This window comes from Microvirga lotononidis (assembly GCF_034627025.1).
In the GTDB taxonomy this organism is placed as follows: Bacteria; Pseudomonadota; Alphaproteobacteria; order Rhizobiales; family Beijerinckiaceae; genus Microvirga; species Microvirga lotononidis.
Genome location: NZ_CP141049.1, coordinates 569090 through 623819 on the forward strand (window position 1 = coordinate 569090; position 54730 = coordinate 623819).

The window sequence follows — 54730 nt, forward strand, 5'->3', positions numbered from 1 at the left end:
GTGGCAGCAGGTAGGACAACAAGGTTTTCTCGCAGATATGAGACCATGGCGCCAACGATGGCGTCGCCGCGATCGGTCCCGATCGCCTCTTCGCGGGCAATCCGCGTGATCGTTGGCTCGTCATCATGCCGGAAGGGCCGCAAGCCGAGATAAGCGTAGAGTTCGTTCAGGTGCTCCCAGCGAGTTGCTTCACGCTGCCCGTAAACCAGGAAGGCAGATGGGTTGACCTGGAGTTGATGGGCAATGAAGGCCAGCATGTCCTTGGGAGGCATTTCCGACGGACTGAGTACGCGGCCAGGGTAGCGCAGGTAGGCGAGATGGACGGCAAAGCCGAGCCGGTTTGCATCCCGGCGTCTTTGCCGGATCAGCGCCAGATCTTCCATCGAGAACGTGTAATGGCGAACGATTGAGGCGACATCTGACGGTGGGTCGAACAGCGTGGCGCGGGATTGCGGAGAGAGGATTTCGTGCTTCTTCATGGCGGGCGAGTCGGGTGACAAGGCCTCGCCGTGTTGCACATTCCTGTTGCCAAACCGCTTCTATCAAGCCGAGCTCGCGCAAGAGACTTTCACACGGATCATGTGTTTCAACGTTGCAGATGCACAGGACGAACTCTGCCAATCACCCATCTGCTCAGAGCACTGGATGCCTGCTGAATGTCCTATGCAGCCTGTGACGCTCCCAAACTCTTAGCGTAGGATTCCGGGAAGATTCTGCGATGACCCCGGCCAGGCCGGAAAGACCTTCCGCCTGATAACGCGCTAACCAGCGCCGCACCGTCTCCTCGTGCTGGCGCACGATACCAGCGATCTCGGCCGCAACCAGATGACGCTCGGCCGAGAGCAGGATCATCAGGGCACGAATGCGCACCCGCGGATCAGGACTGATGTGATAAAGCTGATCAAGCTCGCTCAGCTGCTCTGGGCTAAGCGCATCCAGGCAAATGGGGTGCATGGCGGCCTCCCGGCTGCTCCCACACCCCAACATACCACAGAACTTCCAACGCTGTACTTAGTGGTGCATCCGGCATGTTCAGGGGGTATAATCGCGGCTTGCTGGCCTGCGGGCGGGAGGTGACCCATGACACCGATCTGCTTACGGGATTTGACCGTTGAGGAGTGTGCACGGGTCCAGACTTTGGCTCACGCGCGCACCGCTCCGGCTCAGATGGTGCAACGGGCTCAAATCATCTGGCGCGCCCGTCACGGCGAGAGCGCATCCGCCATTGCCTCTCGCCTGGGCCTGGATGTCGAGACGGTGCGAAGGCGCATCCACCGCTTCAATGCAGAAGGAGTGGAGGCCCTGAAGGATCGGCATCGCTCCGGCCGCCCGCCCACCTATCCGCCTGAGCAAGCCGCCACCGTGATCGCCACGGCGCTGATCAAGCCAGAGACGCTCGGGCTGCCGTTTGCCGCCTGGACGCTCGACCGACTGGCCGCCTACCTGCACGAGGTCAAAGGCATTGCGATGCAGCGCAGCCGCATCGACGAGATCCTGCTCCAGGAGGGCTTGCGCTGGCACAAGCATGAGACCTGGTTCGGCGAGCGGGTCGATCCGGCCTTCGCGGAAAAAAGGGGGCGATCGAAACGCTCTACACCGCACCGCCTGCGGGCAGTTGGGTAGTCTGTCTCGACGAAATGGGACCGGTGAGCGCGAAGAGCTATGCCGGCCATGCCCTGGTGCAGAACCGGACGCGACCAGCCGAGCGGGCGAGACAGGAGATCGACTACGGCCGGCGCGCCAAGGGCTACATCTTCGGGGCGTTTCGCCCTGCGACGGGTGAGGCCTTCACCCATCCCTATCCCGGACGCGGCGGCACGCACTGGGCCGACTTTCTCGACCACGTTGAGAACTGGATCCCGCGCACGACCCAGCGGATCTACGCGATCATGGATAATCTGAGCTCCCACCGCACCACCGACGTGCTGCTGTTCCTGCTGGCGCATCCGCGTTGGGAGATGGTGTTCCAGCCCAAGTACGCGGCTTATCTCAACCTGATCGAGCCCTGGTGGAAAATCCTGCGCTCCCTCGCATTAGCGGGTCGGCGCTTCGAGAGCTGGGAGGAGATCGTCGATGCGGTTCACTGCTCTACAGTCTACTGGAATGCACACCGCCATCCCTTTGTCTGGGGCAAACGCCGTCGGCATCGGCCTCGCCGCTCGCCCGGCATTGCCCTCCTGCCGAAGGCGGCATGACTTACCGGATGCACCACTTAGGTGGAAAGGCCCAGAGACAAGACCAATTGCGCTACAAGGTATCGACTATATGACGAAACCAACCATGCAAGTCGAAGACGAGACTGGAGACACTGGTCAGGCCAGCACGCCTCACCTCGATAGGCTTGAAAAGTTGGCTCATGCGGCAGCCACCGCGGCCCAGGCGAAGCAATGGCGGGCACACAAGAACGGCATGCAGCAGCAGGATGAACCCTCAGACGTGCGCAACCTCAGTCATGATGCGCAAGCGAGAGCCCGCGCCGAAGAAGCGATGCGCCTGATGATGGCGAAGCCACAAAGCAAACGCCGGAGCCGGTGACGATCAGTTTGGCATCAATCATCGTGGGCAGCTCCATAACCATTCCAAAGCAGGCATTGATTGCGGTCGTCCTCTAGGATGTTTGAATTGAGAGTCTGTTGGGCTCGCGCTCACCATGGTCGCGCCACGTCGCCCCGAGATGGCGGACCATCACAACAAAGGAGTATCAAAATGGCAGATAAGAAGCCAAATCCGGCGCTGATGAAGCCGGTTCAGCCCTCGAATGAACTCGTGGCGGTGGTCGGGTCCTCGCCACTGCCCCGTACGGAAGTGGTGAGCAAAGTGTGGGATTACATCAAGTCCAACAATTTGCAGAACCCTGAAAACAAACGGGAACTCCTCGCGGATGAGAAGCTTCAGGCTGTATTCGACGGCAAGAGCAAGGTCAGCATGTTCGAGATGAACAAGCACTTCGCTCAGCATCTCTCCTGAGCAGACGCAACAACAGGCCCACCCCGCCAGCGTGCCGGCGGAGTGGGTGTCGCTTCAGCCATCCGCTTCCAGCTAATGGCTAGACAGCCTCCTTGAGCTCCTTCGCGGGCCGAAAGGCGATCTTCTTGGAGGCTTTGATCTTGATCGGCTCGCCGGTCTGCGGGTTGCGACCGGTGCGGGCGGCGCGCTTGCGCACCTGAAGAATGCCGAGACCGCTCAGGCGGATCTTGTCGCCCTTCTTCAAGCTCTTGGCGATCATCTCGATCACTTGCGTCAGCATTTCGTTGGCCTGGCGCTTGGGAAGCTCGTGCACTTCCGACAGTTGCTCGGCAATGTGGCGCAGGGTCAGGATCGCGCCAGCTGAGGTGCCAGTGGATTTCTTTGCGACCTTGGGGGCTGCCTTGGCTGACGCCTTCGGTGCTGCGGCCTTCGTAGGCCTCTTGGCAACGGCGTCGGCAGTTTTGGCCGTCTTAGTCGGTTCTGCTTTCGATGCGGCCGCTTTGCGGGCCGGCGCCTTCTTGGCTGTCGTCTTGGTTGCTGCTTTCGCCATGGGTGAGATCCTTCTGATGCGCGAGCAATCTTGCAGTCAGTCGATGGGCAAAGGGTTTGCCGCCCAAGATTGAAATCACCAGAAGGCCGCAGCCTCAATAGCCATGACGGAACGAATTCACAGGATCTTGGGCCAGCACAGGATCCCGTGACTGATTGCGCAACAGGACAAAACGGACGAGCAACTCCTGTGACGGGAAGCGCAGGCGACTGGGTTCCGGCCCATTGAGGACTGAAGTGGAACCCGGGCTTGGATCAGGCGGCAAGAAAGAGCTCGTTCTGTCGCCAAGCGGCGCAAACTCGTCGTCCATTCGGGCGTGCGGTCGCGATGCGCTCCTGGAAGCGGACTTGGGCTTCCTTGAGCAGACGGCGTTTTCGGGCGAAGGGCTGAGAGGCCCTGGCGGTGTCGTTCACAACAGCCGCAGCCGCCGCGTACAAATCAGTTGTTGCGGCATCCAGGCCAGGATCTCGCTCGAACAACACCACAAGGCTCGCCAGGTGCTGTCTGAGGAGCGTCTGCAGTTCGCGGAGGTAGGGTAGCTCTCCTCCGAACTCGATGGCCTTCACAGTTGGCGAGATCAGGGCCAACTTCTCTTCAATTGTGTCGGTGAGTCGTAGCTCCGCCATGAGCAACCGTCTCCAGGTCAGAGGAAGCCCGCCCAGCCCTTGAAGCACGTAGGAAAGCATGCGCCTTCATGGTTAACCAACGGTTTCAAGCGAGAAAGGAAGGCGGCACCACAAAGGCTTGGCGCCAATTCATCGCACTGTGCTCAGGCACACTTGCCTGAGCATGGTCTGCAATCATCTTCCTCGGACGGTACCGACGCCTATCATATGCGCCCTCGTAGGAGGTCTGGTGCTCGGCCTTCAGCCAGGGTGCTCCCATATCGACAGCTGTTGACGCTGATCAGGCGCTGGGTAGGATGGCGGTATGGTGTTGCAACCGGCATCGCACGCGCCCCGACTGGAGTTTGGAAAAGGCTTCAGTTGGGGCGTTCTCAGTCCGACAAGTCGCGATGGCGCCACAGATCGGAGTAAGGAAACGGGCTCCACAGAGACGCTAATTGTTTGGTGGCGGAACGTTGTTGGGATCAGGTGCGTTGGGCGATTGAGAACTATACTTGGCGCTTCGATGGCTCGCGGCGGCCGCCGCGTCCTTGGTGGAGGATCTGATGCACTCCCTTCATCCGCAAGCCCGCACCACCCCAGCTGTTCGCCAGGAGATCGCCCGCTCGCGCGAGCCCACCGGCGTGCTGGCGCAGCGCTTCAGCGTCAGCACCGAGACCATCCGCAAATGGCGCAAACGTGGGGCGCAGGACTGCCAGGACCACTCCAGCCGGCCGCACAAGCTGCCGTGGAAGGCCACGGACGAGGAGCGGGCGATCGTCTGTGCCCTGCGCCAGGCCACTGGCTTTCCGCTCGATGACCTGACCTTTATCGTCACGCACTTCCTGCCGCATCTCAACCGCGATGCCGTCTACCGCATCCTCAAGGCGGAAGGTCTGGGCCGCCTGCCGCCGGCGCAGCAGCGCAAGCGCAAGAGCGGCACGTTCAAGGACTACGATCTCGGCTTCATCCACATGGACATCAAACACCTGCCGAAGCTGCGGACCGCCAATGGCGAGAGCCGCAAGCGCTTTCTCTATGTCGCCATCGACCGCTGCTCGCGCTGGGTGCACCTGGCGGTCAAAGACGACGAGCTGACCACCAGCGCGGTCGCTTTCCTGACCGAGGCGGTGCGCGCCTTCCCGTTCAAGATCACACACGTGCTGACCGATCGCGGCTCGTGCTTCACCGCCGATGGCTTCGAGGACGCCTGCCGGAAGCTGAAGGTGGAGCATCGCACGACCAAGCCGTACACGCCGCAAACCAACGGTCTCGTGGAGCGCTTCAACGGCCGCGTTCAGCGCGAGGTGCTGGGCATTACCATCGACAGCCACCGGGATCTGGAGACGCTGCTCAAGGGCTTCAACCAAGCCTACAACCGGAGACGTCAGCGCGTGCTCAAGGGGCGAACACCAGATGAGGTCGTGCACAGCCGCCTGGTTGCTGAGCCCAAGCTGGCCAACCGGCGCTACAAGCCACCCGATTCAGACGCGTTGCCGCCCGCCCTCCAGGTCGTTGCTGACGCCAAGGAGGTCTCGCATCCAGACAACTAATACTACAGCCGGGTTTCACGTCGGCGTCGGGTGCGCTTGCGCCAGTGACATTCGCAAGCGCGCTGCTGATGCCGCCGGCGCCAGACCGACCAATGCTCGACGGCCTCAACCGAAGGCGGCTGCTCCCACACCAAGTGCCAGAGCAGACGCCGCACCTCCGGCACGGTGAGCGGCAACAGCCCCGCGGCTTGCGCGACGGGGGCTTCTCCCCCCGATGGCGTGCCGGCGCACCACAGTGAGATAGGCATGTGCCAGCATCGATAATGTGATGTGTCGGTGCCAGCCCGTCCACGAGCGGACCTCGTACTCGTCCAGACCGGTCTCGCCCTTGGCTTCCTCAAAGCAGCTCTCGATCCGCCAGCGCTGGCCCGCAATCCGCACCAGTTCGGCCAGCGCCGTCTCCTCCGGCGAACGGGTGAGATAGAACGTGAACTGATAGGGGCGTCCCTTCCGGCGCCGGATCAGCAGCCCGGTCTTCCAGCCCGGCACCGGCGGTGTGCGATACGGCAGATAGGCCCAGTCATACAGCCGCGGGCCCTTGGCCCCATCACCCGCACTCAGGCGTTTCCAGCCCCGGGCCGGCACATCCTCAAGCCAGTCCTCAACGTGCTTAAGCCCGAGCCGCTGGGCCGAGGTCACGGCCAGCACGTAGCCGCGCCCGTGCGCCTCGATCAAGCGCCGCGTCTGATGGTCGGCGCCGTACACGCAGTCGCCGGCCACCCACCGGCAGGGCACGCCGGCCGCAAAGGCCCGCTTCAACATCGCTTGCCCGAGCTTCGGCTTGGTGGTGAAGCCGATCTCCTCCGGCACGCCTGCTTCCGCGCGCCGGGCCGCATCGAAGGCCCAGGTCTCGGGCAGGTACAGCGCCCGGTCGATCAGCGCATGGCCATGCCGGCTGGCATAGGCGAGGAATACTCCAATCTGGCTGTTCTCGATGCGGCCGGCGGTGCCGGAGTACTGGCGTTTGACGCCGGCCGACTTGTCGCCCTTCTTGAGAAAGCCGGTCTCATCCAGCACCAGCACGGCGTCAGGATCGCCGAGATGCTCGACCACATAAGCCTGCAGGTCGTCGCGGACCGCATCGGCATCCCAGTGCATGCGTGACAGGAAATCCTGCACGCCATCGGGGCTGGCATCGCCTGCGGCTTCCGCCAGGTGCCAGCCGTTCTTGCGCTCGAGCGGCGCAAGCAGGCCCTGCAAATAGGCGCGGGCTCGTCGGCGCGGCTCGACCCGGCTGAACCGGGGAGCAAGGCGGCTGCACAGATCATCCAACTGATCGGCCCAACGATGGACCTCGCTTGTGCGCGTCATGGCCTGACACCTCCGTGTCAAAGACAACGCACAAACCCGGCTGTAGTACTAAAGCGCTTTTGATCTGGCCTTGAATCCATTGTAGTGGTCTGTGCGTTGACTGGGATATGGCCCAGGAGGCGAGCCATGTCCCAGGCCTATTCCGCGGATTTGCGTGAGCGCGTTCTGGTCGCCTGCGAACGCGGCGACCTTCCTCAGGTCGAGATCGCCCGCCGCTTCCAGGTTTGCCCGGCCACCGTGTCGAACTGGCGCCGCCAAGAACGCGAGGAAGGCCGGCGGGCTGCGAAGCCGCACAGCGGCGGCGTGCCCTCGCGCCTGGATGCGGCGGTTCTCGAGGTGCTGCGTCAGCTCGTGATCGAGGACAATGACGCACTGCTGCGCGAGTACCGTGAGCGCCTGGCTGAGCGAACGGGCGTGACGGTGTGCTTGGCGGTGATCTGCGAGGCGCTCAAGCGCCTCAAGCTGCGTCCGAAAAAAAGACCCTTCGGGCGGCCGAGCAGGAGCGGCCCGAGGTTGCTGCCGAGCGTGAGGCTTACCGCCAGCAGATGAGCGCCCTTCCTGTCGAACGCTTGGTGTTCCTGGATGAGAGCGGGGTAACGACTAAGATGGCCCGCACTCATGCCAGAGCCCCGCGCGGGCAGCGGGCGTCCGGCTCGATCCCGCTGGGCTCCTGGCAGCGGCTGACGGTCTTGGGTGCGCTCGCCTGTGAGGGCCTGGTTGCCACGATGAGCATCGAGGCCTCGACTTCTACCTCCGTGTTACTCGCCTATCTCGAGCAGATCCTGGTACCGGCTCTCAAACGCACCAAGCCGGATGCCATTCTGGTGATGGACAACCTGCGCCCGCACCACGCCATCGAAGTGCAGGACCTGCTCGATCGGGCTGGGATTGGACTGCTGTACCTGCCGCGCTACTCGCCCGAGTTCAACCCGATCGAGCACGCCTGGGCCAAGGTGAAAGAGCGGCTCAAGGCCAAAGCCGCACGCACTCTCGAAGCCTTGGAAGCAGAGCTCAAACCCGCCCTCGACAGCATCACCGCAAAAGATGCCCGAGGCTGGATCAGGCATGCCGGCTATGCTCTACACTGAAACCAAAAGCGCTTTAGAATCCAGAAAACCTGCAATCCGCTGACAGAACGCAGGACAGCGGATGTGGGAGGGGCGTGGACCTGAGACTTAGCTTGCCAACTTGACGAGCTGCGGCTCCCGCAGCATGTAGCCGCGGCCCCAGACCGTCTCGATGTAGTCCCTGTCACCTGAAGCCTCCGCGAGCTTCTTGCGCAGCTTGCAGATGAACACGTCGATGATCTTGATCTCCGGTTCATCCATTCCGCTATACAGATGATTGAGGAGCATCTCTTTGGTCAGCGTGTTGCCCTGGCGCTGAGCCAGGAACGCCAGGATCTTGTACTCGGTGCCGGTCAGGTTCACCCGGCGGCCTGCGATCTCAGCCTGTTGAGCCCGAGGGTTGATCGTCAGATCGCCGCATTGAAGGACGGCTTCGGTCTGGTCGGACGAGCGGCGGATGATGGCCTGCATGCGGGCGATGAGTTCATCCTTATGAAATGGCTTGGTGAGGTAATCATCGGCGCCATAGCCGAGGCCGCTGACCTTGTTCTGGATACCGTCCAGGCCTGAGAGGATCAGGACAGGCGTGCTCACCTTGGCCAGCCGCAGCTGTCGCAGGACATCATAGCCTGACATGTCCGGGAGGTTGAGATCGAGCAGGATGATGTCGTAATCGGGGAGTTGGCCGAGATTGATGCCGTGCTCGCCTAGATCGGCCACGGAGATTTGGACGTTGAGGCGCTGGAGCATGAGCTCAATACTCTGAGTGACAGAGATGTCATCCTCAATCAGCAACACCCGCATCTCACCACCTCCCAGAGACCTCAGCTAATGTGAGGGAAGTATGCTCAACGAGGAGTTAACGCCGGTGGTACATCGACGCTTTCACTGCGCCGGCTCAGTTCCAGGGTTCAAGAATTTAGTCGGGTAAATGATTCTGCTTGCAAACCTGCGACAGGAGGTCTGTAACCGGTGCCGTGGCAGGATCCTCTCACAGGAGGATCTCATACTGCTACCTTGTCTAGCTGAATGAGAACAGCTTCGGCTTGGACGATATCGATCGTGAGCAGATTTGGCTCCACAGTTCGTTCTATCAAGGAAGATCAGGCGCTGTAACGATCCCAGGAAGACGTTTGATCATCGATTCCGGCACTTTGGGCATGGGCGGCCGATCATACCTCGCGCCACATCATCCCCGCCATCGTCGAAGGCGGAAGCGTGGATCACGTAGCCTTCCGCTTCCACCCAGGCGATTATGAACGAGGGTGTCAGCGCAGCGCCGGAGCCGTCGAACATTGCGACACGGTCCTTATGCAAGGTGAAAGCAATCTTTCTGATCCGCGGCAGATCCACCACGGCGTTGGGGTATCGCGGAATAAAATCGACCGGCTCACGCAGATACTCTGTGTCGCCATAGGTCCAGTCGAACTGCGCGTTGTGCAGCAGGTGCCGCATCAGGGCGAAGCGCTCCGGTGTCATGCCGCCGGCTCCATCTGGTCGATGTTGCACTGGTAGACAGTGAAGGTGATCGCGACGATCAACGGGTTCTTCGACACCAACTGCGGTCTAATCTAGGTCACATATCCGAACGGCGGGTCGGCGACGTCAGATTCGACCCCTTATGCCTCGGCATCAGCCCGGTTGAGGTTCTGCAGTGGCTTCAACTTCACATCGGCGACGATCAGCGTCAAGCGCGAGGCTCAGCGGGCATGTGGATAGAGAGGCACGGCTTCTCTCCAGCCTAGATCAAGGACATTCCCACCGGGCATAGCGCCGCTAACCATGGTCCTGATTAGGCCAGAAGCGCGCTGAAGGCTCCACCCGAGAAAGGCAATTGCTCCCCAACTACGCGTGGTTAATCTCCGATCCTCACACCGTGCTGAGGCTACCTCACCAGAAGTAGGAGATGCTGTAAGCAATAAAGCCCCCTACGACGACAACAGCCGCTGTCTTCCAATGCTTCTGGATGTGTTCATGAAGTGTCATTTCTAATCCTTTAAATCGGTCTTCGTTTCTTGTCATTCATCGCGAGTTTAACCATGCTAATTATGCTTGTCAGCTGTGTCGCAATGTTTGACCGAGGACAGAAAAATATAGAGGATCTCACATTCACTCACGCAGTGAGACGCTCGATCTGCTCAGCTAACGACAATTGCTGCTTGCCGGATTATGCTGCCTGCCCCTTCTAAGTTACTCGAATCAAACTTGCGGACACTGCGATTTTGACCTAGGTCGCGCGTGAGAAGCTTATAGCAGGACAAGTCCGATGAGCTCTGTTCGACCAGCGCGCCTCAGCGACACGGATACCCTTTTCGCAATCTGGCTTCGGGCGGTGCGGGCGACGCATCTCTTCCTGAGCGAGGCTGACATCGATTTCTACTCCGGGCTCGTCCGCACTGAGTACCTGCCCCAAGCCCTCCTCTGGGTCGCAGTTGATGATGAAGACCGGCCTCTCGGCTTCATGGGTATGACAGAGGACAAGATCGATGCCCTGTTTGTCGCGCCGGAGCAGCATGGCAAAGGAGTGGGGCGTGCGCTCGTCGCGTATGCGCGCCAGATGGCGCCGAATCTGTCCGTTGACGTCAACGAGCAGAATGAGGGCGCGCGGTCCTTCTACCGGCGGATGGGATTTCGGGAGGTAGGCCGATCCGAGCGGGATGATCGCGGCCGTGCCTTTCCCATCGTCCATTTGATCCTGGAAGACTAGGCTCAGGCTCTTGCCCGGGCTGCCAATGTCCTGCGCCACTCCATGGCAGCCGCTTGTCTGCGCCACCTGATCACCGGCACCAGGACAGTCGCCAAGAGCATCACGACGGCTGATCCGATCCACGGAAGCAACTCGGGTGATGCAATGAGGGTTTGCAACTCCAACAGAACATTGGTTGCAGGTTGGAGCATCTCGAACAGATTGATCATCGTCGCCTTGGTTCTGTCTGCATTTTCAGGTGGATTTGCACCTTCAGTCTCCAGAGCAGCCAAGGCGGTCAATCTGCATCCTTCGCTGCGTTGAAGATGATGCCTGCCCACCTCCGCATGTGTGCTCGCCCCATCAGCCACGATGAGAGTGGTATGGTTAACGACGGATTAAGGACGCCTCTCCCAGTTCGATTGGATCATCATCCTCAACAACATCCATGCTCATGTCCGTGTTTCCACATCTGAGCAACGCGAGGTGTAGGTTCGGCTCCAGCTTGTGCTGGAGGCAGCGGCGGTTCGCCTATGCCAGGCTGCCGGCTCCCAGCCCAATAAAGCAACAATACTCCTTATGAAACCGATGTCGTTGCTTCTTCCCTCTGAGAGGCGGTTGGGCCTGCCTCAACCAGACGCGCGAACTCGGACCACGTGCTGTCGGTCGCATCAAGCACCCTTTGGATCGTCTCGGCACTGGGCCAGTGTGGCCGCCCGTGCCCGTCGACCCGCTTGGACCGGTTGAAGGCTGTGGCGTCCATACCGGCAGATTTGGCCAGCCCGAAGGTGCTCAGCCCAGCGCGGTGGGCCATGACATCGATGGCGTCCCAGACTCTCTGGTGGCTGTCCATACGTTCATTCCATCCTGCCCCCGGCGTGGAAGGTCCTGCACGTGCAGGCGAAGGGGGTAACGCATCCCTCCTCAAGCTCGGAATAGCCATCATTGGCAAGGCCATCGGGCTCATCACCTTCCGGTCACACTCGGCCGCCATCATCCCTCTGTGTGGCAGGGAGAGCTTTCATGGCGGCAGAGCGCTTTTCAGACGAGGAAATCACCGCTCGAGCCCAGCGGCTCGCCGATGAACAGGGGCCGGGCTGGGAGCAGATCCTCGCTGACGAGCGGGCCGGCAAGGACACTGCGGAACTCCGGTACTGGCGCGGGCTTGCCCTGCAGCAGCTCGAGGCTGAGCAGCCCACCTTCCCGCCGACCGTCCTGGAGGTTGAGGACAGCTCACCGAAGACAGTCGGTCTTGATTAAGCGAAGTTGGGACGCCGGAGCTACCTACCACGGCCGCCGCAGGAACACCGACAACAGGCTGTTGGCCGTCACCGGCCCCAAGACCGAGGCCCCGTTCATCGGGAGAATTCATAACGATATACCAATGATACTGGAGTAGCATTGCAGTCCGAGTGTCGCTAGCCGCTTTGGGCGAAATGGTCGTGAACATGTCATTCAATGGCGTTAGTGATCTCGGGCTGGGGCAGGTCTGCCGCGGACTGCGACTTCGTTGTGCGGAACTGAAAGCGACCGCTAAGGCTTAACGGCAGTGGTTTAATGCGCCGGGGGCCACATGACAGAAGATGAAATAGAGGCGGTTGCAGCCGAGCTTGCAAGAGCAGGGGGCCTGTCCTGGCATGCGGGGAATGAGCAGGGTCCTCTGAAACTCGTCATGAGCCGGTACCGCGACCGAGCCCGTCTCGTCATTGCTGCGCTCGAACGCGTGCGGGCAGCCAAGCAAAACATCGCTCCTGCACCAGATGCCGGTGAGCCGCTCGATACAGGCGCAATCGTCATCTCTGAAGACTCTTTGTCCGATCGTCTCGCCGCTGGCAGTCTCGTCCTGTACCGACCTCCAGGCGACCGGAGAACCTACCCGTGCCGGGTTGAGAGCGTGGAAGGAGGCCGCGCTTACCTCGTTCCCGCACTCCCGACCTGTACCGGCTGGGTGGAACTCGACACTGTCTCATACCCAGCAATCCAGTAAGGCGGGCCAACCCGTGACAACCATCATCAAGAACAAGCCGATGTCGCCTGAGGGCCTTGGCGCCACCATACCGTCAGCGGATTCCTGGCACGAGGCCTCGCCGGCTCGGCCAGTTCCAGCCCGCTACTACTTCAACCTCACGGATGGCGATGACCGGATTCCTGATGAAGAGGGCATCGTGGCGTCCAGCATCCAGGCGGCGGTGGTCTCCGCCCTGGAAGCTGTCGAGGAGCTTCGTGCCCAGATGCCCACAAGGTCCGGCGAGTGGCGGGGATGGCGCCTGGAGATCGTGGATGTCTCTGGACGGGCCATCCAAGTGATCCCTCTGGATTTACTCTCGGCTCATTGATCAAATCTGGGACGAACTGCCGTAATGGCTATGCCCAGATCTTGAACAGCAATGAGCCCCTGCCCTTCAGGCTCTCACTGCCCATAAGTCCTTTTGAACTCTGCCGTGAGCGTGCGCTCGAGCTCCCGTGTCAAAGGAATCGGGTTAGCGCGGTTCCAGGCGCGCTGATGCCGCTGAATGAAGCGCTTCCGGGTGCGCTTGACCTCGCTTGGAAGGTGAGCCGCCAGAGGTACGAAGCTGCGACGCAGCTGAAGCTCCGTTCTCTTCCTGGACGGCAGAGCAGCCTCCACGGCTTGGGCCGTGGCGATATCGTCCGGTGTTGGATCTGGATAGCGTGACATTGCATCCTCCTCGATTTGGAGGAAGGCCTGGTGCTGCGCTGCGTAGTAGTATTTCAAGCCTGGGGTATGTTCCAGCAGGTACGCCTCGCATGCCTCATCCCAGTCTTCCTGCCTGTGCCTCGTCAGCGGAGCCTGTTTGCCCGGATCGTTCGTCATGGAGTGATAGCCTTTCCAACGTTTGTTTGACCAGGTGGAGGAGGCAAATTGCGGCGGGATGAGACAGTTCTCTCCACCTCTAAAGCGCATGCCGGATCAACTCTCATCGCCGCGGCTCAGCGCCGACGAGCCTGCACCAAGTAGGCTGGAACGGTTGTCTCTCCGAGAGCTTTGCACGCCTCCAAACGATGCAGTCCCTCGACGAGGACAAACCGCTGACCGTCAGGCCGCACGAGAATAGGGGTCTCCTGCCCCTTTTCCATCATGCTCTCGGCCAAAGCCTCAACGTTCTGTGCGTCCAGGGTTTGTCGGCGCTTCACAGGCACATAGACATCGTGGATCGAAAGGGTCTGCTTCTTCAATACCATCCCGACTGCTCCTGCGTTGGGTTCATGCCTGATGGAAGCTTAGGCGCGGCGAGTCAGCTTGCCTAGCGACATACATCTCCAGGATCGTTCAAGCTCATCCCACAGTCATGGGAAGGCAACGGTAATGAAGACTGCTGATAAGCACAGGTTCAGACAGATTTCATGATTCAGCTGTGACGATACCGAATGTCCACCCCATTCCTAGTGAGACGGCCGGTACAAGGTTGTTGGGGAAAGACGTATCGCAGGGGCATCGCCCATGCTCATCGTCGAAGATGTCGAAGCGGCTACAAAACTCGCTCAAGGCTGTTTTGTGAAACCGAGGCTGTCGGAACGGGTTAGCGTCGCTTCTTAAGCGCTTTTCGTGCCCCTCGTTCCGTGATCCGTTGTGAGGGTGCGAACGGATCATGACCAAGGCGTTTCTGAAACCCCTCCAACGTCTGCTCTCTGGCCAGGATTTGCCGTAGCTCTTCGAGAGCAGGGTGCAGGGCATGGTCGGCGTCGGGCTTCGTCTTGCTCATGCGCGATGCCGTTTGCTGGAGGCGCAAGATCTCTTGCGAAGATAAGGCGAACCGGCTCGTCACGACGCCAAACAAGTTCCCGCTAAAATCCTAACAAATTCTTTATCTTCTTTGTTGTCGCTCACTATCATCATGAAGTGGAGGACGGGTCTTTATGAGCATGAGACTGCCCGCGAGAATCGAGCGCAATCCCTATTTATTGATCCGGTCCTCATTGTCTTGAGCATGCGGCGTAGCGGACGGGTTTGTGGCTGAAATAGCTTCGGACGCGCCGGGGCGATTTCGAGAGGCGACGCATATGGCTGACCGTTGCCCGCTTGAGCTGCTGTTTGCTGCGCGCGGGCGCCTGGCGGGTGACAACCTGCTTCAGGTCGGCGTTCAGGCACTCCTCCGGGTTCAGCTCCGGGCTGTAAGCCGGCAGGTAGAAGACCTCGATCTTCGCCCGATGCGCGGTAAGCCAGTCGCGGACCCGGGCGGCGCGATGCACCCGCAGCCGGTCCAGGATCAGGAACACCTTGCGCTTTGCCTCGCGGATCAGGCGTTGCAGGAAACGGATCAAGATTGCGGCATTCACCGCCGCGTCGACAATCATCCAGCGCAAGGCGCCGCGATTGCTCACCGCCGCGATCAGGCTCAGCCCGGCGCGCCGATGGCAGACCCGGATCACCGGCGTCCGGCCCCGGGGCGCATAGCCGCGGCCGCGCACGTCGTCGGCGCGCAGACCGGTTTCGTCACCCCAGAAGATGGTGCCCCGCGCCTGCCGGGCCGCCGCGACGATGGCCGGGTACTCCCGCCGCAGCCAGTGCCGCACCGCGGCCGGGTTCTGCTCGTACGCCCGCCGGAGCGGCTTCTGCGCGGTGAAGCCCCAGCGCGCCAGATACTTGCCCACGGTTCGCACGGCCAGCGCAATCCCACAGCGCTGCCAGATCACCGCACGCACCGCCGCCCGGCTCCACAGGGCGAACGGCAGGTCCAGTTCGTCCGGGGTGTGCCGGCAGATCAGGCGCTGAATCTCGGCCTCCTGGGCGGCATCCAGCAGCCGTTGCTCATCCGGCTTGCGCCCGCGTGGCTTGCTCACCAGCCCCTGCGCGCCCTCGGCCGCAAACCGCTGGCAGATGTCGAAGACCCCGGTTGGCGACAGCCCAACCTGGGCCGCGATCGCCCGGTAGGTCAGCCCGCGCTCCCGGAGCCCAATGACTTGCCGCCGGCGCTCCTCTTGAGCCGCCGCCGGCAGCTTGCGCATGTCCACGTGCTTCATGCTGATGAAGCTGGAGCCAACCAAGACCCTTTCAAGACAATGAGGACCGGCTCAATAATGTAAGTTGCAACCGATGCCGTACTAGGATTTTCACACAGGAGGATCTCACGCGTGCAAGGCTGCATGAGGTGCCTGTTCAGTTGTGACTCAATTTTAGACAGCCAGACAGTTTGGCACCTCCTCCCTGCGGTTGGGCGGAGAGCTGGCCATGGCCGCTGGGATGTTATCTACCGCCCTGGCGTCTGCGCAGACTTCACGAGCTGGCGCAAGGCCGCTGTATCCGGTTCACTGACAACAATCAACTCTTTGCCGCGGGGCTTCTCAGCTGGTTTTCGGGCAACCGAGGATGAAATACCAACGGCGGCAACCTGCGGATTGCGAGGCTGCTTCTCTAGCGGCTTTCCTGAGACTGCTTTGTCCTTGTGGATCGCGCTGGTTTTCTCGCCGATGGCCTCTGTCCGGGATACGTCACGGGTGGCGTCATTGGGTTGGAGGTTTGCACCTTTGGCATCAGCCCTGACGGGGGGATACTCCCCCTGAGCCTGCTCGTGAGACTGGGACAGCTGGTTGATCTCGCGCCGAGCTGCGGCAAGATCTGCACGGAGCTGGGCCATCTCGGAGAGTGACACTCGAGCCTTCGTCTGCTCGGCAACAAGCTGGGTCTGCGTGGCCTGCAGGCTTGTGACCTGATCACGAAACTGGTGTTCGACCGCAGCCGACGTGTGCCCAACGATGGCAAACGAGGTCCATCCTGCGGCGGCGGACAGGCTGAGGGCCAGGATTAGACCGCGGTGTGCGTTCAACAGACGTGGCGCAGACTCTTGGAACATGGGCGCCTCCCGCATACGGAAGATGACTGAAATTCAGCGCCGCTCATTCGGGCCCACGGTTGCGGCGACAAAGAGGCTGAAATGGATTACCTCGGGCCGCCGGCCGCCACGAACCAGGTGACTTTGTTGTCTTAGTTAAGGCCGAATTAAAAGACGGAGAGGTGATGAATAGCCCGCTCGGAGCGATCCCTGATTGCCCGGCATGGTAGCGCAGAGCGCCGTCCCGCTCTGGCGCCTTGGCTGAAAGCTCGACCCTCTCGGCCGGAGTGCCTTCATCCAAACTGTTTATGCAGGCTCAAGCTGCTCGAGCGATCTCAGGGGAGTTCACCAGACGCGAGGTTTCATCACTGCCCAGGCTTGTCAGTGCCTCAAGAACCCGCATCGGAGCTGTCGCTGGAATCAACAGCGCATCGATGGAGGGGCATTCGGCCTCCGCGATCGCCTCGGACAGGAGGATCACCGGCCGGTCTGGGCGGTGCCGATGAAACTCATCGGCCAGGAGCCATCCATCGACAAGCCCGGGAAGGCTTATCTTCGTTACAAGCCAGTCGATTTGAGCGCGCTGCTGACAAAGTGATAGGAGACCCACATTTCCAGTCGGAACAGCGAGGACTTGGAAGCCGCCAGTCCGGAGAATCCCCTCCAGCAACTCGCGTGTGATCGGGTCATTGTCGACGACAAGAACGGTAGCTGAGGCTAGCATCTTTGGAGCATCGCGTATTACTTGGGAGACCGGCCGATATTCTGCCGACTTGGTTGATGCTTCCTTAAACTGTCGTGGCGAACGGGTAGGTGCGCCAAGCTGCCATGCCTGATCCTCGACGGTCCGACCGATTCCAGGCAGGGCACCGATCAATGGCATTGTACAAAATAAGCCTATGATCGTTCGAGGGTCGATCTACGCTGGTTTCGACTGAGACATCCAAGCGAGCAGGATGTGCACGCTGAGGCAGGCCTGAGACAGTGTCCTACCGACCCCTAGCCTTCCGGCTGCTCCCGGCGTGTGAGCCGGTCCACGAGTTCTGCCAGCCGAGCCGGGAGGTGTGTCTCAACCGCTCCATAGGTGAGCCGCAGCCGCTCCCCAAGCTGCTGAAGGTCATTAGAGGCCAGCGATTGATCGAACGTGGAGTGAGTTGGGATTGAAAACGTGACTTCCGGGGCATCGGGCAGCGGCGCGAGGGCTGTAGAAATTGGAGTGGCGCAGTCTCCAGCATGCTTAGGATATGGGGTTAAGCAGCAACGTCAATCATCTCCTGGCTCGATGAGATTTTGGGAAGCGTCTTCCAGCCATCGACCTTGCGCATCGTGATCTGGCCGGACGCCAGCAGCGCCCAGAACAGCATGGCCGCGGTCGCCGCTGAAGGCAGCACCGTCTGGGTCTTGATCCGCCGCTTGAACTCCTCATGCAGCCGCTCGATCGCATTGGTGGTTCGGGCCGACTTCCACTGCGAGGGCGGCAGCTTTGTGAACGCAAACAGTGCCTCGCCGGCCTCCTCCAGGCTGTCGGCCACCGCCGGATGCCGCAGCTGCCATTTGCGAACAAAGGCTTTGCGCCGCTCCTTCATCTCCTCGGCCGTGGCGGCATAGATCATATCCGTGTAATCGGCCGTGATCTCCTCATGCAGCCGCTTGGGCGCATGGGCGAGCAGATTGCGGTGCTTATGCACCGTGCAGCGCTGCAGCGGGACCCCCTCCCACACCGCCGCGAGCGCCTGCTCCAGGCCCGGCGCGCCATCCACAATGACAAAGGCCGGCCGGCGCAGCTGGCGTGCCACGAGGTCGTCGAGCACCGCACGCCAGGCGGCCGTGGTCTCCCCGCCCATGTTCTTGACCGCCAGCAGCACCTTCTGGCCATCCTCGCGCACCCCGATCACCACCAGCAGCGAAATCGAGGTCGCCTTCCTGTCGAGCCGGACCCGCACCACCGTGCCGTCGAGGATCAGCCGCACGATCGGCTCGTCGGCGAGCGAGCGCTGGTTCCAGGCTTGCCAGTCGGTCTGCACCTTGCGCCAGACCCGGCTGACCGTGTCCTTGCCGATGGCTCCGCCGAACAGGGCGGCTAAGGCCCGGCGGACCCGCCGGGTGTTGGTGCCGGCCAGATACGCTGAGGCAATCAGCGCATCGGCGGCCTTGGTGCGCCGCTGATAAGCCCGAAGGGTTGCGCTTCTCCACTCAGTGGTGCGGCCATCCTCGGTACGCAAGCGCGCTCGCGGCACCGAAATCTCTGTCTGGCCAAAGGTGCCGGTCAGGCTGCGGCAGCGGCTGCCATGGCGATAGCCGTGAGTGGAGGCGGGTGGTGCGGGACGCTCCTTGCGGCCATAGCGCGGCCGGCCCAGAGCCGCCTCGAGTTCCGCCTGAATGAGGGCTTCGATCCAGCCCCGCACCCGCTCGCGCACGCCGGTCTCGATCGGGTCGATCCAATCGTCGAAAAGCCGGGCTTGCGGCTGGCCGGCAGGATGCGCAGCATCTGTCTTGCTGATAAGGTCCGTCATGGCGTGGTCTCCCACGGGACCGGAGCGCTCCAACGCCCGAATCCCGCTGTGTGGGTTGCAGCACCCGGAGACTACGCCACCCTCAAAAGTCTACCACCTCCCGGACGGCACCGGGCATCGATCGGGAGCAGGGCTTGCATTGAGACACTCTCGTTGGTGGCAGGACTGTGCCGCTGAATGCCCCTATGTGCTTGCCCTCGTTCAGGGTCCCTTGCTGGCAGAGCAGCGGCATAATGTGGCAAATGTACGGACAGAAGGTCGTGAGTGTCTTGGCTCCAACCCCTCGCCTGTTCTACGTGAAAGGTAAAATTCCCTATTCGACAGGTTTCCAGCAGGGTCTCTCGGGTCAACGCCGGCAAACGGAGGATGGCGACTGGGAGGCTACCCCCTGGATCAAGGATGTGCGCTGGATCGCCACAATCTGCTCCACTGAAAAGCGTCTCTTGCGCATGACAAACCTCCCTGAGCCCTCAAGGAAATTTGCCGACCAGACTAACAGAGCGGCTGGACCACTTCGTCCGTGTCACCTCAGTTACATCGCCAACTCCATGAGTTGCGACAAACCAACATAAGTTAACAAAAGCTTGCCCTACTGTCGGCTTCCCGACAGACGGATTACCTCCGAATCAGCATAGTCTTGTTGAGATAAGCAAGAACTGCGGGGGCGCTATACGGTCGTCAGCACATTGCCAGTCATCCTCCGAAGAAGAGGTGGCGGCATGGCTGCGCACTTGGGTGTCTCAATGAAGCGTGAGAAACAAAAGCTTCTGCCGAGTAAGCGTCGGCATGTCATCCGCCTTGAGCGCCAACTCGCAGCTGTCGAAGCACAAATTGCACGCCTTGAACAAGATCGGCACTTGGGCCTCGCGGAGCAGGATCATTTCTTTCTTTGGAAGCGGCCCTCACTCTTTGTGTCGTGGCGTCCACAGGTGCTCCACTAATCTCCCAATCATCATGACATGATCCTGCCGACGTGCCGATCCTCGCAAGAAATCTCACCAACTCCAACAGCGAGGCGGAGCTATGACAAGAGCAACAGGAACCGGAGGAATGTGATGTTTGCTAACACGCTCAAACACCTGACTTCAGAACAGTCTCAACGGCCTACAGAGACTTACTCCCCAGACATTCTGCCTCTGATGCAGTCGCTGTTAGGGAGCTTGGCCGACATCGATTTTGAGTTCCAGAACGACCGTGAAACGATCCTGCAGAGCACAATCGAAGAACCTCTGAAACACAGGGCCATTGCCACCCTCAAAGAGCGTCATCACGAACGGCGCGCTCCTTATGTGAGAGAACTCGATGAGCTAGAGCGGCAAATTCAAATGACCTTTACATAGAAGTGTAGTTAGTATGGAAAGCCGCACCGAGGGCCTCTCTGCTTCGGGTATGGCTGATGCGCAGCAGCAAGGTGCTGGCAGACGGGCAGATAGCTCACTTGTCTGCAGGTTATGCAGCGTGCGAAGGCAGCAGGATTGGCACATGACACCAGTTATGACCTTCCGGTGACGCAGGAAGACCTCGCGGATGCGATTAGAATGTCAATGGTTCACGTCAACCGTACCCTCATGGTTCTTCGCGCGGCAGGGGCAGTGGAATTCCAAAGCGGCAAGCTGACCGTGAGTGACAGGGACGAGCTGGTCGAGATAGCGGAGTTGGACGCGGGCTGCTCGCACCATCACCAGTAACTCACGCATTCCAATGATCTGCGAGCCGCTGGTTGCATGTCGCAGCAATAGCGGGACTGTCAACTTGACGCCCGGTGGGCAGAGCTGCGGCGAGTGCAGTCATCGAGCCAGTCTAAATCAGCCGACGAGGGCAGCACCGGTCGCATCGCGCCATGAATTGAAGGCGCAATCGCGGGTCACGCGATACTCATTGGCAGAAAGACGGTGACGGTGGACCTGGAAGTGGTTGTGGATCGGAGTGTGAATAGATAGAAATTGTTGGGCATGCTGGACTGATTTGAACCGCCGCATGTGGCGCTCACGTCGTCGGCTGGGTTGGTGCGAGACTTCGCAGCGATTATTCAGGTATCGACTCTGCCGATGTTCGACAGCCGGAAGGATCTCGCGTTTGGCCGCAGCATAGGAGGCGAGTTTGCCCGTCACGATGACCCTCGGCACATAGCACAAGCCCTTAAGCAGCTTGCAAATGAAACGCTTGGCCGCCTTCTTGTTGTGCCGGCTCTGCACCAGCACGTCGAGCACGTTGCCGTGCTGATCAACAGCCCGCCAGAGGTAGTGCAGTTTGCCGCCGCGCTTCCTGGTCTCCCCATCGTCCCGTGGCGGCGACCCCGAACTCGTCATTGAGTTAGAGGATGGTTTCAGGCTCGTCCTAACAGCCAGCTTCGAGCAGATTGAAGACATGGCGGATGTTCTGGACGCTGCCGGTCCTGAAGAGAAGAGCGTCCTGAATCAGCTGCCAGCTTTTGTGCGAAAGGGCAGTTCCGCCGGTTGACCCGAGCTGACGGACTGATGCGCGCGATAGGTCACCTCTCGCGCGCATCAGTCCGGAGTGTACCTTAGCCTGCTCCAGTGCCCCCGATGTCGGAGCATCCCTTCTGGCTCTCGATGAATTCGATCTTGGCGTCGACAAGATCAGCCAGAGCGCTGTCCGGGGTCAGGACCCGCAAATCCATGGACGCCTGTTTAAGCTCAGTTAAGGTCGCTCCATCCAGCAATGTTCGTTCTGCAATGTGTGATGCTTCTGCGTAAGACATCCTTAAAACCTTTGACTCTTGTATGAACTGGCATTTGACGCCCGGAAGGAGACCTTCGGACGTTCCGTCGCGGGTCACTTGAGGGCGCAAATGCCCTCTGGAACCCATTTCCAATGGTGAACGTCGGCAAGGAGACGAGGTGCTATATGATCCTCTGAACGTCTCCAGTTACCGTGACATCGTTTGCGCGTGTCTGGCCTAGGAACTGCGCGCTTGTCTTTGATATTCCGTCTATGAGGGTCTGCCGCCCTTCGTGGATCCCAGGTCGGTGAGCAGGATCATGCCATCCGGTCCATGCGCGACCCATTGGCAGTGACTGGCATAGTCGAGGCCTAGGTCAAACGCATCGCCTCGCTGCCCCAAGCTGAGGACCCACCAGTGCCGCAGCTTTTGGAGAGGCACACCCTCCCCTTCGGTCTTGCCCAGCCCTCGTACAAGATGGCGTACGATATGGCGGGCGATGCTCTCGGCCGGGTCGGTGCTCACGATTGGCGACCAGTGCGGCTTTGCAGGGATTGCCCCTGCATGAGTTCTTCAGGTGCATAGCCCAGAAGTTCGGCAAGCCGAAGCCGAGCTCGGTTGACTCGGCTCTTGATCGTCCCAATCGGGATCCCGCTGACCGTCGCGGCCTCTTCGTATGTAAGCCCGTGAGCGCCGACGAGAAGCAACGCCTCACGCTGGTCGGGAGCAAGTTTCGGTAACGCATTCTGCAGATCTTGGAGGTTGAGCCCGTCCATTTGCCCCGGAGCGATGGTCAACTGTGCAGCGTAGGCTCCATCCGGATCGGCAACCTCACGACTGCGCCTGCGATAGTCGGTGTAGTAGCCGTTGCGCAAGATCGTGAAGAGCCACGCGTTCAGGTTCGTGCCCGGCTGGAAGAGAGCCCGCTTGCTCAAGGCCTGAAGCATGGTGGCTTGCACGAGATCATCGGCGCGATCTGGACTTTTCGTCAGGGAGATTGCGAAGGCACGCAGGATCGGTTGTGCTTCCACGATCCCATCCCGAAACTCTGATAGCTGCGCCTCTGTCCTGAGTGCAAGGTGGCAGTCGATCGTGGCCGCCAAGATCCTGAGCGACTCCGGCACGGGCCAAGGGCCCATCGCTTCATCCGCCAACCGCAGCTGCTGCCCCAAATGATCCTGGATATCCCCCGCTAGTGCCGGCCGATAGCCTGGCAATGCGATGGCGCTCTGCGATGTGGGAGAAGGATTGCTGGGCATGTTGCACTCCGCGACAGACGGCGGGAGCGCGCGATGTCTCTCAGCCGCCAGCGCCTAGGGCCATTTACCAGCGGTACTGACAAACGTGGGGTTGGTCAGCGCGAGCTACAAGGCAAAAGTGATTGAAATCGACAACCCGGCTGACGGACTCGACAATGTCCGTGCGTGACAGCGACACCATGGCCCGCCTATGTGGCATGAGCCTGGAGTTCAGATCAGTCGCGATCAGAGTTTTGATCCGGCGAGGGAATATCCCGGTCGCCGTAGCCACGCCGCCCGTTGAGTTTTACCTTTGGGAACGGTGCGGGACGATCTTCGAGCATCCTGACGGCTTTCCAAACCGAGTTCACAACTCTCTGAGTGAGGCTGAGAGGGCGCTTGCCCATGACGGGTTCGTCTCCTTCTACCTAACTGCACAACGGCAGTCGCTTCGCACACAATTAGTCGTTTGCCTTTCGGTCGAGGACTTGAGAGAACGCGACTGTCAGCACCGTTTGATTGGCCTTGTCCATGACCTCGACGCACCAGCTTCGCCGGTTCTCGCCGATCTGATCACCTTCCGTGATCATGCCGCGCACCTTGGCCATGGCAGCATCTCGCGCCGCCTGAAGGTCAGGATACTTTTCTCCTTCAGGATCGTCGACCAAGCCGTCTTCAGTCCTGAGGTTGAAGTAGTACAGAGCCGTTTCCGCCCTTGGCTCGGGAGCCTGCGGCGGCTTGTGGGAGGGGTAACCGGAGCAAGGCGGGCCGCCCTCATCGTCCCGCCGCTTGAGATCGTCGCGCTGGCTCGGGTGCTTTGGAGCCTTGCTCATGCCGAAAGGGTTAAGACGAGCAGCAGGCTTTTTGATGTCGGACGGCAAGAGTGCTGCGGTCTCTTATGCCCTGCCACTGGGCCGCCACGACTTAGATCGTGCGGGTTGATGTCAGCATCCGGTGCAGATCCCCTTCGAGACCTCTCTCAACTTGCGATCCCTGGCGCGCTCCGCGGCTTCGGCCTTTTGTCGAGCCTTGGCTGCCAATGCGGCCGATTCCTCAGCCGTATATGGTCGCGACGGGGTGGCTTTTAGACTTCGTGCCTCAGGCGCGGCCCTGTCCTGGGCCATGACCCCCGAAGATAACACCGACAAGGCAAGCAGGGCCGTAACGATCGTAACTCGCATGGGAGCGCTCCTCGAGGAGCGTATCGGCGGCTCCAAGCCTGGATATAGGAGCGGCGACCTGGATCCCCAGTCCTTGGGCGGCGATGTGAGCTAATTTTTAGAAGCCCCCGAATAAGCCATTATCCTGGCTGATGGTTCATCGCGACCTCTGGTCGAGAGAAACCTTTCATGCACATTTCTGCACCCCTCCTTGTCGCTACGCTCTGCCTGACAAGCCTAGCCCACGCTCAGAGCACCCCGCCTGCCTCCGGCGCGCCTCAGTTCATCACGATTGGCAGCGATGCCATCCTGAGTTCGCGGCTCATCGGCCTGAATGTTCAAACCGCGAGTGGCGAGGGTATGGGCAAGATCGAAGACATCGTCTTCGAGGGCGGTGAGATTATGGGGGTCGTGTTGTCCGTGGGAGAGATTCTGGGAGGCGGCCCGCGCTACGTGGCCGTGGACCCCTCTGGGATCTCGATCCGGTATGTGGAAGGCGATCACATGTGGCAGGCGACCATGAACGCCACTCTCGATCAGCTTAAATCAGCTCCAGAGTTCCGTTACGAAGGCAAATGGAAACGATAACGGGTTCCGGCATGACGCTTGCAAGCTTCCTCTGAGGAGGCGGACGACGAGACCCGATGCCACGACGCCTATCCATATTCATTCAGTGGGGTGGAATTCGCGCAATGTTCATCATTGAGTTCTTTCGGGTCCGTGAAGGAGACGGTGCGCATGCCACCTTGGACCGGGTGGAACATGATACGGCCGATCTGGACGACGCCAAGGTCAGAGCGCAATCGCTGTTCGACACCCTGAACATGCCGCAAAAGCCCGATGCCTTGCGGATCATGGATCAGGATGGCGATGAGGTGTTCTTCTGGAGCCCGAAGCCTCACGGCAGGTGAGAGGGGCACCCTCAGCAGGCACTGAGGCTTGGAATGGGGAACTGCTTCATCGAATATTCTGTTCTGCTCGATAAGGACTTACAGGAGAACAGCAATGACAAAGTCCGCTATGAAGTTGTGGAGCACGATGGTGGGTGGGCCTTAAAAGTTGGGGACGTCCTCTCAGGGCGTTACGCCGGCCATGATGAGGCTCGAGAGGCGGCCGAGCGAGCCGCTGCCGAACAGAGGCTCCCTGGCGAAACCGAAGACATTGAATATCAGGATAAGGCACGCGACTGGCATGAGGAAGTCGCTCAGGGGAAGAACCGACCAGAGACAGATGTCACCGGTTGAACGGCACGAAGCATTGCTGAACTTAGGAGCCTGAGGTCCAAGGACATTATTCCCTCGTCAAAACTGCTGCAGCACTGAGGTGAAAACCATGAACGGGAGCCGTCTGTGGCCCCTTTGCAAGGCGTTGACTGGTCCACTCTTAGGCTGATTCCAGATCAGCAAAGGCGGGGTGGTTGATCCCATCTAGCCGGCCGAAGCCTGCCTCCAGGTACCACTGCCCGGGAGCCACCTCGTTCGCATCCGAGAGGCGCACCAGCACTGCCACCAGCCGCTGCTTCCCATCGAGGACCAGCGTGCCTTCCTCGTCAAAGCCGGTCGCAACGCGCATGGGCTGAAGGGTGAGGGTCACTCGACTTCGGCCATTTACGCTGGATAGCAGAGTGTCGCTGTCAATCGGTTCAGAACATCGATTTGGGATTTTGTCATGTTGGCGGGCCGGCGTGACACATTGGAAACCGCGGCGACCCAGAGCGAGCGTCGGACGGCCGCCAGAGCATCGCTGACGGTGATCGTGCGCTTGTCGTACCAGGCGGCACACCGTGGGCGAGCCAAGCGCCGAAGGGCGGGATCATCGGTCCAGAGGCTCACCAGCGAGAACAGTCCCAGCAGGGCTGGTGTCGTGCGGGCGATCGCCTTGTCCGACCATTGCCGTTGCGTCTCCATCCCCAGATGTCGGCGAGCCTCGGCAAAGGTCCCTTCGGTGCTCCAGCGCCGCACAAACCAGCGCACGATCGCAAGAGACTCGGTCTCGAGGTCCGTGCACAGAAACGCCTGAGGCTTGAGCAGGCGATCAGGCGTTCGCCACCGCCGCACCAACCGTCGACACAGACCCGCTGCCACGCCGTCTATGTTAAGTTTCGCCGAGACGCTCCTCTTTCGGCGGAATAACAACGTTCATCTTTGCTTTTCAGGAAAGGGCGCCGCGTCGGAGAAGGTCCTGTCAGAATTGTTTAAACCCGGTTCAGCCTCGGTCGAGGGCATCCAGTATGAGCCGCCGGTGAACGTGCCACTGCTCGAGGGTCTGCTCCAGGCTCCGGAGGAACTCCTCGGCAAGAGCGGTGTCCCGGCCTTGCCGTATCATCTGCTCGATCAGAATGATCTGGTCCGCCACACGCCTCTCGCCATCCGCGATGTCCTGATCAGCCTTGGCAAGATCTTCAAGTTCTTTTTGCTTGTCGACCATGGCGATGGTCATCATGCATCCGATCGCGTGCGATTAACATAGGTTAAATCCTGTCAGAGGTGATACCTCAAGCAAGCCTCAAGCAAGATTGTGCAGAATTCCCGAAAGGCCCCTGAAGTTGCCCTCGAGGGTATTCAGAAGACCCTGTCGGCACATCCCGGCGTGAGACGGTACCGATCCGGGTGGAGCAAGGGCCCGGACCGGTGGCTCAAGCAGCCACAAGACGAACAACCAGCGCGTATCTCGGGCGACCGTTTAAATGGAACCGTACTCCGGACCACACATTGGAAGGTTCACGGGCCGAGCTGATCGCCTGTATGGCCGATTTTCCGGACAGGCGGTGTCCTGCCGAGGCCTTGGGTGCATCCAGAGTTGGACATCTCCGTCTCAGCCGATCGCTAGGAACGGGACTGCCCCTCAAAGCCAATCAGGAGCCGACACATGTCGAAGACCGTCACGTGCCTTTATCAGGATCAACAGAAAGCCAGCGCGATCGTCAGCCGCCTTGAGCAGGCCGGTCTTTCGCGTGGTGACATCAGCTTCTACTCGACGCCCTCGGACAACCTCATCGACGATCTGGAAAGTGACGGTGTGCCGCGCACCGACGCTCATGCCTATGCCGAAGGCGTGCGCCGCGGCGGGTCCGGCACCGTCAAGTTACCGGAGAAGGATCGACCAATCCTTGTTCGAGGCTGGATCAGGCGACAGCCACGGCGCCGGTTATCTCGGACCAGGCCTGGAACGCCCGAGCGCGGGCAAAGCGACGATCAGCGGCACCGGTGTTAGCAGGGTGGCGGAAGAAGTTTGCAACCTGATCGTGGACTGAGAGGAAGCGCTGCGCCTGCCCGGCTGACTTGAAGCGCTTCATGATGCGCTCCCGTCGTCGGGTTGGTTGATGGCTGTTTTCCGCTCGATTATTTAAGCCCTTGTGCTGCCGATGCTCGACACCCGGCATGATCTCTCGCTTGGCCGCGCCGTAGCTTGCGAGTTTATCGGTGATCATCACGCGTGGCGTGATACCTTGCTTCTTGAGCAGCTTGCGCAGCAGACGCTTGGCCGCTTTCGCATTGCGGCGGCTCTGGACCAAAATATCGAGAACGATCCCATGCTGATCGACCGCGCGCCAGAGCCAGTGCTTTCGGCCGGCGATGCTGATCACTACCTCATCGAGGTGCCACTTGTCTCCGGCTGCGGGAAGACGGCGGCGGATCTGGTTGGCAAAATCCTGGCCGAACTTCAGCGCCCACTGCCGGACCGTCTCATGGCTGACCAAGATGCCTCGGGCGGCGAGCATCTCCTCGACCATTCGGAGGCTGAGCGGGAATCGAAAGTACAACCAGACGGCATGGCTGATCACTTCAGCCGGAAAGCGGTGACGGGCATAGCGGGGGTGATGGGTCGAGTTCATCCCTCCTATATGCCTCTATCGGGTCACCCGCTGGTTAACCTGACGGTTCCGTCCGTACAGCCTGAGAGGATGCGAGACTGAGTACCCAGGCGATGAGTTCAGCCCGGCGGCTCGTCCGCATAGTGCGGTCACTGCACTGAGGTGGCTCTTTACGGCCGGGCGGCCGGCGGGTGGCTGTGGCCGAACTCAGGCGGAGCGATCCGCCTCCTGTTCGAAGGTGACGGCCACGTCCGCATTGGCAGACAGACGCACCCTGTCGCCCTCGATGTCTGCCACCAGAGCCAGCGGAACGGTATGATGGTGCCCCTTGTGGGAGCCCTCGCCGCTGTCCTTCCGTGTTAGCTTGATGTGGTCGCCCTCGACCCGATCGACCGTTCCGACGTGGACGCCGTCAGCGCCGATCACCTCCATGTGCTCCCGAATCCTGCTGACATCGGTCATGACTTTCTCCCGTCGATGATGGGAGCACAACGCATGATGACGGATTTGGATGCCGCCGCAAGCTCGATCGAGTTCCGCCTTGGCCTTTCCCTCCCAGCTCCCCAGGCTAGCTTCGCGCCAGGACGGGTCGAGCACCAGCGCGTCGAGGCCGAGAACGACCGCTGTCTCCGAGTCGCCGGAGATCGGACGAATAGACGGCTCCGTTGCATTAACCCCGGCCGTATAATGAGGGGGCGGTTTGTTGAGGAGCCGTCCTGTTGTCTCTGTTCAAGCGCCGTCGCTTTCCGGTCACGATCATCCTGTTGTGCGTGCGCTGGTACTGCAAGTACGGCATCAGCTATCGCGATCTCGCCGAGATGATGCGGAACGCGGTGTCGCTGTTGATCCATCCACGATCTTCCGTTGGGTTCAGCGCTACGCGCCAGAGATCGAGAAGCGGATCCGACCCTACCAGGGACCCCGCTCCGGCTCCTGGAGAGTGGACGAGACCTACGTCCGCGTCGGGGGCAGCTGGAAATACTTGTTTCGCGCAGTCGACAAGCACGGTCGGTTGATCGCCTCCATGCTGTCCGATCGTCGGAATACCAACGCCGCTTACCGCTTCCTGCATAAGGCCATAAAGGCGATGAGCCACTCCCCACTGTCCTCCATCACCACGGACAAACTGACGTCGTATCCCAAGGCCATCCAGCGCCTGCAAAACGACGAGCTGTTGCCGAAAGGTGTGGTACACCGCACCTCGAAATATCTGAATAACATCCTCGGGGCAGACCACGGTGCGCTCAAGCGCGTCATCCGCCCAACGCGCGGCTTCCAGACGATGAGAGCCGCCGCCGCGACCCTGACGGGTTTTGAAATCATACGTATGATCCGCCGCGGTCATTGCATCCAGCGGAAACGTCAGGCAACAGGCGAAGTCCGTCTGGTCCATCAGCTCTTTGGTTTTGCTGCCTGAGCGGCCCGTTAAACTGGGTCCGTTATGCCGCTTTCAAGTTACTGCAACGGTGCCCCTTCGCCTGCCATTGAACTCTCCTGGAACAAATCTCACGTAGCACTGCCCTACCCTCACCCGCCTCTGCCGAATGCCGTACCCTACTAGCCCGAAGCCGTGATCACGGAACGTCACGTTTGATCGGATGATAGAATGTGGACGCGGGAGGCTGGTTGCAGACTGTCAGGACCTATCCAGCTTGGCCTTGCGGCAACTGACCCGCGCGCCAGGAACGGTCTTCCCACCGACGCTTGGTTCGAGGACGATGTCATGCTCCGGTCCGACGAGGCTCCAGATCTCCGCGTCCGCGCCAGGGCAGAGGTCTCTGAGTGCCGCAATCATCTTCGCAGGCGCGTACCAGAGTTCGAAAGCCGTCTGGTAAGGCTGCGGTGTGATCGTGGCGAGGAGTTGACCGTCCCGCCAACGCACGCGGACGTCCCATGTGGAAGGCGCATGCTCTATCAGATCTCGGGAAAGGGCTGCCGCCGCCCTGTCTTCGACTGCCCCGGCAGGCAGACCAAGGCAGATTGCTGCAAAGAGTGCGAGTAAGGATAGCTGGACCATGTCTGTTTCCTCCCGCTCACGCGAGATGCATCTGCGGGCGGACGCACAAGAGGAATGCGCTCGGCATGTCGGTCAGCCTGCTAGCGAACCATGGCACCGCTGTGACGCCGCGATTGCCCACTTCCCTCCTGTTGGCCTCGCATTCTCGATGGTACCTGACAATGACACGCCAGCAAGGAGGGCTGACAGCCGACGTCGCCATAATGGCCAGTTCTCGGCTAACATGCACGCCATGGACGCCCGCCGCGACAAGGGATGCTGACTGGCGAAGGCATCATCCAGCATCGCTACCCAATTCCCCTACCGTCTCCGGGCCAGCAACTTCCTTTTCGATCGGGTTCCTTCCTGACGGGGCATCAACCATCGCTTTTAAGACAAGCGGATCGAGTTTTCCATCATCCTGCCCCGCGTGGGATAGAAGCGCTCTACGCATGCTCGGCGTCCAGAAAGCGACGAGATGGTCATGGATACCCTTGAGTGCCTGCGCTTCCGGATAAGACCGGAAGAAGCTGGCTATCTGATTCGCCATTCGGATGAGCTTCTCGATGTCCATGCCCAACCATCCTCACCGAGTATGCGTTCCCGACCATGGAAGACGGTCACGGAATTGTGCCGTGCAATGGCAACGAGGGACATATCAAGATGTCGGGCTCGTTCCAGAGCCAGTAACGTCGGAGCCGAAATCGCGACCAATGTTCTCGCCCCAAACACAGCGACCTTCTCGACCAGTTCGAAGGAAGAGCGGCTCGTGGCAATCACGAAGCCGCTGTCATGCTTCGTGCCACGACGGCATAGCGTACCGATGAGATTGTCGAGGGCATTGTGACGGCCGACATGCTCGCGCACGCAGACAAGCGTCCCATTCGTGTCAGCCCAGGCTGCTCCATAAACCGTACGAGTTCGTTCATTCAGCAACTGCTCTCTGTCGAGCGCTCTCAACGTCGCTCGAATGGCTCCGGGGGAAACTCTCGGTGCAGGTCCATTGCGGAAGCGCGCTTGGGGGAGCGCGTCGAGATCATCGATTCCGCACAAGCCGCAGCCGGTCCGCCACGACAGCACGCGCCTATGGGCCAGATGTTCGTGAAGTCCGTTGGGTGTAAGATCGATAGCGACCCTCAAGCCCCTCTCATCGGGTACGATGCGAGTTCCGCGAATATCGCCAGGGGCTTGAATGACACCCTCCGTCAGGCTGAAGCCCACGGCGAAGTCGTCCAGGTCGGATGGCGTCGCTATCATGACGGCGAATGGAATGCCGCCGTACACGAAGTTGACCGGCACCTCCGAGGGAATCGCGCGTATGCTGCAATCAGGATCGACTATCCCAAAGCGGAGAACGGTAGCTGGCGCGTCCACTGCCTCGAGGATCTGCAAGTTGTCTTCATTCAGCAGCATTGGCATTCGGGCCGATGCGTTTGAGTGCAACATCCTCTTCATAAAACCGGGCCTGCCAGTCGGATTGACGGTTCGTGCGGCGCACCTGCACCGCCGTGACCTTGTACTCCGGACAGTTCGTCGCCCAGTCGGAGTAATCGGTCGTGATCACGTTCGCCCCTGTCTTCGCGTGGTGGAACGTCGTGTAAACGACCCCTGGCTGCATGCGTTCGCTGATCTGGGCACGCAAGGCGATGTCACCGGAGCGGCTCTCAAGGGACACGAGATCGCCCTCGACGATCCCCCGGCTCTCCGCGTCGAATGGGTGGATCTCGAGCACGTCCTCCTCATGCCAGCGACTGTTCTCCGTGCGCCTCGTCTGCGCCCCGACATTGTACTGCGACAGGATACGGCCCGTTGTCAGGATCAGCGGGAACCGCGGGCCCGTACGTTCCTCGGTCGGCACGAAGTCCGTGATCATGAACTTGCCTTTGCCCCGGACGAACCGATCCACATGCATCATCGGCGTTCCTGCCGGCGCAGTCTCGTTGCACGGCCATTGGATCGATCCCAGGGCCTCGAGCTTGTCGTAGGAGACGCCTGCGAAGGTCGGCGTGAGACGGGCGATCTCGTCCATGATCTCGCTTGGATGCGAGTATCGCATCGGATATCCAAGGGCATTCGACAGTTCCATCGTAACTTCCCAGTCTGCCAACCCACACACCGGCGGCATCACCTTCCGCACGCGGTTGATGCGCCTCTCCGCATTGGTGAAGGTTCCGTCCTTTTCGAGGAAGGAGGAGCCGGGCAGGAAGACATGGGCGTATTTCGCGGTCTCGTTCAGGAAGATGTCCTGGATCACCACGAACTCCATGGCCCTCAGGCCAGCGGTCACGTGCTGCGTGTCCGGATCGGACTGGGCGATGTCCTCACCCTGGATGTAGAGAGCCTTGAACGACCCGGACACCGCCTCGTCGAGCATGTTCGGAATGCGCAGGCCGGGCTCGCCCGAAAGGCCTACCCCCCAGAAGGCCTCGAACATCTGCCGCGTCGCATCATCCGAGACGTGCCGATAGCCCGAGAACTCATGCGGGAACGAGCCCATGTCGCAGGAGCCCTGGACGTTGTTTTGCCCGCGCAGCGGGTTCACGCCGCAGCCGGGCCTCCCAATGTTGCCGGTCGCCATCGCGATGTTCGCCATGCCCATCACCATGGTCGAGCCCTGGCTGTGCTCGGTGACGCCGAGCCCGTAGTAGATCGCGCTCCTGCCACCCTTGGCGTAGAGCCTGGCGGCGTGTCGCACGTCGGCGGCGGGAACGCCCATGACGTCCGCAACGGCCTCGGGAGAATGACGCTCGTCGGCGATGAAACGGGCCCAGGATTCGAAGGCGTCAAGCTCGCACCGCTCGCGAACGTAGTCCTCGTCGACCAGTCCCTCCGTCACGATCACATGCGCGAGCGCGTTGATCATCGCTACGTTGGTGCCGGGCTTCAGGGGCAGGTGATAGTCGGCCTCGATGTGAGGCGATCTCACGAGGTCGATCCGGCGCGGATCGATGACGATGAGACGGGCACCCTCCCGCAGACGGCGCTTCATGCGGGAGGCGAAGACAGGATGGCCGTCGGTCGGATTGGCCCCGATCACGACGATGACGTCAGCCTGGTCCACGGATGCGAAGTCATGCGTGCCGGCCGAGGTGCCGAGCGTCGTCTTGAGCCCGTAACCGGTCGGCGAGTGGCAGACGCGGGCGCAGGTATCGACGTTGTTGTTGCCGAAGCCGGCGCGGACGAGCTTCTGGACGAGGAATGTCTCCTCGTTCGTGCACCGGGAAGAGGTGATGCCGCCGATGGAATCGCGGCCGTATTTCGTCTGGATGCGCCTGAACTCGCTGGCGGCGTGCCCGATCGCCTCCTGCCATGACACCTCGCGCCACGGGTCGGTGATCCTCTCACGGATCATGGGCCTGGTGATGCGGTCCTTATGCGTGGCATAGCCCCAGGCGAACCGCCCCTTGACGCAGGAATGTCCCTCGTTCGCCCTGCCGTGTTTGTACGGAACCATGCGCACGACCGTCGTGCCCTTCATCTCGGCCTTGAAGGTGCAGCCGACGCCGCAATAGGCGCAGGTGGTGATGACCGAATGCTCGGGCGCTCCGAGATCGATCACGTTCTTCTCATTGAGCGTGGCCGTCGGGCAGGCCTGCACGCAGGCGCCGCACGACACGCACTCGGACCCGAAGAAGTCCATCCCGCCGGGCGAGACGCGCGAGTCGAACCCTCTTCCCTCGATCGTCAGGGCGAAGGTGCCTTGCACCTCCTCGCATGCCCGGACGCAACGGGAGCAGACGATGCACTTGGAGTCCTCGAAGGTGAAATACGGATTGGACGCATCCTTCGGCGCATCAAGATGGTTGGCCCCGTCATAGCCATACCGGACCTCGCGTAGACCGACGGCACCAGCCATGTCCTGGAGTTCGCAATCGCCGTTGGCGGAACAGGTCAGGCAGTCGAGAGGGTGATCGGAGATATAGAGTTCCATGACGCCGCGCCGCAGATCGGCCAGCCTCGGCGTCTGGGTGTAGACGATCATGCCTTCCTCAGCCGGCGTGGTGCAGGAGGCGGGCGTACCGCGCCGACCTTCGATCTCGACCAGGCACAGGCGGCACGAGCCGAAGGGCTCAAGCGAATCCGTCGCGCACAGCTTCGGGATCGTCGTGCCGGCCCTCATGGCCGCGGCCATGACGGAGGTGCCTGCCGGAACGGAGACGGGCTGTCCGTCGATGGTCAGCGTGACCGCCTTCTCCGTCCTGCGGATCGGCGTGCCGTAGTCGACTTCCTTGATCAGGACCATGACCGCTCTCCGTCACTCGGCGGCCGCGACAACCTGCGGCGCCCTGTCGAAATCCTCGGGAAAATGGGTCAGCGCGCTCATCACCGGCAGCGGGGTCAATCCTCCCATGGCGCAGAGCGAGGCATCGGTCATGAGGGCGCAGAGATCCTCGAGAACCTCGAAGTTCTTCTCGGGCTCAATGCCGGCGATGATCCGGTCCATGACCTCGACACCCCGTACCGCGCCGACGCGGCAGGGCGTGCACTTTCCGCAACTCTCGGCGGCGCAGAACTCGAAGGCGAAGCGGGCCTGTCGTGACAGATCGACGGTGTCGTCGAACACGACGATGCCACCGTGGCCGAGAAGTCCCTTCTCCGCAGCGAGCGTCTCATAGTCCAGGGGGAGGTCCAGCATGGATGCCGGGAAGTAGGCCCCCAGAGGTCCTCCGACCTGTACGGCTTTGAGGGGACGCCCCGTCGCGGTTCCACCGCCGAAGTCCTCGACGATCTCACGCAGGGTAGCTCCGAAAGCGAGCTCGATGAGGCCACCGCGCGTGACGTTGCCGGCGAGCTGGATCGGCAGCGTGCCGCGCGAACGTCCCATGCCGAAATCCGCATAGGCCTGGAAACCGTTGGCCATGATCCACGGCACGGTTGCGAGAGAGAGCGTGTTGTTGATGAGAGTCGGCTTGCCGAAGAGCCCTGCGACCGCCGGCAGAGGGGGCTTTGCCCGCACCATGCCGCGCTTGCCCTCGAGGCTGTCCAGGAGTGACGTCTCCTCGCCGCAGATGTAGGCCCCCGCTCCAAGCCGCGATTCCAGGATGAAGGCACGGCCGGATCCCAACACGGATGGGCCGAGATAGCCAGCCTTCGTGGCGACCTCGATCGCTTCCGTCATGGTCCGGTAGGCGTGCGGATATTCCGACCGGATGTAGATGAAGCCCTTGGTCGCGCCGACGGCGAGACCGGCGATGGTCATGCCTTCGATCAGGGAGAAAGGATCTCCCTCCATGAGCATCCGGTCGCCGAAGGTGCCGCTGTCACCCTCGTCCGCATTGCAGACGACGTACTTGCGGTCGGCTTGCGCATGAAGGACCGTGTCCCACTTGATTCCGGTCGGGAACCCGGCCCCGCCCCGCCCGCGCAATCCGGAAAGCTTGATCTCGTCCACGATGGCCTGCGGTTCCAGGGTCAGCGCGCGTCGAAGGCCGGCATAACCGCCATGGGCCTCGTAGTCCTCGACGGACAACGGGTCGACGATCCCGCATCGCGCGAACGTCAGCCGCTGCTGCCGGGCGAGGTAGGGCTGGTCCTCCAGGCGCTCGAGGCGCAAGGGATGCTCCCCGCCCGACAGGAAGTCGGCATCGAACAGGCTGCCCAGGTCCGTGGGGCTGATCGGCCCGTAGGCAATACGTCCTGCGGGGGTCTCGACCTCGACCAGGGGTTCCAGCCAGAACAGGCCACGGGATCCGGTCGCCACGATCTCCAGGTCCGAGCCTCGAACGCCGGCCTCATCCACGATCAACCTGGCGATCCGTGCCGCGCCGAGGGACAGCGAGGCGGCATCACGCGAGATGAAGACTCTGGTCATGTTCCCCGAGCCTCCCGGACGACGCCGTCGAGCCGTTTCCGGTCCAGCCTTCCGATGGGTTCACCGTCATAGAGCGCCGATGGGGCGCAGGCACACAGCCCAAGACAATAGACCGCTTCGACGGTCAAGGCGCCATCAGACGTGGTTCCGCCCCACTCAATCCCGAGCTCATCCAGCAGGTCGCGTGCGAGCTGCGGGCCGCTCATGGACTGACAGGCTTCCGCACGGCACAGCTTGAGGATGTGCTCACCTGCGGGCTCGCGGCGAAAATCATGATAGAAGCTGACGGTCCCGTGGATCTCGGCCCGGGACAGGTTCAGGTCCGAGGCCACAAGGCCTATGGCATCCTCGGGAATATGCCCGAACTCGTCCAGGAGGGCATGGAGGATCGGCAGCACCGGGCCTTCCAGAGAACCATGCGCTGCGATGATCTCTCGCGCGCGAACTTGATCCCACTCGCGGAACCTCGGCATTTCCTCACCCAGGTATTATTGGTTCTGCCGAGACTGCTCGCCTTGCACGTGGGATGCAACCGGGATTTTCGGAGGGGCAGGCAGCCGGGTGACCGCGCGGCCCATGAGGCCGCGCGGTCACCCTCGTCCGGCAGTGTCCTGTCCGTCAGGCGGCTACGGCCGCCTGCTTGGCCTTGGCCGTATGGGCAGCAATGAGGTCCATCAGCTCCGGCGACAGGCAGTCGTACGGCTCCAGCCCGAGTTCCCTCAGCCGCGCGCGGATCTGCGGCATCTGGGCCGGGTCGACGCCCGACTCGATGACCGAAGACACGAAGGCGGCGAACTTCGGTTCCGACCAGCCCTTCTGGGGCGAGAGCTCCGTGTGAATGAAATCCAAGCCATAGAATGGATGGTTCTTGTTCTCGATGCGGCCATACATGTGGACGCCGCATACCTTACAGGCATGCCGCTGGATCGTCGCGGAGGTATCGACGACCTGCAACTTGTCCGCGTTCGCCGTTACGGTCACGTTATCGCGAGGCACGACGGCGACCATGGCGAAGGTGGCACCGCTTGGCTTCCAGCACTTGGTGCAGCCGCAAAGATGGTTGTGGGCGCTATCACCCTTGATCTCCACGACGACCGGATCGCTGGTGCACTTGCAGACGAGCCTGCCTCCGGCGTAGTTCTGCTCGCCCTTGGTTATGCCATTGTCGACGGCTGGGTGGATCGAGAGAGTTGCATTCTGCATTGGACGCTCCTTTCCCCATTGAGTCCGTTCGGTTAGCCGACACAGCCCGGTACACTTGATGCCATGCTACGAGAGCTGAGCCGGATCCTTTGTCAGATCACGCGACAAAGCACGCTACTAAGCACGCAGTTACCTCGGATCGATCTGCAGCGAGACCGTGAACTCGGCAACGACCTCATCAGTACACGATCACGGAGCGGATCGACTTGCCCTCGTGCATGAGGTCGAAGGCGGTGTTGATCTCGTCGAGCGGCATCGTGTGGGTGATCAGATCGTCGATGTTGATCTTGCCCTCCATGTACCAGTCGACGATCTTCGGCACGTCCGTGCGCCCGCGCGCGCCGCCGAAGGCCGTGCCCTTCCAGACGCGGCCGGTTACGAGCTGGAACGGACGGGTGGCGATCTCCTTGCCGGCTTCCGCCACGCCGATGATGATGCTCTCGCCCCAGCCGCGATGGCAGCATTCGAGCGCCTGGCGCATCACGTCCGTGTTGCCGGTGGCATCGAAGGAGAAGTCCGCGCCGCCGCCCGTCAGATCGACGATGGCCTGCACGACCTTGTCGTTGCCGATCTCCTTCGGGTTGATGAAGTCGGTCATGCCGAACTTCCTGGCCATCTCGGCCTTGGCCGGATTGATGTCGACGCCGATGATCTTGTCGGCGCCGACCATGCGCGCGCCCTGGATCACGTTGAGGCCGATGCCGCCGAGGCCGAACACCACCACGTTGGCGCCGGGCCACACCTTCGCCGTGTAGATCACCGCGCCGATGCCCGTGGTGACGCCGCAGCCGATATAGCAGATCTTGTCGAAGGGCGCGTCCTCGCGCACCTTGGCGAGCGCGATCTCCGGCAGAACGGTGAAGTTCGCGAAGGTCGAGCAACCCATGTAGTGGAACACCGTCTCGCCATCGCAGCGGAAGCGGCTCGTGCCGTCGGGCATGACGCCCTGGCCCTGCGTGGCCCGGATGGCGGTGCAGAGATTGGTGCGGCGCGACAGGCAGGATTTGCAGTTGCGGCACTCGGGCGTGTAGAGCGGGATCACGTGATCGCCGACTTTCAGCGTCGTCACGCCGGGGCCGACCTCGCGCACGATGCCCGCGCCCTCGTGGCCCAGGATCGCCGGGAACTTGCCTTCGGAATCAAGGCCCGAGAGCGTATAGGCGTCGGTGTGGCAGACGCCCGTCGCCATCACCTCCACGAGCACCTCGCCGGCCTTGGGACCTTCGAGGCGGATGGTTTCGATGGTGAGCGGCTTGCCAGCCTCCCATGCCACAGCGGCCCTGGTTTCCATGGCGTTTCCCCTTCCGTAGATCTGCTCCGAGCATTCGAGTAGGGAATGCCCAAGTTTATAGCGTAAAGTGGAGTTTCAAGCCACTGTGATGATGCCTCCCGGCGCTGCGTCGGAATTACTAAAAAGGGTCATCGGATTCAGGGGAAGCATTCCACTTCGGCCTCTGCCTGCGCGCGACGAAGGTCGGCGATGAGATCCCGCATGAAGGGGTTAGTGCGAAACAACTCTGCTCCTTCGCCGGGCCGCTGGCCTACGCTGAGGACAGTCTCTGCCTGGACATAGCGGTCATACGGGAAGATCGAGGCGATGACATCGATGGAGCATGAGCACCGCTCCAGCGCGAGTCGCGTTCCTCCGTTGGCTTCCATGCAGGCAAAGACATAGTCGGCGCGGGCACTGGTCGGATAGTCATTGATGCCCTCGTCCTGTGCCCAGGCCGAGCTGGTCACCAAAAGCCCAAGAACGAGACTGCACCTCGAGACGGCATTCGCGCATGGCATGCGGCACTCCCCCGTGAGATGTGAACGGAGCATATCAAACACTCCGATGCGGGTGAACGCCGTCGGTTGCGGCTACATCCATGCATCATGCAGCAGAATGCGAGTATATTTTCCTCAGATCGTGCGGGTCTCATCCATACCATCGGGGACGCACCTCCAGCGGGCGACCCGCCAACCGGGATGCGTGTTGGTCCACTCCGCCATCCTGGGCTGCGCGCCCATCATGCAGCCAAGGTCGCTGACGGGATCAAAGGCGAAGCTGAACCGCTCCTCCTTGCAGGTATCGGGGGACGCGATAAGGCAGACAAGGAAAACCAACGCCATAGCCAATTCCTATTCATCGGATGGCCAGCGCCGTTCGCGCCAGCGGGCCCGGAGTCCTCAACATCGGCGCGGCAGGATAGTTCATGCTGAGCATTGCGGTCGGCGGGCGAGACCTCCGATCTTGCCCACGTCGCACAGTCTAGCAGAATCGTTGGGGTTGCGCCAGAAAACGGCCTCGAAACGCCTCGATGGCGCCCTTGTCCTGGCGCTCACCCTGGCTCAGTTCAACGGGAATATCCCTGACTGCCTGGATGGGCGAGCCTGCAAGGACGACAATCCGGCTCGCCATCCGGATGGCATCCCGGCTGTCGTGGGTGACGAAAAGGACCGTAGCCGATCTCTGGGCCAGCATCCCGATCAAGAGATCACGCAACCGATCCGCTGTCGGCTCGTCCAACGATGTGAAGGGCTCGTCCATCAGCAGGAGGTCAGGCTCGATGGCAAAAGCCCGCGCGAGCGCGACGCGGCGCTGCATGCCGAGAGACAGGCGCTCAGGATAGACATCCTGGGTGTCAGACATCCCCATGCTCGCGAGGAGATCGAGTGCCGTTCTCCGCGCGGCCTCCGTGGACGGAAGCGGAAGGAGGATGTTCTCGAGCACCGTCCGCCAGGGCAGCAGGCGTGGCGTCTGGAAAACGTAAGCCATCCGCGGCTTTGCCACGTCGTCGAACCCGATCCGGCCGGAATACTCCGTGTCCAAGCCGGAGATCATGTTCAGCAACGTGGTCTTGCCGATCCCGGATGGCCCGAGCAGGCAGACGAACTCCCCCGGATCGACCGACAGATGGAAACCCTCGAAGATTCGACGCACCGGAGCGCCGCCCAACGGGAGATAGCTCTTGTGTGCGATCTCAATCTCGAGCCCGGTCATCGCCGCCATCGGTTCAGCCTCCGCTCCCAAGGCTGGAGGATAAGCAGCTCGATCATCTGGATGACGGCGACGAACGCAAGGGCATAGGCCAGGATCGTGGAGACATCGAAGAGCTGGAACGCCGAACCGATGACGAAGCCCACCCCGCTGCTGCGGCCGAGCAGTTCGACCACGAGAACAATCTTCCACACGAGCGCCAGACCCGAACGGATGGCACCCATGAAGTAGGGAGTGAGTTGAGGCAGGACCACGTGCCGCAAGGTCTTCCATTGGCCGATCTCGTAAGCGGACGCCATTTCGAGGAGATCGCAGTCCAGCGCCCGACCGCCTTCGCGCAAGGTAACGGCCACGTTGGGGATCTTGTTGATCGCAACCGCGGTGATCGCAGCCGCCTCGGTCAGGCCCAGCCAGACGTAGCAGAGAACGATGACGACGAGGGCGGGCAAGTTCAGGAAGAGGATCAGCCAGGGGTCGAAAAAGCGGTTCAGCAGCAGGACGCGTCCGAGTGCAATGCCGATGGCCGTCCCGATCGTCATCGCAAGGACGAAACTCGCGAGGACCCGTGCGAGGGTGATGCCGATATTAACGAAGAGGGAGCCCTCGAGCGCGGCCTCGACCATCGTTGCGCCGACCCGGCCCGGTCCCGGCAGCAGACGTGGATCGGCGAAGGATGCTGCGCCCTGCCACACGACGACCAGGACGACGATTGACAGTGCCGACCATTCAATGCGCGTCGAACGCCTGGCCAGTTGCGTCCTCATTCTAGGCTTTCGGTACCCAGAACAGCGAAGAATCAAAGCGCGTCCTGGGGCCGACCAGTTCCGGTCCTCCGAGCTCGCTGAGAATTCCGAACAGTCGCTCCGCGGATTGGGTCTCGGCCGTCCCCCATGGTGTCGGGATGCCTGCCCTGAAGTACTCCTTCAACCGTTCGAACTCGGCATCGGATCCGATGCCCATGGCAGGCCTGAGCCGCTCCCACGCGGCGTCATCGGTCTTGAGGATCTGGTTCGCGCCGGATACGGCGCGGAAGAACCCTGCCACCTGCTCCGGTTTGGTGCTCAAGAGCGCCTCACGCCAGACGAACCCGACCAGTGGAGGCGAAGGTGTCACTCCCAACTCTGTCAGGACATCGATCATGTCGACCAGGGGATGATAACCTGCTGCATCGAGACGGGCCGCGAAATTCCAGAACGTCAGCACGCCATCGAGGCGTCCGAGCCTCAGTTGCTCGGACAAAAGCGGCGGAGCGCCATAGACCGGCTCGGCGCTATCCGCGAGATCGGCATGGAGTTTGTTCCGGGAGTAGGCCCGCAGCAGGAGCCAGCTCTTGTCGAGCGCGCTGCCGGCCACCCCGAGGCGCTTTCCCTTGAGGTCCGCGAGAGACGCGATCCCCTTGTCCCTGGGCACCATCAGCGCGCCCAAGGCGTTCGAGTACGGCCGGAAACGGAGGCCGTCGCCCTCGGCACGCTGGCGCATCGCCCAGAGCCAGTCGCTGACGATCATGTCGACGGAGCCGGCCTGGAGAGCAACTGTCAAAGCCTGATTGGAGGCGAGCTCAAGTCGCTCGATCCTCACCCCTTCCCTGGTGTCGATCTTGTTCGCGGCAATGGTGTCGAGGAGCCAGTTAACGGTCCCGAACTTGAGCGAACCGACCTTGAGGGGTTCCGAGGTCTGAGCCATTCCGTGCCGCGCCAACGGCATGACAGCCATCGTGGCAAAGCCTCCAAGGAGCACACGCCGAAGTGGATCCATCGGAATCTCCGAGCCTCAAACGGCGTGCCTGACCACATCATCGGAGACGATCATCTGGATGGCGGCCAGAGCAAGCGACGAGAGCCTCGAAGACTACGCCGAGCGGGGCAGCATCTCAAGATCAATGCTCACGCCGAAACCTGTCCTTGCGGGTATGAGCGCCTATTTGACGTCGACAGGACGGGGATGCTGAAATCCCTCGCTCGAGGGACCGAAATGTTCCTCACTGGACCAGAAACGGGTTTGATGATGCAGCCCGCACTCCGTATCAATGGCGTGAGCCACACCTTTGGCACACGGACCGCGCTCGATCGCGTGAGCCTGACGGTACCTGCCGGCTCGTTCACCGCCCTGCTGGGCTTGAACGGCGCCGGCAAGACGACCCTTTTCTCGCTCGTGACACGCCTCTACGACAGCACGTCCGGTCAGATCGAGGTTTTCGGCTTCGACGTCCGGCGGGAGGCACCCGCAGCCCTGTCCCGGCTCGGGATCGTGTTTCAAGCGCGTACCCTCGACCTCGACCTGACCGTCCGACAGAGCTTGCTCTACCACGCCGCGTTGCACGGCATTGGTCGGAGACAAGCAGGCGTGCGGGCTGCCGAAGTCCTGGAGAAGTTCACGCTTGTCGACCGCATCGACGACAAGGTCCGCAACCTCTCCGGCGGGCAGATGCGTCGGCTTGAGATCGCCCGCGCGCTGATCCACAATCCGGCGCTCCTCCTTCTCGACGAGCCGACGGTTGGCCTTGACGTCGAAGCGCGCCAGGATCTCATCGGGGAGGTGCGACGCCTCGTGGCCGAAGGACGGGGCATACTCTGGGCGACACATTTGCTGGACGAGATCCAGATGTCCGACCGCCTCGTCGTGCTCCACAAGGGGCGCGTCCTCTCAGAAGGATCCGTGCAGGAGGTGCTGGCCCAGGCAGGCAGCCCCGATCTGCAAGTGGCCTTCATCAGCCTCGTTAACGCCTCCGGAACGAAAGCTGCCGGGCAGGAGGCCGCCGAATGACTGGCCGGGAAAGGACAAGCGCACTTTCACCGAGCGGCTACGCAACCTGCTTCGCCGGGATTGTGTGGCGGGAGGCCCTGAGGTTCTTCAGCCAGAGAGGGCGCTTCCTCTCGGCGCTGGTCCGGCCTCTCGTCTGGCTGTTCATTTTCGCGGCCGGACTTCGGTCGGTGCTCGGCGTCTCGATCATCCCGCCTTACGAGACATACGTGCTGTATGAGGTCTACGTAACGCCCGGCCTCGTCGCGATGATCCAGCTCTTCAACGGGCTGCAATCCTCGCTTTCGATGGTCTATGACCGCGAGGTCGGCGCCATGCGGATCCTACTGGTCAGCCCCTATCCGCGCTGGTTCCTACTCCTCTCGAAGCTCGCTGCCGGCGTCTTCACCTCCATTCTGCAAGTCTATGCCTTCCTCTTCGTCGCGTATCTGTGGGAGGTCGAGGCTCCCGTCATGGGATATTTTACGCTCTTGCCGACCCTGGTGGTGACTGGCCTGATGCTGGGAGCCATGGGGCTCCTTCTCTCCTCCCTTTTCCGGCAGCTCGAGAACTTCGCCAGCGTCATGAACTTCGTGATATTCCCAATGTTCTTCGCCTCCTCGGCGCTCTACCCGCTTTGGCGCATCCAGGAGTCGAGCCCGCTCCTCTACGAGCTGTGCCGGCTCAACCCATTCACTTATGCGGTTGAGGCGATCCGCTTCGCGCTTTACGGGCAATTCGACATGACCTCATTGGCGATCGTCACGGGTGTCGCCGTTGCCTTCCTCATCATGTCGCTGTTTGCGTATAATCCTTCCAAAGGCCTCATAGCCCGGCGCGGGGCGCCGGCCATGGCCGACTAGGTGCTGGAGGAGCCCATGCCCTTTCGCTGGAGTGGCGGAGCTGGTCTCGTCATCGTCGGCATGCTATCCGTGGAAACGGCGGTGGCAGCCGAAGCCGACTGGCCGTGTGTGCAGCGTCGTGTCGTGGACCTGAGTGTCGCCCAGGTGTGGGCCGGTCCGGAGGTCGATCCACAGTCGAGCCATTGGCGTGACGATCAGGACGTCGCTTCCCTGGCCCGGTCCCTTGCGTCACGTCGGACGAGACTCGACCAGGCGAGCGCTATGATCGAGCACTTCAGCAGTGCCGCTGGACCGGCGAAGGATGCAAGGCTCACGTTGCTCTTCGCCGGGGTCTTCGAACTCATCAACACCGAGAGGAGGCGCATCATCAACGGCATCGAGCGGTATGCCCGCAAGCAGAAGTCGCTGGCCGACCAGATCAGCGAGACAAGCCGCATCCTCAGTCAGGACAGCAGTCCCCCCACGGAGCGAACGGCCCTCGAGCAGAAGCTCCAATGGGACACGAGGATCTACGATGACCGCAACCAGGCCCTGACCTATGTCTGCGACAGCCCAGTCATTCTGGAACAGCGGGTCTATTCCCTTTCGCAGGAAATCTCAAGCCATCTCAACTGACCATGGGCGTGAGCATCGGACCCGAAAGTGGACCCGCTTTTAGGATCGATTCCGATGCTCCCCGCTTGGACGAGCCCACCGTTCGATGCGGAAAACCGAACCGACTTTTCGCTGACGCGGCCCTCCGGCCCGCACGATGCGCTAGGGACTGGCGATAGGTTTGTCCTGCTCATCGAGCAAAGGCACTCCGTATTGCAGGAGAATGGACTGGATCTCCGCCCGATGGGCGTCGAGAAAATCGTTGAGGCGATGCTTCCATTCGGTCTCACCGTGCCGCAGGCCGAGCGTGATTCTGTATGTCATCGGAACTGACTTGGCCTCGTTCAGGAGAGGGGCGACTGCGAGGGGCATGCCGGACTTCCTGACATAGTACCCCGCGATCGGCCCCCATAGGATTCCTGCGTCGATCTCGCCTGCCTTGATGTCACGGAGCATTTCCTCGGCCGGTGACTCGTAGCGACGGTCTACCATCAGGGCGTAGGGGCGCGCATGCGCCATCAGCCCGTTCGTCGCCATGATCGTGGCCGGAGGAGCTCCCGCGACGATGCCGAGGCGCTTGTCCTTGAGGCGGTCATCGTTCAGCGACGCGACGCCGTCCAAGCTTCCGCCCTTCGGATAGATCAATGACCAGGCGGACTTGTAGTACGGATTGGTGTTCTGGATGACCTCGCCCGCAGCCACGTAGCCCATCACGAGATCGCAGCGCTTGGCGCCCAGGGTGTTACGCACGAAGCCCGTCACCTGCGGAAACCATGTGTATTCGAGCGGAAGCCTGAGGTCGGCGGCGAGAAGCTCGGCAATCTTGTTTTCGAACCCCTCGCCGGCCTCGTTCGAGAAGGGCATGTTGGCCGGATCCGCGCAAACGCGCAAAGCCGTCCTCGACACGAGATCCGCCGGCTGTGCGGCAGCCGGGCTCAACGTTGTGAGGAAAGCAGCCAGCGAGATGCCGGCTGCCGCGATCAGATCAGCCGCCGCGTCCGAGACATGAATCTTCATTTTGGGTCGCCTGTTTGGGTTTGTCTTCCCGCTTCGCCGGGCGTCCACGAGGGACGGCATCGTCCGCCCGCGCTTTCAGGTAGATGTAGAGGTCGTCGATGTAGCACATGACATTCACGTTCTGGGCGAATGACGGCATGACTTGGTTCTCTGCGACGCCGACCTTCTGGCGTCCATTGACCACTACGTCCATGAACTGCTCGTAGGTCATGGTCTTGAGCGAGTGCGCCAGTGCCGGCGCATAGCTGCTTCCTTGCCCATCCGGGCCATGGCAGGTGTGGCAATCGGCATGATAGCGCCGGTAGCCGCTGTAGGTATACCAGTCCACGGTGCCGTCCGACCCCACATTATAGGTCGGCGTGCCTTCGGCGGTCATGTACTTGCCATCCTCACCCTTCTTTGCCGTCTCCTCGGAGTGAAGAGTGAGTGGTGAGAACATGGTCATCGTCGTCACGGCAAAAGCTGCAACCCTGCCCCACCTACAGTTCTTTGCCATCTTTCAATCCCTCTCACGTCAGCCTTCGGGTTCGTCCAGCGGCGTTTTGAGCTGAGAACGCCTAGCATCGACCCGCGATGCTAGGCGCCTCATTCTCAGCCGAGCTCTCTGGCTTCATTGCGCCGGCAATGCGAACACCGTGAGCGTGCCGCCGAGCGTGGTGTAGTTGGAAAGCGCCGCATAGCCACCGACCGCGCCGAGGCCGGCCGTTTCGATGGCCCGGTTGCCCTTCTCCTCGCGGCCGGGATTGACGGCGGTCTGCCAAGCTCCGGCCCCCTGCTCGCCCATCAGGCCAGCGGCGAGACCGATGCCGGCCCATCCACCGACGCCGGAGAGGACGGCAACATACTGCCTTCCGTTGTGCTCATAGGTCGTCACGTTGCCGATGATGCCGGACGGGGTCTTGAACTTGTAGAGTTCCTTGCCCGTCTGGGCATCGACGGCCTTCAGGTAGCCTTCGAGCGTACCGTAGAAGACCACATCCCCTGATGTCGCCAGGGCACCTGACCAGACCGAGAACGGCTCCTTGTTCGACCAAGCGATCTTTCCCGTCCTGGCATCCCACGCGATGAAGTTCCCCATGTTAGTCTCGCCCTGAGGCGGGAACATGGACAGGATCGCGCCAACATAGGGCTGACCTGCCGTGTAGTTCACCCGGAACGGCTCGTAGTCCATGCAGACGTGATTGGTTGGGACGTAGAAAAGACCCGTCCGCGGCGAGAACGCCGCCGGCTGCTGGTCCTTCGAGCCGAGCGCGGCAGGACAGACGTGCTTCGTATTGACGTCCTCTCCCTGCTGTTGGGTCGAGTACTGTGACACCACCAGCGGGCGCCCATAGTTCGGACTGTTCTTGTCCATCTCGACCTTGGAGACCCAGTTGACGGCCGGATCGTACTTCTCCGCGACAAGGAGCTCCCCATTGGTGCGGTCCAGGGTGTAGGCGAGCCCGTTCCGGTCGAAGTGAACCAGGAGCTTGCGCGGACGTCCGCCGACCTCCTGGTCGACCAGGATCATCTCGTTCACGCCGTCGTAGTCCCACTCGTCATGGGGCGTCATCTGGTAGAACCAGCGGGCCATGCCGGTATCCGCATCGCGGGCCATGATGGTCATCGACCACTTGTTGTCGCCTGGGCGCTGCTTCGGATTCCAGGTGGAGGGGTTGGCGGTCCCGTAGTACACGAGGTTCGTCTCGGGATCATAGGAGTACCATCCCCAGGTCGTCGATCCGCCGACCTTCCACTGCTCTCCCTGCCAGGTCTTGAGGCTGGAATCCTTGCCGATCGGCTTCCCAAGATGGGTCGTCTTGTCCGGATCGACCAGCATCTCGTTGTCTGGTCCGGTGGAATAGGCGCGCCAGACCTGCTTGCCTGTCTTCATGTCATAGGCCGTCACGTGACCGCGCACACCAAATTCACCACCCGAGATGCCGACAAGCACCTTGTCCTTCACGGGCATGACGGTCGCCGTGTTGGTTTCCCCCTTCTTTGGGTCGCCGTTCTTGACGGACCAGGCCACCTCACCGGTCTTCGCATCCAGCGCGACAAGTGTCGTGTCTGCCTGATGCAGGAAGATCTTTCCGTCCGCGTAGGCGAGGCCGCGATAGACCGTATCGCAGCACATGACCGGAATAACGGTGGGATCCTGCTTCGGCTCGTACTTCCAGAGGATCTTGCCGTCATTGTTCAGGTCGAGAGCAAAGACGTTGTTCGGGAACGGGGTGTGGACATACATCACGTCCCCGATCACGAGCGGCCCGCCCTCATGCCCACGGAGGACCCCGGTCGAGAAGGTCCAGACAGGCTGGAGCTTACTGGCATTATCCTTCGTGATCTGATTGAGCTTGGAAAAGCGGGTGTTCGCGTAGTCACCCGTTTGGATGGCCCACTGCTTCGAATCCTGGGTCATCTTGATCAGGTCTTCGTTGGCGATTGCCGGCGCAAAGGCCGACGCCGTGCCGAGCAGCACGGTCGCAAGCACAACTCGTCGCATTTGTTTCCTCCCAATGCACGCATTATGCCAAGACGCGGCCGACATCATGCCGACCGCTCACGCGGCGCACTCATGGGATCATTCGGCTTCGGTGACGCGTAGCTGCCACATACGGCGTCGGACCAGGTTTAGCGTGAGCTTCGCCTGGCTGGCGTCGGACGGCGCAGCGAACGCCAGCCCGGTTTGACCGAAGATTAACCTAATGTAGAATAATTCTCAGGGTTAAGCAATTTCCTGCTTTCGGTCATCATATCGCTTGCATGCAAGTTATATGCGCGACTTCAATTTGGAGAATTGCTCTTATTCGGCCTGGATCACTTCGGCGCGAAGAGCCTGTCGGCCTCCTGCACCGCACTCATGCAATCGGTCTCCTTACCGTCACGGTCAAAGGTGCGGGCCCGGTCGAGTGCTGCCATCGCCTGGCGCACGTTATCCGATCCAGAAGCATTTCCTGCGCCCTGCGCCACCTGCGCACTCGTCGGTTGGCCCTGCGTCTGGGCGCGGGTATCCGCGGGGGACGTCGCGCGGCCCTGTGTGACGGCATTCATCGCGGGCGTTGCCTCGGTTTTGGGGAGCTCCCCCGCCTTCGGCACCTGGATGGTGCCGGTTGAATTCACCGCCCCTCCCTGCGTCGCCTGGGAGCCGCTTGGATTGATCGGACCGGAGCCAGCATCTCGGCTGGCCATCTGCTTTGAGACGCTGTCTATGCGTTCGGCACAGGGCCCAGCCCATGCAGCTCCGACGCTGGCTCCTAAGGCAATTACACCAACAACAATGAAAGTGTTCGCCATCATGTGCGCTCCTCCCTCAAAGGAATTGCACGACATGACAATGGACCTCTTGCCGAGGCGGTTCCATCAGCAAAGGGGGTATCCCTTTCACTTCGGTCCTACCGCTACGCCCCAAGGATAGCCGCCAACCTTGACGCTCTTCAGCACCTTCGCGGCGTCCACGTCGATGATCGAGATGTCGCTGGAGATCCCGTTCGTCGAGATCAGGAGCCGCTCATCTGGAGTCATCGCGAGCTGCCAGACACGCTGACCGACAAGCAGGTACTTCTCGACCTCCATGGTCTCCGCATTGATCACCGCTACCCTGTTGGCGGGCCCCAACGCGACGAACGCCCGCCTGCCATCTCTGGTCAGCCGAACGCCGACCGGTTGGATTGCCTCCTTCGAAATACCCGGGATCGAGAAGCCGATCTTCTTGATGACCTTGCGGCTAGCGGGATCGATCACGCTCACTGTCCCGCCGACTTCCGATGATACCCAAAGTCTGTTGCCGTCAGCGGAAAATTCGGCGACCCGCGGCCGGGCATCGACCAACACGTTGCCGACGATCTTGTGGCTCGCCGTATCGATGAAGTGAGCCATATTCGTGGTCTCGGACGTGTTCACGAGGACCGCCCCGTCCGGACTGATCCCCATCCCCTCCGGCTCCACGCCGACGGGGATCTCGGCAAGCACCTGGTTGGACGCCACGTCAACCACCGTGACCATGTTGTCGTCCTCGTTGGCGATGTAGAGCGGGTTACCCTTCGGGTGCAGGATGAAGAGCTCGGGGTCCGGGCCGGATCTGAGATTACGCACCACCTTCCCGGTCGCCGTGTCCACCACGTCGATGCGGTTGTCGTCGCTCGCGCAGACGTAGAGCCATTTGCCGTCGGGGCTCAGGGTGACGCCTCGCGGACGGCGTCCGACCTTCCAGGTCGCGACCACAGCCAGCTTGTCCGAGTCGATCACCGAAACGGTGTTGTCCTTCTCGTTCGAGACATAGATCGTATAGGCGCTCGCGTCGGCCGCGACACCCAGCCAGACAACCCCCATGACTGCAAGCACTGTCCTTTGGCCGACGAAATCCCACGACATGGCAATCCTCCCGGTTATGTCATTGAAGCTTGCAGGCGGTCTCTGGCTGATCGAAGCCCAGGGTGTCGAGCGGCGTACGCTGGTGAAGGAAGCCCTGCTCGGGAGCCACCGACACGAGGAAGCGCGGCTGCACGAGGAGAAGAGGCTGGCGGAGTTGCTGGTCCCAAGGCCTGAAGCTCAGCGAGACACCCTTGTAGGCCGGGAGGCTGAAATCGGCTCCGCGGATGAACCCCCTCACGACGGTGGGATCGGTCGCCTTCGTCTGGGTCACGGCCTCGCCAACCGTCCTGACGGCCATCCAGACCTGGTAGTCGAGCGGCCGCATCAGGCGATCGGACGCGCGCCGGAAGCGGGTCTGAGCCTGCGCCGCCCCCCAGACCTCGAATGTCGGATGCCATGTGGTGGCGGTCAGTCCCTGGGTGCCCATGACGAGCTTCGGATCCCACGTCCGAAAGGCGAGATAGTCGCCGAAGTCCCCAGCCTCGTCGGCGACGATGGCGACGTCGTAATCGAGGTTCTGTGTGAAGGTCAGGGCCCCTGCCGTGGTCGGACTGTCGGCCTTCGCACGGGCCAGCGGACCGAACTCCCATGGCTTCTCCGCCGCGATCGCCAGCCCGAACTTGCGGGCGGATCGTTTCATGGCTTCGGCGTACATCTTGTCCCCGGGCTGGGGCCCGACGATCAGGAACAGCCGACGCCACCGTTTGAAGGCGAGGAACTGGCTAAGGGCGTCCGTCAACATGGCCCGGCTTGGTACCACGTGGAACACATTGGATCGGCAATCGGCACCCCGCAGCCGGTCGTCGGTGGCGCTGACATTGAACAGTACCACGTTCTCGCCCTTGAGCGCGTCGGCAATCGCCAGGAGTTCGTCGGCCGGGAGATTGAGCACCAGGTATCCCACGCCACGCGTCACGAGCACCCGCGCTGCGGCAACCGGGTCCTGTCCCTCCTCGAGCGTCTCCTCATCGAGAACGTAACGATGGCCCGTGAACTGCCCGGTCGTGTTGTTGTCGCGAACCGCCAGGCGTCCTCCTGCGAGACCCTCATCCTCGGGCGCAGGATCGAATTCGTACAAAGGAGGCGGAGGCAGCTGACGGGTGATCAGCCCGATATGGATATCGGTGGGATCCGGCGTCTGCGCCCACGCGGGGAGGATGGGTGAGGTGATGGCGACGAAGACGCTAAGGATCCACGGGAAGAATGGCCAATGGACCCACAAGCTTTGACTTGAGCGAAGCAGTACCATGGTATGGTGCCCTGTTCACACGAGGCCGAAGTGCATAGCCGTGAAAACGCAGTACCTGACGCACGACCGCTTCGGCTGGTGAGAAAGATTATTGCACAATGGCTCCGCTGAACAAGGCGGGTCTGTCAGCCGGAGTGACGGGTTGTCACCCTTGGCAATTGCTGGGTAGCGTTCTGCGGCCTCGATCATGGCCTTCGGGAAACTCTCTTCCCACCTTTCCTGACCCACTCGATGTCCTTGGGGTAAATCGGATGGTCGAGGTTGAAACGCGGATTTCAGGGTACCGTCAAATTAACCCAAGAGTGACCGGATCGCGGCACATCTGAGGGATGAAACCGTCCTGCCGTACTCACTATGCCCGCCACCGCTTTCCGGCTGAGGTGATCAGCCAGGCCATGCGGCTCTATTTTCGGTTTCCTCTCAGTCTGCGCATGGTCGAGGAGATGCTTGCTGCCCGAGGGATTGAGGTCAGGCCCGATCGCTTCGGTCACGGCTGATGGCGCGTATGATGGTGAACCCGTCTACCGCATCATCGCCGAGCGAGATCCTGCCCCTGCGGTGATCATGCCACCGCTGTCAACAGCAGTGCCGAGCAGCACGGCCGAGACGGCGCCGACGCCGCGGGATCGGCAGCTTCGGATGATCCAGGAGCGTGGTCGGCGGGGCTGGCAAAAGGCGTTGAACCACCGCCGTCGAGCCCTAAAACAGGGTTGAAGCTTCGCCTAGCCCAACTGAGGTCAGCCTGAGCAGCCAACCTCAGCGGAAATTCAGCACAGCCAGCATTTGAACCTTACCAGCCACCCTCATAGTATTCCCGATTGGGGCTGCGCCTGTAGACACGAGGATAAGGCTCCTCAACGTAATCGTATCTACGATAACTGCGAGACGGGCGGTAATAGTCTTGAGCATAGCCTCTGCGCCGATAGGAACGCCCATCGCCGTAGTAAGCTCCATCGGGACTGTAATAGCCGCGGCCATAGGGCCCAGCGACCATGCCATTTCGCCACGTCCCTGTACTCTCTCCTGCCTGGACAGGATGAGACCAGACAGTGACAACTCCTGATAGCATCAAAGCTGCCAACCCTGTCTTCACGAGCCCAGCATAATGCATTTTAATCTCCGCAAAGGGGGATGTGTTCATAATAACACCAAGCAACGGGGCTTCGTTCCTGTTGTCAGCTAGGACTATTCCACTTCTTGAATGAACTTCTTCTGAATAGATTCAACCCATAACATTAATGAACGAGGACATCAGGCGCGACTAGCTGCCATTCATTACCGGAGGAAAGACTTGGTGGGTTGACCTACCGGAGATCCGGATAGACACTGAGTTTGGGCTGGGAGTTCATTGGTCCTCCCTGACACTCAGGCTCCTTAGCGGGGCCTTTTCTTTGCCCACACGTCACATTATGGCCACGGTTAGCTTTAGGCTCTGGTTCAGACAGCCAGGAGCCTTGCCATGCAACTTGCTCTGCGGACGGTGCGGAACCTCAGCCTCTTGCTGTTTTTGCTGGGGGCTACTGCTTTGGTCGCGTCAATCCTACTTGCCGTGTCCTATGCCGCAAGCGTGGTGGCCTCGGCTCTGATGTCCCCCTGAGTTCCTGATTAATTCCGTCAAGGGGCGTTATTGCACGAATAGGCGAGTTGGTAACTGGAACCGGGCGACATAGGAGGACTGCGCCCCTCTTATCGGACACCTGCCGTGCCGTTCAAAGCCAATGCCGCCCGCCGGCATCGCATCCCCAAGCAGCGGTACCGGGTAACGAACTGGGCCGAGTACGACGCCGCCCTGCGTCAGTGGGGAAGCCTGACGGTCTGGTTTTCTGCGGAAGCCATTGCCGCCTGGCGGGCCGAGCCCCGCACGACACGCGGTGGTCAGCCCCACTATTCGGCTTTGGCGATCCAGACAGCGTTGACGCTGTCAGCCGTGTTTCGGTTGGCGCTGCGTCAGACCGAGGGGCTAATCGGCTCGATCCTCCAACTCCTAGGCCTGGGTCTGGCGGTGCCGGATCACTCGACCCTGAGCCGTCGCGCCGAGACTCTGGAGGTGCCAAAACCCTGTCCAGGTTCCAGAGGACCTGTGCACCTGCTGGTCGACAGCACGGGCCTGCGGCTGTGCGGACCCGGCGAGTGGCTGACCGAGAGGCACGGCACCCGGAGACGCCGATCCTGGCGCAAACTGCACATCGGGGTCGATGCCGAGACCGGGCAGATCCTCGCCTCCGAGCTGACGCCCCATGATGTCGACGATGGCTCACAGGTCGAGCCCCTGCTCGACCAGATCACAGAGCCACTCGCCTCCTTCATCGGCGAAGGAGCCTATGATCAGACTGGCATCTATAGCACCGTCGCCCAGCGTCATCCTGATGCTGACGTGATCATTCCACCTCGATCAACAGCGGTACCGAGCGAGATGGCCGAGAGCACTCCGACCCAGCGCGACCGGCATCTCCACAGCATCGCGGAGCATGGACGCACGGGTTGGCAGACGAGGTCCGGGTACACGCGTCGGGCCCTGGTCGAGGCCGCCATCAGCCGGCTGAAACGAGTGATCGGGGATGCGCTACGCTCGCGGACGGATCGGCGTCGCCTGACGGAGGTGGCCATCGCCATTGCTGCCCTGAACCGCATGCTTGAGCTTGGACGCCCGAAGTTCGTCCGCATCACCTAAACTGAAGGCATGCGATGGGCGGAGTGCGTTCACAAACCGACCCGTGCAACACGGTCAAGCAGAGCGGCAAACAGTGTCGGACTGTCGAACCGAGGCCAGCAGAGAAAATCGATCGACCCGTCCATGCCTAACAGCGCGAGCGAGCGCAGGTCGCCGACGACACCGTAGTTCTCAATGAGCTGTTGGGTGGTTGCGGAACTCACGGGCGGCTATCCGTTGTCCGCGAAGCCCGGGTACAGGGTCATGCCGCCATCGACGAAGAGGGTTGTGCCGGTGACATAGTCGCTCTCGTCAGACGCGAGCCACACGGCTGCGCGGGCGACATCCTCCGGCTCGCCGATACGGCCGTAGGGGATCAAAGTGAGAAGCCTCCGGAGCGCTTCCTCTGTCTCCCAGGCGTCCTTGTTGATCGGGGTCCGGATTGCTCCCGGGGCTATGGAATTCACCCGGATGCGGTCAGGCGCGACCTCCTGGGCCAGGCTCTTCATCATCAGCATGATGCCGCCCTTGGATGCGGCATAGTTCACGTGCCCTGCCCAGGGGATCACCTCATGGACCGAGGACATGCAGATGATCTTACCGCGAGCCTTCGACAGATCGGGTCGTTCGTCCTGTGCCAAGAACTGCCGCACGGCACCGCGGCAGGAGAGGAATTGCCCGGTAAGGTTGACGTCGATGACACGCCGCCAATCCTCGAGTGAGAGATCCCGGAACGGCGCATCTTTCTGGAGACCCGAGTTCGCCACGAGGATGTCCAGCCGGCCGAACCGCTCGACGGTGGTAGCAATCATCTGTTCGACAGCACCCTCATCTGAGACATCGGCCTTGATGGCGAAAGCCTCGCCACCGGACGCTCTGATGTCTGATGCGATGGCCTCAGCTGCCTCGCGACCAGAGTGATAGTTGATGGCGACTTTGGCGCCAGCGGCCGCGAACGCTTGTGACACTGCAGCGCCGATGCCGGACGAGCCGCCCGTCACCAGAGCGGATTGAACTTTCAACACCATCGCTTCTCCTGCAGCTGCGCCCGGCGGATGACACAGAGACCGTTCGTGAACACGTCTCTGGCCCATCGGTTCCGGAGAACGGATCAGTCAAATCTGAGTGAAGCCGTTTGCGTTTACGGGCGGGAACAACCAGGCCTTACACGATACCCCAAGCGCGGTAGCGGGTTCGGCCGGTGAGCTCGCGCGGCAGGGCGCCCCCGAGCTGGGTCAGCATCAGGTCGACCGCTTTGGGCGTGACCTTCAGCAGTTTGGCCGCGAGCGGCCCCGTCACCAGCGGGCGTGACAGGAACAACTCGACCAACCCCGG

General features: G+C 61.4%; 62 protein-coding genes and 5 pseudogenes (2 of these 67 cut by a window edge). 23 read left to right on the top strand and 44 right to left on the bottom strand.

The features are described from left to right. Both U0023_RS26185 and U0023_RS26190 read right to left on the bottom strand, forming a co-directional pair. Positions 1–479: the 5' portion of a Tn3 family transposase gene (locus U0023_RS26185; RefSeq protein ID WP_009489589.1), read on the bottom strand. The gene continues 2494 nt to the left of window position 1, outside the view; the window shows 479 of its 2973 coding nt (coding positions 1–479); it begins with the start codon at positions 477–479; its stop codon lies off the left edge, out of view. A 154-nt stretch (positions 480–633) separates the two neighbouring features. Continuing rightward, positions 634–954, bottom strand: coding sequence for a helix-turn-helix domain-containing protein (locus U0023_RS26190; RefSeq protein WP_009489590.1), 321 nt, complete (start codon positions 952–954; stop codon positions 634–636). A gap of 126 nt (positions 955–1080) precedes the next feature. Here U0023_RS26190 and U0023_RS26195 point away from each other — a divergent pair, with 126 nt between their 5' ends. The 4 genes from U0023_RS26195 (at position 1081) to U0023_RS26210 (ending at position 2967) form a co-directional block, all read left to right on the top strand. Beyond that, a complete protein-coding gene (locus tag U0023_RS26195) occupies positions 1081–1623 on the top strand; it encodes a helix-turn-helix domain-containing protein (protein ID WP_009489591.1) in 543 nt (180 codons plus the stop codon). 14 nt (positions 1624–1637) lie between these two features. Beyond that, positions 1638–2195, top strand: a complete 558-nt coding sequence (locus tag U0023_RS26200; RefSeq protein ID WP_009489592.1) for a transposase — start codon at positions 1638–1640, stop codon at positions 2193–2195. 85 nt (positions 2196–2280) lie between these two features. After that, complete coding sequence (locus U0023_RS26205) at positions 2281–2535, top strand: hypothetical protein (protein ID WP_040638032.1); 255 nt, start codon at positions 2281–2283, stop codon at positions 2533–2535. A gap of 171 nt (positions 2536–2706) precedes the next feature. Continuing rightward, positions 2707–2967, top strand: a complete 261-nt coding sequence (locus U0023_RS26210; RefSeq protein ID WP_009489594.1) for an SWIB/MDM2 domain-containing protein — start codon at positions 2707–2709, stop codon at positions 2965–2967. A 79-nt stretch (positions 2968–3046) separates the two neighbouring features. On the opposite strand, the gene U0023_RS26215 is transcribed toward U0023_RS26210, so the two are convergent. Together U0023_RS26215 and U0023_RS26220 are read right to left on the bottom strand one after the other, a co-directional pair. Continuing rightward, positions 3047–3517 carry an HU family DNA-binding protein gene (locus U0023_RS26215; protein ID WP_009489595.1) on the bottom strand — a complete coding sequence of 157 codons (471 nt, stop codon included), beginning with the start codon at positions 3515–3517 and terminating at the stop codon, positions 3047–3049. Positions 3518–3771: 254 nt separating this feature from the next. Then, on the bottom strand, positions 3772–4143 hold the full coding sequence (locus U0023_RS26220) for a hypothetical protein (RefSeq protein ID WP_009489596.1): 372 nt from the start codon (positions 4141–4143) through the stop codon (positions 3772–3774). Positions 4144–4688: 545 nt separating this feature from the next. Between U0023_RS26220 and U0023_RS26225 the strand changes: the two genes are divergently transcribed. Next, positions 4689–5675, top strand: a complete 987-nt coding sequence (locus U0023_RS26225) for an IS481 family transposase (RefSeq protein WP_009488371.1) — start codon at positions 4689–4691, stop codon at positions 5673–5675. Between the two features lie 105 nt (positions 5676–5780). On the opposite strand, the gene U0023_RS26230 is transcribed toward U0023_RS26225, so the two are convergent. Further along, the gene (locus tag U0023_RS26230) at positions 5781–6986 is read right to left on the bottom strand and encodes an IS701 family transposase (protein WP_009489597.1); all 1206 of its coding nucleotides are present in this window, start codon (positions 6984–6986) and stop codon (positions 5781–5783) included. A 126-nt stretch (positions 6987–7112) separates the two neighbouring features. Between U0023_RS26230 and U0023_RS26235 the strand changes: the two genes are divergently transcribed. Together U0023_RS26235 and U0023_RS26240 are read left to right on the top strand one after the other, a co-directional pair. Beyond that, the gene (locus U0023_RS26235) at positions 7113–7535 is read left to right on the top strand and encodes a helix-turn-helix domain-containing protein (RefSeq protein WP_009489598.1); all 423 of its coding nucleotides are present in this window, start codon (positions 7113–7115) and stop codon (positions 7533–7535) included. After that, positions 7424–8074: an IS630 family transposase gene (locus tag U0023_RS26240; RefSeq protein WP_245272872.1), complete on the top strand. Its 651-nt coding sequence runs from the start codon at positions 7424–7426 to the stop codon at positions 8072–8074. The genes U0023_RS26235 and U0023_RS26240 overlap by 112 nt, the downstream gene beginning before the upstream one ends. A gap of 87 nt (positions 8075–8161) precedes the next feature. On the opposite strand, the gene U0023_RS26245 is transcribed toward U0023_RS26240, so the two are convergent. Together U0023_RS26245 and U0023_RS26250 are read right to left on the bottom strand one after the other, a co-directional pair. Next, the gene (locus U0023_RS26245) at positions 8162–8857 is read right to left on the bottom strand and encodes a response regulator transcription factor (protein ID WP_009489600.1); all 696 of its coding nucleotides are present in this window, start codon (positions 8855–8857) and stop codon (positions 8162–8164) included. A gap of 333 nt (positions 8858–9190) precedes the next feature. Further along, positions 9191–9532, bottom strand: a complete 342-nt coding sequence (locus U0023_RS26250; RefSeq protein WP_009489601.1) for a hypothetical protein — start codon at positions 9530–9532, stop codon at positions 9191–9193. Between the two features lie 787 nt (positions 9533–10319). On the opposite strand from U0023_RS26250, the gene U0023_RS26255 reads away from it, so the two are divergent. Continuing rightward, complete coding sequence (locus U0023_RS26255; RefSeq protein ID WP_009489603.1) at positions 10320–10760, top strand: acetyltransferase; 441 nt, start codon at positions 10320–10322, stop codon at positions 10758–10760. A 2-nt stretch (positions 10761–10762) separates the two neighbouring features. On the opposite strand, the gene U0023_RS26260 is transcribed toward U0023_RS26255, so the two are convergent. After that, the gene (locus U0023_RS26260) at positions 10763–11041 is read right to left on the bottom strand and encodes a hypothetical protein (RefSeq protein ID WP_040638035.1); all 279 of its coding nucleotides are present in this window, start codon (positions 11039–11041) and stop codon (positions 10763–10765) included. 721 nt (positions 11042–11762) lie between these two features. On the opposite strand from U0023_RS26260, the gene U0023_RS26265 reads away from it, so the two are divergent. Together U0023_RS26265 and U0023_RS26270 are read left to right on the top strand one after the other, a co-directional pair. Beyond that, entirely contained in the window at positions 11763–11999 is a 237-nt protein-coding gene (locus U0023_RS26265; RefSeq protein ID WP_009489606.1) for a hypothetical protein, read from the top strand. 740 nt (positions 12000–12739) lie between these two features. Further along, positions 12740–13075: a DUF6894 family protein gene (locus U0023_RS26270; RefSeq protein ID WP_009489608.1), complete on the top strand. Its 336-nt coding sequence runs from the start codon at positions 12740–12742 to the stop codon at positions 13073–13075. A 74-nt stretch (positions 13076–13149) separates the two neighbouring features. Here U0023_RS26270 and U0023_RS26275 read toward each other — a convergent pair whose 3' ends face one another. From U0023_RS26275 to U0023_RS26300, 6 genes are all read right to left on the bottom strand, one after another. Beyond that, positions 13150–13572: a hypothetical protein gene (locus U0023_RS26275; protein WP_040638036.1), complete on the bottom strand. Its 423-nt coding sequence runs from the start codon at positions 13570–13572 to the stop codon at positions 13150–13152. A gap of 116 nt (positions 13573–13688) precedes the next feature. Next, positions 13689–13940 (bottom strand): ParB N-terminal domain-containing protein, encoded by a 252-nt coding sequence (locus U0023_RS26280; RefSeq protein WP_009489610.1) that lies wholly within the window; start codon positions 13938–13940, stop codon positions 13689–13691. A gap of 732 nt (positions 13941–14672) precedes the next feature. After that, positions 14673–15719, bottom strand: a complete 1047-nt coding sequence (locus U0023_RS26285) for an IS630 family transposase (RefSeq protein WP_009488659.1) — start codon at positions 15717–15719, stop codon at positions 14673–14675. Positions 15720–15946: 227 nt separating this feature from the next. Next, positions 15947–16549: a hypothetical protein gene (locus tag U0023_RS26290; RefSeq protein WP_009488660.1), complete on the bottom strand. Its 603-nt coding sequence runs from the start codon at positions 16547–16549 to the stop codon at positions 15947–15949. Positions 16550–16844: 295 nt separating this feature from the next. Beyond that, positions 16845–17411 carry a response regulator gene (locus U0023_RS26295; protein WP_009488661.1) on the bottom strand — a complete coding sequence of 189 codons (567 nt, stop codon included), beginning with the start codon at positions 17409–17411 and terminating at the stop codon, positions 16845–16847. A gap of 367 nt (positions 17412–17778) precedes the next feature. Next, positions 17779–19041, bottom strand: coding sequence for an IS256 family transposase (locus U0023_RS26300; RefSeq protein WP_009488662.1), 1263 nt, complete (start codon positions 19039–19041; stop codon positions 17779–17781). Between the two features lie 1055 nt (positions 19042–20096). Here U0023_RS26300 and U0023_RS26305 point away from each other — a divergent pair. After that, the gene (locus U0023_RS26305) at positions 20097–20381 is read left to right on the top strand and encodes a hypothetical protein (RefSeq protein WP_009488665.1); all 285 of its coding nucleotides are present in this window, start codon (positions 20097–20099) and stop codon (positions 20379–20381) included. Positions 20382–20579: 198 nt separating this feature from the next. Continuing rightward, positions 20580–20729, top strand: coding sequence for a hypothetical protein (locus U0023_RS26310; protein ID WP_245272819.1), 150 nt, complete (start codon positions 20580–20582; stop codon positions 20727–20729). A 117-nt stretch (positions 20730–20846) separates the two neighbouring features. Here the strand turns inward: U0023_RS26310 and U0023_RS26315 are convergent. Further along, positions 20847–21305 (bottom strand): annotated as a pseudogene (locus U0023_RS26315) (IS6 family transposase); the annotation flags it as partial. Here U0023_RS26315 and U0023_RS26320 point away from each other — a divergent pair. Then, the gene (locus U0023_RS26320) at positions 21292–21501 is read left to right on the top strand and encodes a hypothetical protein (RefSeq protein ID WP_322883867.1); all 210 of its coding nucleotides are present in this window, start codon (positions 21292–21294) and stop codon (positions 21499–21501) included. The pseudogene U0023_RS26315 and the gene U0023_RS26320 sit on opposite strands and share 14 nt — an antisense overlap. A gap of 744 nt (positions 21502–22245) precedes the next feature. Here U0023_RS26320 and U0023_RS26325 read toward each other — a convergent pair. Then, the gene (locus U0023_RS26325; RefSeq protein WP_009488670.1) at positions 22246–22983 is read right to left on the bottom strand and encodes a sigma-70 family RNA polymerase sigma factor; all 738 of its coding nucleotides are present in this window, start codon (positions 22981–22983) and stop codon (positions 22246–22248) included. A gap of 440 nt (positions 22984–23423) precedes the next feature. After that, positions 23424–23795 carry a DUF6894 family protein gene (locus tag U0023_RS26330; RefSeq protein WP_154660869.1) on the bottom strand — a complete coding sequence of 124 codons (372 nt, stop codon included), beginning with the start codon at positions 23793–23795 and terminating at the stop codon, positions 23424–23426. Positions 23796–24311: 516 nt separating this feature from the next. On the opposite strand from U0023_RS26330, the gene U0023_RS26335 reads away from it, so the two are divergent. From U0023_RS26335 to U0023_RS26345, 3 genes are all read left to right on the top strand, one after another. Then, complete coding sequence (locus tag U0023_RS26335; protein WP_009488674.1) at positions 24312–24710, top strand: PRC-barrel domain-containing protein; 399 nt, start codon at positions 24312–24314, stop codon at positions 24708–24710. Between the two features lie 104 nt (positions 24711–24814). Continuing rightward, complete coding sequence (locus tag U0023_RS26340; RefSeq protein ID WP_009488675.1) at positions 24815–25033, top strand: hypothetical protein; 219 nt, start codon at positions 24815–24817, stop codon at positions 25031–25033. Positions 25034–25066: 33 nt separating this feature from the next. Continuing rightward, positions 25067–25366 carry a DUF2188 domain-containing protein gene (locus tag U0023_RS26345; protein ID WP_009488676.1) on the top strand — a complete coding sequence of 100 codons (300 nt, stop codon included), beginning with the start codon at positions 25067–25069 and terminating at the stop codon, positions 25364–25366. A gap of 139 nt (positions 25367–25505) precedes the next feature. Here U0023_RS26345 and U0023_RS26350 read toward each other — a convergent pair whose 3' ends face one another. From U0023_RS26350 to U0023_RS26370, 5 genes are all read right to left on the bottom strand, one after another. Beyond that, positions 25506–25715, bottom strand: coding sequence for a hypothetical protein (locus tag U0023_RS26350; RefSeq protein ID WP_040637725.1), 210 nt, complete (start codon positions 25713–25715; stop codon positions 25506–25508). Between the two features lie 14 nt (positions 25716–25729). Further along, complete coding sequence (locus U0023_RS26355) at positions 25730–26179, bottom strand: hypothetical protein (protein WP_009488678.1); 450 nt, start codon at positions 26177–26179, stop codon at positions 25730–25732. Between the two features lie 148 nt (positions 26180–26327). Next, positions 26328–26564, bottom strand: a complete 237-nt coding sequence (locus tag U0023_RS26360) for a hypothetical protein (protein WP_245272820.1) — start codon at positions 26562–26564, stop codon at positions 26328–26330. Positions 26565–27246: 682 nt separating this feature from the next. Next, complete coding sequence (locus tag U0023_RS26365) at positions 27247–27957, bottom strand: IS6 family transposase (protein WP_009488681.1); 711 nt, start codon at positions 27955–27957, stop codon at positions 27247–27249. Positions 27958–28143: 186 nt separating this feature from the next. Next, positions 28144–28398 carry a DUF2171 domain-containing protein gene (locus tag U0023_RS26370; protein WP_009488682.1) on the bottom strand — a complete coding sequence of 85 codons (255 nt, stop codon included), beginning with the start codon at positions 28396–28398 and terminating at the stop codon, positions 28144–28146. Between the two features lie 257 nt (positions 28399–28655). Here U0023_RS26370 and U0023_RS26375 point away from each other — a divergent pair. After that, positions 28656–29353 (top strand): annotated as a pseudogene (locus U0023_RS26375) (IS6 family transposase). 219 nt (positions 29354–29572) lie between these two features. Here U0023_RS26375 and U0023_RS26380 read toward each other — a convergent pair. The 13 genes from U0023_RS26380 to U0023_RS26440 form a co-directional block, all read right to left on the bottom strand. Continuing rightward, complete coding sequence (locus U0023_RS26380; RefSeq protein WP_154660870.1) at positions 29573–29818, bottom strand: hypothetical protein; 246 nt, start codon at positions 29816–29818, stop codon at positions 29573–29575. A 409-nt stretch (positions 29819–30227) separates the two neighbouring features. After that, entirely contained in the window at positions 30228–30506 is a 279-nt protein-coding gene (locus U0023_RS26385; protein ID WP_009488685.1) for a formate dehydrogenase subunit delta, read from the bottom strand. Next, a complete protein-coding gene (gene fdhD / locus U0023_RS26390; protein ID WP_195904131.1) occupies positions 30467–31345 on the bottom strand; it encodes a formate dehydrogenase accessory sulfurtransferase FdhD in 879 nt (292 codons plus the stop codon). Before fdhD ends, U0023_RS26385 begins: the two co-directional genes overlap by 40 nt. Further along, complete coding sequence (gene fdhF / locus U0023_RS26395; protein WP_009488687.1) at positions 31332–34175, bottom strand: formate dehydrogenase subunit alpha; 2844 nt, start codon at positions 34173–34175, stop codon at positions 31332–31334. Before fdhF ends, fdhD begins: the two co-directional genes overlap by 14 nt. A gap of 12 nt (positions 34176–34187) precedes the next feature. After that, positions 34188–35744 (bottom strand): formate dehydrogenase beta subunit, encoded by a 1557-nt coding sequence (locus U0023_RS26400; protein ID WP_009488688.1) that lies wholly within the window; start codon positions 35742–35744, stop codon positions 34188–34190. Further along, positions 35741–36217 (bottom strand): formate dehydrogenase subunit gamma, encoded by a 477-nt coding sequence (locus U0023_RS26405; protein WP_009488689.1) that lies wholly within the window; start codon positions 36215–36217, stop codon positions 35741–35743. The genes U0023_RS26400 and U0023_RS26405 overlap by 4 nt, the downstream gene beginning before the upstream one ends. Before the next feature lie 145 nt (positions 36218–36362). Then, positions 36363–36947, bottom strand: a complete 585-nt coding sequence (gfa, locus tag U0023_RS26410; RefSeq protein WP_009488690.1) for an S-(hydroxymethyl)glutathione synthase — start codon at positions 36945–36947, stop codon at positions 36363–36365. 178 nt (positions 36948–37125) lie between these two features. Continuing rightward, on the bottom strand, positions 37126–38238 hold the full coding sequence (locus U0023_RS26415) for an S-(hydroxymethyl)glutathione dehydrogenase/class III alcohol dehydrogenase (RefSeq protein ID WP_009488691.1): 1113 nt from the start codon (positions 38236–38238) through the stop codon (positions 37126–37128). A gap of 137 nt (positions 38239–38375) precedes the next feature. After that, positions 38376–38738, bottom strand: coding sequence for a hypothetical protein (locus U0023_RS26420; protein ID WP_009488692.1), 363 nt, complete (start codon positions 38736–38738; stop codon positions 38376–38378). 114 nt (positions 38739–38852) lie between these two features. Then, on the bottom strand, positions 38853–39062 hold the full coding sequence (locus U0023_RS26425; protein ID WP_009488693.1) for a hypothetical protein: 210 nt from the start codon (positions 39060–39062) through the stop codon (positions 38853–38855). Between the two features lie 139 nt (positions 39063–39201). Next, positions 39202–39942 carry an ABC transporter ATP-binding protein gene (locus tag U0023_RS26430; RefSeq protein WP_009488694.1) on the bottom strand — a complete coding sequence of 247 codons (741 nt, stop codon included), beginning with the start codon at positions 39940–39942 and terminating at the stop codon, positions 39202–39204. Further along, a complete protein-coding gene (locus tag U0023_RS26435) occupies positions 39930–40694 on the bottom strand; it encodes an ABC transporter permease (RefSeq protein WP_009488695.1) in 765 nt (254 codons plus the stop codon). The genes U0023_RS26430 and U0023_RS26435 overlap by 13 nt, the downstream gene beginning before the upstream one ends. 1 nt (position 40695) lies before the next feature. Next, positions 40696–41643, bottom strand: a complete 948-nt coding sequence (locus U0023_RS26440; protein WP_009488696.1) for an ABC transporter substrate-binding protein — start codon at positions 41641–41643, stop codon at positions 40696–40698. A 288-nt stretch (positions 41644–41931) separates the two neighbouring features. On the opposite strand from U0023_RS26440, the gene U0023_RS26445 reads away from it, so the two are divergent. From U0023_RS26445 to U0023_RS26455, 3 genes are read left to right on the top strand one after another with little or no spacing between them, the layout of a single operon-like run. Beyond that, entirely contained in the window at positions 41932–42693 is a 762-nt protein-coding gene (locus tag U0023_RS26445) for an ABC transporter ATP-binding protein (RefSeq protein WP_245272821.1), read from the top strand. After that, positions 42690–43532, top strand: a complete 843-nt coding sequence (locus U0023_RS26450; protein WP_009488698.1) for an ABC transporter permease — start codon at positions 42690–42692, stop codon at positions 43530–43532. Before U0023_RS26445 ends, U0023_RS26450 begins: the two co-directional genes overlap by 4 nt. Before the next feature lie 15 nt (positions 43533–43547). Beyond that, positions 43548–44147: a hypothetical protein gene (locus U0023_RS26455; protein WP_009488699.1), complete on the top strand. Its 600-nt coding sequence runs from the start codon at positions 43548–43550 to the stop codon at positions 44145–44147. A gap of 141 nt (positions 44148–44288) precedes the next feature. On the opposite strand, the gene U0023_RS26460 is transcribed toward U0023_RS26455, so the two are convergent. The 6 genes from U0023_RS26460 to U0023_RS26485 form a co-directional block, all read right to left on the bottom strand. Next, positions 44289–45143: a substrate-binding domain-containing protein gene (locus U0023_RS26460; RefSeq protein ID WP_009488700.1), complete on the bottom strand. Its 855-nt coding sequence runs from the start codon at positions 45141–45143 to the stop codon at positions 44289–44291. Further along, entirely contained in the window at positions 45112–45582 is a 471-nt protein-coding gene (locus U0023_RS26465) for a c-type cytochrome, methanol metabolism-related (RefSeq protein ID WP_322883787.1), read from the bottom strand. Before U0023_RS26465 ends, U0023_RS26460 begins: the two co-directional genes overlap by 32 nt. 171 nt (positions 45583–45753) lie before the next feature. After that, complete coding sequence (locus U0023_RS26470) at positions 45754–47628, bottom strand: methanol/ethanol family PQQ-dependent dehydrogenase (RefSeq protein ID WP_009488702.1); 1875 nt, start codon at positions 47626–47628, stop codon at positions 45754–45756. Between the two features lie 314 nt (positions 47629–47942). Further along, positions 47943–48245: a hypothetical protein gene (locus tag U0023_RS26475; protein ID WP_154660872.1), complete on the bottom strand. Its 303-nt coding sequence runs from the start codon at positions 48243–48245 to the stop codon at positions 47943–47945. 261 nt (positions 48246–48506) lie between these two features. Continuing rightward, a complete protein-coding gene (locus U0023_RS26480; RefSeq protein WP_245272830.1) occupies positions 48507–49454 on the bottom strand; it encodes a YVTN family beta-propeller repeat protein in 948 nt (315 codons plus the stop codon). 61 nt (positions 49455–49515) lie between these two features. Beyond that, positions 49516–50745 (bottom strand): ABC transporter substrate-binding protein, encoded by a 1230-nt coding sequence (locus U0023_RS26485; RefSeq protein ID WP_009488705.1) that lies wholly within the window; start codon positions 50743–50745, stop codon positions 49516–49518. Positions 50746–51074: 329 nt separating this feature from the next. Here U0023_RS26485 and U0023_RS26490 point away from each other — a divergent pair. The 3 genes and pseudogenes from U0023_RS26490 to U0023_RS26500 form a co-directional block, all read left to right on the top strand. After that, positions 51075–51215: pseudogene (locus U0023_RS26490) on the top strand (IS6 family transposase); the annotation flags it as partial. A 4-nt stretch (positions 51216–51219) separates the two neighbouring features. Beyond that, a pseudogene (locus U0023_RS26495) lies at positions 51220–51447 on the top strand (IS5/IS1182 family transposase); the annotation flags it as partial. 1000 nt (positions 51448–52447) lie between these two features. Then, positions 52448–53416: an IS5 family transposase gene (locus U0023_RS26500; RefSeq protein WP_009488708.1), complete on the top strand. Its 969-nt coding sequence runs from the start codon at positions 52448–52450 to the stop codon at positions 53414–53416. A gap of 53 nt (positions 53417–53469) precedes the next feature. Here the strand turns inward: U0023_RS26500 and U0023_RS26505 are convergent. The 3 genes and pseudogenes from U0023_RS26505 to U0023_RS26515 form a co-directional block, all read right to left on the bottom strand. Further along, positions 53470–53619 (bottom strand): annotated as a pseudogene (locus U0023_RS26505) (trehalase-like domain-containing protein); the annotation flags it as partial. A gap of 6 nt (positions 53620–53625) precedes the next feature. Next, complete coding sequence (locus U0023_RS26510) at positions 53626–54423, bottom strand: SDR family oxidoreductase (protein WP_009488709.1); 798 nt, start codon at positions 54421–54423, stop codon at positions 53626–53628. Positions 54424–54559: 136 nt separating this feature from the next. After that, positions 54560–54730: the end of a DUF1612 domain-containing protein gene (locus tag U0023_RS26515; RefSeq protein ID WP_245272822.1), read on the bottom strand. 348 nt of this gene lie beyond the right edge of the window; 171 of the gene's 519 nt are visible here — the last part of the coding sequence; its start codon lies beyond the right edge, outside the window — the gene reads right to left on this strand; the stop codon is at positions 54560–54562.

Bases quoted from the DNA above. Each gene is read 5' to 3' on its own strand.
- U0023_RS26190 (WP_009489590.1), bottom strand. From the start codon at position 954: ATGCACCCCATTTGCCTGGATGCGCTTAGCCCAGAGCAGCTGAGCGAG.
- U0023_RS26195 (WP_009489591.1), top strand. From the start codon at position 1,081: ATGACACCGATCTGCTTACGGGATTTGACCGTTGAGGAGTGTGCACGG.
- U0023_RS26200 (WP_009489592.1), top strand. From the start codon at position 1,638: ATGGGACCGGTGAGCGCGAAGAGCTATGCCGGCCATGCCCTGGTGCAG.
- U0023_RS26205 (WP_040638032.1), top strand. From the start codon at position 2,281: ATGCAAGTCGAAGACGAGACTGGAGACACTGGTCAGGCCAGCACGCCT.
- U0023_RS26210 (WP_009489594.1), top strand. From the start codon at position 2,707: ATGGCAGATAAGAAGCCAAATCCGGCGCTGATGAAGCCGGTTCAGCCC.
- U0023_RS26215 (WP_009489595.1), bottom strand. From the start codon at position 3,517: ATGGCGAAAGCAGCAACCAAGACGACAGCCAAGAAGGCGCCGGCCCGC.
- U0023_RS26220 (WP_009489596.1), bottom strand. From the start codon at position 4,143: ATGGCGGAGCTACGACTCACCGACACAATTGAAGAGAAGTTGGCCCTG.
- U0023_RS26225 (WP_009488371.1), top strand. From the start codon at position 4,689: ATGCACTCCCTTCATCCGCAAGCCCGCACCACCCCAGCTGTTCGCCAG.
- U0023_RS26230 (WP_009489597.1), bottom strand. From the start codon at position 6,986: ATGACGCGCACAAGCGAGGTCCATCGTTGGGCCGATCAGTTGGATGAT.
- U0023_RS26235 (WP_009489598.1), top strand. From the start codon at position 7,113: ATGTCCCAGGCCTATTCCGCGGATTTGCGTGAGCGCGTTCTGGTCGCC.
- U0023_RS26245 (WP_009489600.1), bottom strand. From the start codon at position 8,857: ATGCGGGTGTTGCTGATTGAGGATGACATCTCTGTCACTCAGAGTATT.
- U0023_RS26250 (WP_009489601.1), bottom strand. From the start codon at position 9,532: ATGACACCGGAGCGCTTCGCCCTGATGCGGCACCTGCTGCACAACGCG.
- U0023_RS26255 (WP_009489603.1), top strand. From the start codon at position 10,320: ATGAGCTCTGTTCGACCAGCGCGCCTCAGCGACACGGATACCCTTTTC.
- U0023_RS26265 (WP_009489606.1), top strand. From the start codon at position 11,763: ATGGCGGCAGAGCGCTTTTCAGACGAGGAAATCACCGCTCGAGCCCAG.
- U0023_RS26275 (WP_040638036.1), bottom strand. From the start codon at position 13,572: ATGACGAACGATCCGGGCAAACAGGCTCCGCTGACGAGGCACAGGCAG.
- U0023_RS26280 (WP_009489610.1), bottom strand. From the start codon at position 13,940: ATGGTATTGAAGAAGCAGACCCTTTCGATCCACGATGTCTATGTGCCT.
- U0023_RS26285 (WP_009488659.1), bottom strand. From the start codon at position 15,719: ATGAAGCACGTGGACATGCGCAAGCTGCCGGCGGCGGCTCAAGAGGAG.
- U0023_RS26290 (WP_009488660.1), bottom strand. From the start codon at position 16,549: ATGTTCCAAGAGTCTGCGCCACGTCTGTTGAACGCACACCGCGGTCTA.
- U0023_RS26295 (WP_009488661.1), bottom strand. From the start codon at position 17,411: ATGCCATTGATCGGTGCCCTGCCTGGAATCGGTCGGACCGTCGAGGAT.
- U0023_RS26300 (WP_009488662.1), bottom strand. From the start codon at position 19,041: ATGACGGACCTTATCAGCAAGACAGATGCTGCGCATCCTGCCGGCCAG.
- U0023_RS26305 (WP_009488665.1), top strand. From the start codon at position 20,097: ATGTTTGCTAACACGCTCAAACACCTGACTTCAGAACAGTCTCAACGG.
- U0023_RS26310 (WP_245272819.1), top strand. From the start codon at position 20,580: ATGTCAATGGTTCACGTCAACCGTACCCTCATGGTTCTTCGCGCGGCA.
- U0023_RS26325 (WP_009488670.1), bottom strand. From the start codon at position 22,983: ATGCCCAGCAATCCTTCTCCCACATCGCAGAGCGCCATCGCATTGCCA.
- U0023_RS26330 (WP_154660869.1), bottom strand. From the start codon at position 23,795: ATGAGCAAGGCTCCAAAGCACCCGAGCCAGCGCGACGATCTCAAGCGG.
- U0023_RS26335 (WP_009488674.1), top strand. From the start codon at position 24,312: ATGCACATTTCTGCACCCCTCCTTGTCGCTACGCTCTGCCTGACAAGC.
- U0023_RS26340 (WP_009488675.1), top strand. From the start codon at position 24,815: ATGTTCATCATTGAGTTCTTTCGGGTCCGTGAAGGAGACGGTGCGCAT.
- U0023_RS26345 (WP_009488676.1), top strand. From the start codon at position 25,067: ATGGGGAACTGCTTCATCGAATATTCTGTTCTGCTCGATAAGGACTTA.
- U0023_RS26360 (WP_245272820.1), bottom strand. From the start codon at position 26,564: ATGATGACCATCGCCATGGTCGACAAGCAAAAAGAACTTGAAGATCTT.
- U0023_RS26365 (WP_009488681.1), bottom strand. From the start codon at position 27,957: ATGAACTCGACCCATCACCCCCGCTATGCCCGTCACCGCTTTCCGGCT.
- U0023_RS26370 (WP_009488682.1), bottom strand. From the start codon at position 28,398: ATGACCGATGTCAGCAGGATTCGGGAGCACATGGAGGTGATCGGCGCT.
- U0023_RS26385 (WP_009488685.1), bottom strand. From the start codon at position 30,506: ATGGACATCGAGAAGCTCATCCGAATGGCGAATCAGATAGCCAGCTTC.
- fdhD (WP_195904131.1), bottom strand. From the start codon at position 31,345: ATGCTGCTGAATGAAGACAACTTGCAGATCCTCGAGGCAGTGGACGCG.
- fdhF (WP_009488687.1), bottom strand. From the start codon at position 34,175: ATGGTCCTGATCAAGGAAGTCGACTACGGCACGCCGATCCGCAGGACG.
- U0023_RS26400 (WP_009488688.1), bottom strand. From the start codon at position 35,744: ATGACCAGAGTCTTCATCTCGCGTGATGCCGCCTCGCTGTCCCTCGGC.
- U0023_RS26405 (WP_009488689.1), bottom strand. From the start codon at position 36,217: ATGCCGAGGTTCCGCGAGTGGGATCAAGTTCGCGCGCGAGAGATCATC.
- gfa (WP_009488690.1), bottom strand. From the start codon at position 36,947: ATGCAGAATGCAACTCTCTCGATCCACCCAGCCGTCGACAATGGCATA.
- U0023_RS26415 (WP_009488691.1), bottom strand. From the start codon at position 38,238: ATGGAAACCAGGGCCGCTGTGGCATGGGAGGCTGGCAAGCCGCTCACC.
- U0023_RS26420 (WP_009488692.1), bottom strand. From the start codon at position 38,738: ATGCCATGCGCGAATGCCGTCTCGAGGTGCAGTCTCGTTCTTGGGCTT.
- U0023_RS26425 (WP_009488693.1), bottom strand. From the start codon at position 39,062: ATGGCGTTGGTTTTCCTTGTCTGCCTTATCGCGTCCCCCGATACCTGC.
- U0023_RS26430 (WP_009488694.1), bottom strand. From the start codon at position 39,942: ATGGCGGCGATGACCGGGCTCGAGATTGAGATCGCACACAAGAGCTAT.
- U0023_RS26435 (WP_009488695.1), bottom strand. From the start codon at position 40,694: ATGAGGACGCAACTGGCCAGGCGTTCGACGCGCATTGAATGGTCGGCA.
- U0023_RS26440 (WP_009488696.1), bottom strand. From the start codon at position 41,643: ATGGCTGTCATGCCGTTGGCGCGGCACGGAATGGCTCAGACCTCGGAA.
- U0023_RS26445 (WP_245272821.1), top strand. From the start codon at position 41,932: ATGATGCAGCCCGCACTCCGTATCAATGGCGTGAGCCACACCTTTGGC.
- U0023_RS26450 (WP_009488698.1), top strand. From the start codon at position 42,690: ATGACTGGCCGGGAAAGGACAAGCGCACTTTCACCGAGCGGCTACGCA.
- U0023_RS26455 (WP_009488699.1), top strand. From the start codon at position 43,548: ATGCCCTTTCGCTGGAGTGGCGGAGCTGGTCTCGTCATCGTCGGCATG.
- U0023_RS26460 (WP_009488700.1), bottom strand. From the start codon at position 45,143: ATGAAGATTCATGTCTCGGACGCGGCGGCTGATCTGATCGCGGCAGCC.
- U0023_RS26465 (WP_322883787.1), bottom strand. From the start codon at position 45,582: ATGTTCTCACCACTCACTCTTCACTCCGAGGAGACGGCAAAGAAGGGT.
- U0023_RS26470 (WP_009488702.1), bottom strand. From the start codon at position 47,628: ATGCGACGAGTTGTGCTTGCGACCGTGCTGCTCGGCACGGCGTCGGCC.
- U0023_RS26480 (WP_245272830.1), bottom strand. From the start codon at position 49,454: ATGGGGGTTGTCTGGCTGGGTGTCGCGGCCGACGCGAGCGCCTATACG.
- U0023_RS26485 (WP_009488705.1), bottom strand. From the start codon at position 50,745: ATGGTACTGCTTCGCTCAAGTCAAAGCTTGTGGGTCCATTGGCCATTC.
- U0023_RS26510 (WP_009488709.1), bottom strand. From the start codon at position 54,423: ATGGTGTTGAAAGTTCAATCCGCTCTGGTGACGGGCGGCTCGTCCGGC.